Raw genomic sequence first — 52,489 nt, 5'->3', positions numbered from 1 at the left:
CCAGATATGAATAGGAATAGAGACAGAGAAATTGCCTTATCCTGAGACAGAAGTTTTCTCAAATATATATACGAACCTTTTTTCCTTTTGAATTGGCAGTGCTCTCTCCATCTTTTCCTTTAGTCATAAGTTTATTTTGTTTTGTAAATAATCAATTACAACTTTATGCGTTGAATCAACATCATACGATACACTGGTGCTTAAACCATTTTGTGTGAATATAGTCCATGTACCTATTCGCTTTGCTCTTTTCGTTTTGTCATTATATAGGGAATATCCTTTTGCAGCAATATGCCCGTTTTTATATCTCTTTATCACATACACAACCTTCCCAGACTTTATATTATTATACGTCAAAACGCTGTCTTTTTCTTTGTCCCCAACTTTATGGAATAATACTATCCCATTATCACGAGACTCGAGTAAATATTGTGAATACAATTTATGTCTAAATTCATTTATGGAGTCTATACCATCGCCTGCGTACCATTTATCAGTATTGGAGTAATATGTCCAAGTTCCATCTCTCTTATCAAAAGAGAGCGAAAACTCACAATCACTCATGAAATAATAAATATAAGAATAACCATGAAACATAACTTCTGAAGTCTCTTGGTTTTCAGATAAACCAATAGAATCTAATTTTGTAGGATACATTCCATGAGAATGACGGTACTGCTCTAATCTACTTATAATATCTTTACCATACTTTTTACCTAAATAAATTTCGTAATAATTACCAGAAATAATTATTAAGGATATAACAACAATTGAAAAAACAATTGACATGGCAGTTTTACCTATTATCATTTTTGTCTTCATACTTCAATTCCATTAATTATAATATATCCACAAAATATTATCATTTTAATTATAAGTTCATTGTTTTATCACTTTTTTTATATCTCAATGATCCGAGATTATTATTGTCAATACTAATATTCATTATTTTCCTTTTTTCATCAAAATATAATCTTATGTTACCTTTATTTGTTTTATTAAAATTTGATATAAGCTTAAGTACATCTTGTTTGGTATAATTAGCATCTTTAGGAGGATTGTAATAGGCATTCATAGCTAATTGTGAGAAATAAATTGCCTGACCAGCCTTATAATCTTGAGTCGTCATAGCAAAAGTCCAATGACTACTTGCCCGAGATACAACCGATGCATGAAGAAAATGACTCTCACCCATCCCTCTATGATTATCTTGAAAGTGCATGTCTTCATGAAACAACGTGTTCATTAAATTATATTTATTTTTAAGAAGAATATCCGGTGTGCCATTTTCTCCCGCTGGAATCCAGATACCATTATCTTTAGGCTCATAATAAGCAGTTTCATCCTTTCTTATCTCACCTATAGTGCCTACGGTCGCTTTTATACCTATAGCTTTGGCATAATACGCTGCAACGTTCGCAATTATTTGTCTATTCTTCCCATTTCCCCAACCAAGGAAAATGGACTTTGTTTCATAATCTGAAAAATATTTTTAGAACCATCTGGGCTAACAATTGTTATATTTGCAGAATTATTATTTACGACTTTAATTATATTTCCATTACCATTTACATGAAACTCATCGTTGCCATCAACATCAATAATTTTAATGGGATTAGCACTACAATATACATAAGAACCTAAAAACTGATACTTCTCAGCTAACGGATCCACCCCATACCACAGACTTGTCATAGGATTCAAGTACCTTGCACCATAATAGTACAAGCCAGTTTCCTCATCGAACTGTTTGCCATTGAACTTGTAGGGGAGATCTTCACTGCTACTATGCTCATCAACAAGGAGTTCACCGTATGGAAGATATGCATCATATTGTGTGATGTTGGCTTTATCATCTGTGATGTAAGACGTGCTACCGAGGTGGTCACTGTGATAGAAGAAGGTTTCCTCTTTTGTAGTGTCGTTGGCAATGTAGCCATAACCAGCCTGTGGGTCATCAGGATTGCTTGGGTCATTCCAGCTTACAGGTGGACCAGGGTTAGTGCTAGGTGTGGTGTTAGGACGTGGAGTCTGAATCCAACCCTGTGGCACATCATGGTTGCCAAGTTCTGTGAGGACAGAATTATAACCTACACCTGTGTTCTCCGGATCACCATACGCACCCTTCTCTGTCGGTACACCAGGGGCTACACCCACCTTCTTATAGTATGCTTCCTTCTGTGTCTGAATCTGATTCATACGCTCAGCATAGTCCTGCTGACCAGCTGTTACGTATGAACCGTTGCGTCCATAGACATTATTGAACAGACCCGTTCCTATCCTTGAAGCGATTCGTTTGTCACCAATGAAGTAATGCTTCGTGAATCTATTCTTGTTAACAGAGAGAATACTTGCAGGATAAAGCGTGAAGTTATCTGTCTCGTGGAACTTCAGTGCAAACCAAGCACAAAAGAGCTTGCTCATTTTGTCTTGGTGCAGCCTGAAGTCGACATCTGTCAATGTGATGCCTTGTGGTGCACCATTGATATACACACCCTCCATCGTACCGTAACTCTTCATGATGCGTTCGCCGGCAGCGTTGTAAGTGTAACGGCTTGTCTTGCCGTTATCGCTTAAGACCATCAGACGGTTGTCTTCATCCCAGTACATCTCTCGAGTAGTGTTCGTAGAGTCATTTGTTACCAGTGTAGGATTACCGTTGGCATCATACGTGTAATGGTCGTGACCAATCTGTGTTGGAGCCGTCGGATGATTGCTATCCTCATATTTATAAGCGAAGTTATAAGACTTAGCAGTTGTCGTTGAATCTACCTTCTGTACCTTGGTCAGCGGTTCACTCATCCGTCCGAACGACATCACCATATCATACGATGCACGCTTAGCCTTACCGCTTGCGTGGATAAGGCGGTTTAGTTCGTCATACTCATACGTATGCGAACTCCTTCCTCCTAACTTCGCCCTATTGAGTTTTGTAAGCGACGTTGGGTCGGTAGCATTCGTAATACCGAGGATATTATCCACAGCATCATAACGATACCTGTTCTCCATCACAGTCTGACCGTCCGCTGTAAGGTTCATCACCTGCAGACGTTCACGCTGCTTATCATATGTATAGGTTGTCTCCGTGCCATTACCGAGCTTCGTATAGACCGTATGACCCTCCTTGTCGTAACCTATCCTGTCAACAATAACGCTCTGACGTCCCTGTTTATTGCTCGTCATGCTCTCCACCTGTCCTGCAGCATTGTAGTGATAAGTCACCACTTCACCGTCAGGATAAGTCATTGTCTGCACACGATTCCAACTGTCATACGTAGCACCATAGACATAAGTCCTGATGTCCGCCACGCTCGCCATGACCGTTCGGACAGTCTTAACAACTTCGCCCTGTCTGCCGTAGATGCGTAGTTGAGGTTGTTCCGTGTACTCGTATTGTTCATTGTTATATTATCGAAGAATTTTAATTTACTTAGTTTGCACGATTACTGCATACGTCTTGCAGTTCTTCTGCAAAGGCCTTGCAGTGTTACTGCATGCGTGCTGCAGTGTTTCTGCAAGGCTTCTGCAGTGAGACTGCAACGCGGGTGCAGAATCTCTGCAGTACTATTGCGAAATGATTTAGTGCGTTGTATCGATTCATTCGTTCGGTGTTGTCCGCCTTGAACATGTTGTAAATGTGCGCGTTATATCGATTCATTGTTCCCAGTCGGGGCGCTGTTCGTAGCTGTCGAATTGCGGGGCGGGGAGTTCGTATTCATTGAATATTGTTGTTATTTCTGCCTGCTGCTCGGGCGAAATGAGCTGGTCTCCCTTTTGGGCGTAATAGAAAGCGCGCTCGCTGCTGAACACGTTCATTACATCGTAGCGCACGCTGTGGTACTGCGCTTTGGGGATATGGTCGAACAGTCGGCGCATGCCTCGGGCGTATCGCATGGGGGCGTCACTGCGAAACTCGCGGCACGCTTCGCCTTTCGCTACTTGTGCTACGTAGGCGGGCGTTACGCAATAGTTCGTTGTCGGCGGTTCGGGTTGCAACTGATATAGTCGGGCAACTTGGCGGCGAAGGCAGTGTACTGCTTTCGCGCATTCTTTGTCTGTGGCGTAGCATGAGGCGTAGCCGAAGGGGATTTCTTCAATCTGCATAAATATGATTAATCAAATATAGCTGTTAATTTATTCTTTTTTACAACTACAAAGATAATAATTTACTTGATAATCTCTAAATCTTTTACGTATCGACCATTCTTTTCTGCCGAGAAAGAATAATACTCAGCCCCGTTACCCACAATACCGATATTCCTCCCTTTCATGGGGAAAGAATCCAACACATTAAAAGCCCCATCTCTTCGTATCGTTTTATAAGAGAAGGAATGTGGGTGTATCCTGTAAATGTTCTTATATAAGTTATCTACATAAATTGTATCTGTTCCGGTAATAAAATAGAGCAGGATCTCTCCATAATAACCATTGGTTTTGCGAATAATGATAGAATCTGTATCCCCAATGATGAGACTATCATACTTATCACCCTCGGAAACGGATATATAAATATTATTCATATCACAATAATATCGCTTTTTTATCTTTTTGTTTGTACAGGAAATAACAAGAAGTAAAACGAATGCATATATAATTATGTACTTCATTTTTATTTAGAAAAGAATCTTTTAATACTATTCCAAAGATTTGATGCTTTAGATTTAGTATTTGAGTATTTGTAAATCTGCGACCATCCGTAATATTCTGCATTTCGCGTAGACTTTCCCTCTACATTTATATTGTCAAGAGAATACCCGTGCTTATCCATATTATTTTTTGTTTGGTAAGCATCAAACGCAGCTCTAGCGATACTCCATGGAATACCATTTTTTGCAGCAACAATACCAGCAGCCATATTGCCAATATCACGTCCGGATGAATATAAGATATACCCGAAACCATCTTTTCCTATTGGCACTCCTCTATATATGTAGGTTTGAGTGTTACTTATAACTTTATCCCCTCCATTAGTCACCTTAAAGTCATATGGATGATTTGTTCGCGCATTATTCATGTAATCGCCTAATGTTACATTAGAACTTACAATCTTATTAAGGAAATTTATACCGCTTTTATCATTGGGATTAATTTGAGCACCTATAGCCCACCCCCCTTTACCTTTATTGGCATCGGTATTATAAAAAGTTGTGGTAGAAGTAGAAATCCCTATCATTTCTCCTTTAATCGTATATTTTCCAGATTTATCTTTTGAGGCAATATAGATTCCTCTATTATTGTTGAGAATACCGCCAACAACAGTATAAGTACCTGTTTTGTTTTTAATCACATATGTTTCCTTACCATTAGGATCTATAAACTTTATAGGATTATCCATCGTATAACAATACCCTGTAACATTCGGGTATTTCTCCATTAGCGGATCTACCCCTAACCACATGGAAATTTTGGGATCCATGTATCTTGCACCATAATAGTACAAGCCAGTTTCTTCATCGAACTGTTTGCCGTTGAACTTGTACGGTAGGTCTTCACTGCTGCTGTGCTCATCAACTAACAGTTCACCGTATGGAAGATATGCATCATACTGGGTGATATTGGCGTGGTCGTCCGTGATGTAAGACGTTGAGCCGAGGTGGTCACTGTGATAGAAGAAGGTTTCCTCTTTCGTAGTGTCGTTTGGAATGTAACCATAACCAGCCTGTGGGTCATCAGGGTTGCTCGGGTCATTCCAGCTTACAGGTGGACCGGGGTTGGTATTCGGTGTGGTGTTGGGGCGTGGAGTCTGAATCCAACCCTGTGGCACATCGTGGTTGCCGAGTGTGTCAATGATAGAGTTATATCCTCGTTTTGTATTCTCCGGGTCACCATACGCACCCTTCTCTGTCGGTACACCAGGGGCTACACCCACCTTCTTATAGTATGCCTCCTTCTGTGTCTGAATCTGATTCATACGCTCTGCATAGTCCTGCTGACCAGCCGTTACGTATGAGCCGTTACGTCCGTAAACGTTGTTGAACAATCCTGTACCGATACGGCTGGCGATTCGTTTGTCACCAATGAAGTAATGCTTTGTGAAGCGATTCTTGTTAACAGAGAGGATACTTGCCGGATAAAGCGTAAAGTTGTCCGTCTCGTGGAATGTGATACCCTGTGGTGCACCATTGATATACACACCCTCCATCGTACCGTAACTCTTCATGATGCGCTCACCGGCAGCATTATACGTATATCGACTCGTCTTGCCGTTATCGCTTAAGACCATCAGTCGGTTGTCCTCGTCCCAGTACATCTCACGGGTAGTATTCGCCGAATCGTTCGTTACCAGTGTTGGATTACCGTTAGCATCATAGGTATAATGATCGTGACCAATCTGCGTTGGAGCCGTCGGATGGTTACTGTCCTCATACTTATAAGCGAAGTTATAAGACTTGGCAGTTGTCGTTGAGTCCACCTTCTGCACCTTTGTCAGCGGTTCACTCATCCGTCCGAACGACATCACCATATCATACGATGCACGCTTTGCTTTACCATTTGCATGAATAAGGCGGTTCAACTCATCATACTCATACGTATGCGAACTCCTTCCTCCCAGCTTCGCCTTGTTGAGTTTCGTAAGCGACGTTGGGTTGGCAGCATTCGTAATACCGAGGATATTATCCACAGCATCATAACGATACCTGTTTTCCATCACAGTCTGACCATCCGCTGTAAGGTTCATCACCTGCAGACGTTCACGCTGCTTGTCGTAGGTATAGGTTTCCATTAACTAATATCCCTTGATTTTTTAGGCAATGAAACGGTACGTTTCATTTACAGAGTGTCTATGAGGGATGTTAAATAGTCTCTATCCTTAAAATACGACTTTTAGATAAATTTAAAAGAATCATTAGATTGTCATATTTACTTCTATTCTGTTCATGTTTTAAAGAGATTATGTGTAGACCTTTCGCAGGAGAGAATACGCCCTTGTTAGGGTTTGTTGAATAGTATATATAATAGTACTTATAAAGATTAACTAATACATAAATACGCCCCCGATACGTATATGCAAGGTATTGTTTGAAATAATTATTTAGATCCAATTGTATTGTATTGACTGGTATTATCTTTGGTAATTGCTTGTTTAAAATACTTCTAATTTTTGTCAACTCTCCTTCTGATAGTTCATAATATATCTTATCTGCCCCATAAAAATGTGTCCCGTTGCTATATGTAGCAGTTGCCATCATCGGAATATCAAGCTCCTCTTTTGAAACCTCTGTAGCATATATTTTCTGTTGTAACACATTATATTCTTTTGTTTTTGATTGTTTATCATTACAAGTACAACCTACAAATATAAAACAAAATACTATAAATAAGAGATTACTTAATTTATTCATAATTTATTTCTTTTTTTTATTGAGTCTATAATCAAATCCTTTTATACCTGGTTGCGCATTTGGGCCATATGTAATTTTTTTCCCAGCTGCGTCTTTAAGAGGGGATCCATTCATATATACATGCCATAGTCCAGGACGTTTCTTCTCATAATGTTTCCCGTAAACTAAAGAGTTAAGCCATTCTCCTTTGTCTTTTGTTGAATTCACTGTTACATCTGGTGCAATAATGATAACTCCTTTAAATTCTTTAGATGCAGAAATTTCTTGTGCAAAGGTAGATGAAGCACAACAATGTAAGACCAATATGGGATGACCATTGTTCCTTTTCCGCCATCCCTTATCGGCAATATCTATACGCCTTGCAAATAAAGAAACATCCTTAGATAAGAATGAAGCAACATCCATCCATGGCTCTCCTGAACTAAGTTTAGATATTCCTATCCCCCATGCTTGTTGACGATATTCTTTTCTCGAACGGTCCTTTAGTCCATGAGCCCATATATTTACAACATTATCATCATAATTGTTTCTAAAATATGCAGAATTATTTCTAATATCATTCTGTGGAGAAACACCTTTTGTCAATATAATCCAATTAAGTTTCTTATCACCTTTTTTATCTATAAAATTAATGGGATGGTTGTCACAATAAGAGTAAGAACTACTAAATGGCATTTCTCCTATACGTGAATCCACTCCATACCATAGACTTGCCATAGGATTCATATACCTTGCACCATAATAGTACAAGCCAGTCTCCTCATCGAACTGTTTACCATTGAACTTATATGGTAGCTCTTCACTGCTGCTGTGCTCGTCAACGAGGAGTTCACCATATGGCAGGTAAGCATCATACTGGGTGATGTTGGCTTTATCGTCTGTGATGTAAGACGTTGAGCCCAAATGGTCACTGTGATAGAAGAAGGTTTCCTCTTTTGTAGTGTCGTTGGCAATGTAGCCATAACCAGCCTGTGGGTCATCAGGATTGCTTGGGTCATTCCAGCTTACAGGTGGACCGGGGTTGGTATTTGGTGTGGTGTTAGGGCGTGGAGTCTGAATCCAACCCTGTGGCACATCATGGTTACCGAGTTCTGTGAGAACAGCATTATAACCAACACCAGTGTTCTCCGGATCACCATACGCACCCTTCTCTGTCGGTACACCTGGAGCTACACCCACCTTCTTATAGTATGCTTCCTTCTGTGTCTGGATCTGATTCATACGTTCAGCATAGTCCTGCTGACCAGCCGTTACGTATGAGCCGTTGCGTCCGTAAACGTTGTTAAACAATCCTGTACCGATACGGCTGGCGATTCGCTTGTCACCGATAAAGTAATGCTTCGTGAATCTATTCTTGTTAACAGAGAGGATACTTGCAGGATAAAGCGTGAAGTTGTCCGTCTCGTGGAAGGTAATACCCTGTGGTGCACCATTGATATACACACCTTCCATCGTACCGTAACTCTTCATGATGCGTTCGCCAGCAGCGTTGTAAGTGTAACGACTCGTCTTGCCGTTATCGCTTAAGACCATCAGGCGGTTGTCCTCATCCCAATACATCTCACGGGTAGTATTCGTTGAATCGTTCGTTACCAGTGTTGGATTACCGTTAGCATCATACGTGTAATGATCATGACCAATCTGCGTTGGAGCCGTCGGATGGTTACTGTCCTCATACTTATAAGCGAAGTTATAAGACTTGGCAGTTGTCGTTGAGTCCACCTTCTGCACCTTCGTCAGCGGTTCACTCATCCTTCCAAACGACATCACCATATCATACGAAGCACGCTTTGCCTTACCACTTGCATGAATAAGACGGTTCAGCTCATCATACTCATACGTATGCGAACTCCTTCCTCCCAGCTTCGCCTTGTTGAGTTTCGTCAGCGACGTTGGGTTGGCGGCATTCGTAATACCGAGGATATTATCCACAGCATCATACTGGTACCTGTTCTCCATCACAGTCTGACCGTCCGCTGTAAGGTTCATCACCTGCAGATGTTCACGCTGCTTGTCGTAGGTATAGGTAGTCTCCGTGCCGTTACCGAGTTTCGTATAGACCGTATGACCCTCTTTGTCGTAACCTATCCTGTCAACAATAACGCTCTGACGTCCCTGTTTATTGCTCGTAAGACGCTCAACCTGTCCGGCAGCATTGTAATGGTAGGTAACCACCTCGCCATCAGGATAAGTCATCGTCTGCACACGGTTCCAGCTATCATACGTAGCACCATAGACATAAGTCCTGATATCCGCCACACTCGCCATGACTGTACGGACGGTTTTCGTCACCTCACCTTGACGACCATAGTAATAGGCTTCACCGCCACTCGCATCCTCAACAAGGGCAAGACGACCGGCACGGTTATACTTATCGCCAGCCTTACCATAGGTATAAGTAACACGATTAAAGAGGTTTTCTGGATAAAGCACCTCATGGAGTCGCTCGAAGTCGTAAGTGTAAGAGATGTAACCCTTGTCAGATATCGACTTCCTAAGCTCTGCCGTGAGCTTTGTCAGGAGGTTACCCGCCGCATCATAGGTCATATCCGTTTCACCAGCATCAGGATGGTTCACCATCAGTTTGCGACCAAGTAGGTCATAGGCATACTTCGTCTCCTTACCGTTAGGGTGCTGAACCGTCATCACCTGTCCGACAGGGTCATAGCTGTACTTCACCGTGATATCCTCACCACGGGCATGCTGCACCGTTTCACGGTTGCGCCCCTTGGCATCCGTATAACTCTCCGCATGTTGTCCCAGTGCATCCGTGACCGTTGTCTGGAGCATTGGTTCACCGTCATGGCTACCGATAGTATAAGCCGTACGTGTCACACTACCGTCAGCAAGCGTAACACTCATGGTACGGTCGTGTGTATCATACTCCGTCTTTGCCTGCAGATCACCTGTAGCATGGTTGTAAGTACCAATATTACCATGGCTCTCCGTCATTGGATAATAAGCCGCAATATTACGTCCAAAGGCATCGATAACAGCCCTTCCACTGACGATGGAGACCTTTTGATTGCTGCCACCGGACCACACCACACCCGTCTGTTTTGTCTGGACAGCACGCATCAGTGAGTCGGCAAAGGTATAAGTGTCAATGTTTCCATCCTTAGAATAATGGATGGTATGTGCCTTACGCTCTGCAGGGAAGTACTCAAAGCGGATAGTAAACGGCTGACCGCTCTCTATCTCATACGGAGCACGGATAGTCATCTGTCTGCCCAGTGCATCGTAGGTGTATTCCATCTTCTGCCCATTAAGGTCAGTCGTTACAGACGGAGCATTCCAAAGACCATCATAAGCCGTGCTGGAGCTATAGCCGTATGCATCCTTGACACTTGTCACAAGACTGTGATAGCGGTCGTCATACGTATAAGCATAGAACATACGCTGATGATTGTAGTTCTCCGGCTTCGTCATGCGTGTGATGTTACCATAGCCATCGTATGTCATGTTATAGACAGAAGGCTTGTCACCGTTATGAAGCATGATCTCCGTTATCTCACCGTTTCCGTCCACCTTCGTACTACGTTCACGGTAAGTCTTACCACCACTGCTGACAGTGATATGGCTCGGAACACCAACGATATACTTATCGGCAATCTTATGATAGTTGATGTTTGCCTCTAAGCTATAGCCCGTTGTCGTCTCCTTATATCCCTGTAGGTTACCATAGTCATCGTAAGTATTATTGACAGCAACCGCCAGACTATCCCCACTATTTACATCAAAGTTACTCTGAACAAGCGTCTTTAGAGCAGGGAAGACAACAGCATCAGCCGTATTATGGCCAACGGCGAGTGTCTTCAGGTCGTAGTCATATAGAGACCCCTGCAGTTTCTTTCCCTCAGCCGTATAGAGATATTCACTCGTTACAAGTCCATGCGCATAGTAATCCCTGTTCTTACCATAAGTCTGTACGGAATAACGATAGAGTCTGTCACCGTTCTCGGTATCTATCTGATTGGTACGTACCTGCTTGAAACCATAGAAGTCACGCTCACGACGGTCACGATAGCCACCGCTATATTCGAAGGTATTCCTACTTCGTATTGCTCCGTTCTCCTTGTATCCACCTGTCGTCTCAACCGATGACATCACCCAGCGACGTCCCGGCAAGTCGTAACTTGGAGTTGTCTGCTCATAGTTGATATTGATATGTCCGCCGAAAGGAAGCGTCACAGAGCGCAGCATGTTCGTTCTTCCCGTAAGGTTACGGTAGGCAATAAGCTGCTTTGCTCCATCAGCGACAATAATATCTGGATGTCCGTCACCGTCGATATCCCTCAAGGCAGTCTCAGTATAGCTGACACCATCAGACAAAGAACCTACTCCCTTGAATGTAAGTTTGAATTTCAATACCCAGACATGAATAGGAATAGTGACAGAGAAATTACCGTACTTGGAAATAGAAGTTGCTAAAGACTGATTAATTTGCCCGTTTACCTCATGTGCATTCGGCATGAAACCAGCCCCAGTATTAAAGATTATATTGATTTTTTCTCCATCACGGGTAACCATGTCTGGTAAGCCATCACCATTGACATCAACAAAAGAGTTGTTGTTCTTTGTGGTAGTACGAGTTCCATTAAACCCAAAAGATATATCTGCACTTCCAAGAACTGGAATCTTGGTTCCTAAACCAGCACCCCAAGTACTATTTTCAGAAGATTCTACCGTTGACACTCCACTGACTTGTTCGTCGGTGAAATTATAACCAAGTCCATATTTAACCTTACCATTATAGAGCATATCAGGGAGCCCGTCACCGTTGAGGTCTGTCCAATCCCTTGCCGTATGGGCTTTTCCTGAAGTAAAATCACCACTGGCACTCACTGACGCTTTTGAGACGTCATTTCCATTTGCGGCATTATTTCCAGAAGCATCAGCATTATTTCCATTCTCTGTTTGGCCTTGTGCCGGTTGAGGGCTTACAGGAGTAGCTGGCGCATCATTAGAATTATTGCCTTTTTTCTTTGCTTCTTTAACAGCTTTCTCTGCGGTAAGACTTGCCCCAATTGTCCATGCTTCAGATTTAAATTCTGGTTGTCCTACATCTATCTTCATCCGTTCATTACCAAGAGCTCCTGTAGATTTCGTATATTGTGCAATAATAGCACCATCATTGTCATCCAGCCAGTCTGGGTAACCATTGCCGTTGATATCCATTAAAGCAACCTTGCTGTAAGAGGTCTGTGTAGTCTTACTTCCGCTTAGCCCTGCAAATAAGAAACTGCCGCTGACACTGTAGCCATTGCTCTTTGAACTGCTGACAAGCACAGGGGAAGACAGTTCTCCTGCATTTTCTGCATAATTGACACTATCTATCTGGATTACATCCTCACCTATACGGGAACTACTTATTGTGTCTACAGTAATGAAAACATGTTCAGAACCTCCGACAAACATTCTTCTGTTCGTATTATAACCCATCACCAGAAAACGCTGCTCATTGATTGGGGGCAGACTCTCTACAAGTTTATTCCCGTCATGTGTAGAATGATAATGTTCAGCAATATTCTTGTATTTTTCCCTGTCAATCCTCAAGGCAGACACTTCGATAGGGCGAGAGGAGTACGCCTTGTTACCATTATAAGCAAACTGTCCCCAACCACGATAAAGGCTGCCATAGTCAACCGAGTTGTATCCAGAGAACACACAAGCCTCTAACGTATCCACAAGAACACGATGTTCAGCAATAACAACTGTAGAAGTAGCACCCTGGTAAGAGAGACTATCACGTAGGAACCGTACCTTAGCTTGAATTGATGCTGACAGTTCATTTGATATAGCAAAAGTTGCCGTTATCTTTCCTGTAGATAGCCGTTTGATAAGTGTAGTATCATTAACGGTGATAGTATCAGCCTTAAGTGTATTAGAGGTTCCTAACCAACAGGTATGATGTAGTACTGGCTGTCCATCTTTGTCATGTAAAGTAAGATAGACGGCTGCAGTATCCTTGTCATTATCCTTATTCTCACGCAGGACGGAAAGAACTGGAACAATGGATAGTACTGGACGGAATTTTTTACCCAAAGATGTTACATCAGGCTTTAGGTTTCTACTTGCAGCAATACTGACAGGCTTGTTGAACATCCTACGGGAAGCTACAAGGCGGACAGCATCTGTTTCATCATCATAATGGTAACTGCACTCCCATCGGACTTTGGTCCAGTCTATTGGCGAAGTTGTCGTAATAACAAAATTAAGAGATGTTGAATCCTCCTCGCTCACATCAGCCATATAATCATATGCTCCTTTGATAATTGTATCAGCTGGAAGAATGATACGTTTAATGATGGTTTCTCCATGAATATCCTGCCGTGTGACAGTAAGCATGACATCATCAGAGGTTTTCTCCTTTGTATAAGGGGCATGAAGCTTTACCTTACCTGTACGGTTGAAGACAGCAACATCGCTTTCACCCTCAATGTAATCAGCTTTGCTGTCGTATACTTTCAAATCAGATGAAAGATACTTGTCCTTACCAACTGGTAAGGAGGTATAGGTAATGATTGGATTCCAAAGCACTTTGTCATCATCTCCATCATATCTGGACTGAAGACGGAAGAAAAGTCTGTCACCAGCCTGTACACTACAATGAAGATTATGTGTTTTACTTCCAGCCTGCAGCAAGGAGTCTCGAATCATGAATCCCTCATTCTCATGCTGTATACTATATATGATACCATCACCTTGGCTACTTATCTTCTCAATCACACTCTTAATATTGACCGTTCCCTCAAATGGTGCACGCCACATACGGACAGCATCATTCAGCGGATATTCCTTTTCCAAAGAATCACGAATGAGCCTGTAGTTTGGTACAAAATGGCTATCTATGGCAGAACCTTTCTCAATAACAGGATTAGCTGTAACACCACTTTTTGGAGTAAAGACAGGCTTTCCATCTATTATATGGTTAAAATAGACACGTCCATTTACAGCTATATCCGTAAGGCCGTCACTGTTAAAATCATAGAGAAAGGTACTTGTCTTGTCCTTCCCTGTTGTACGGGTATAACTGATACCCGCAGTCCCCTTGGTTTTACCGACCTTCCCTATCTCGGCTGCAACTTCAGCACTGATGGAAAAACTTTTGCTCTTTCCTTCTGAGAAGGAATTGACCCCTTGTATTGCGATAGGGTTACTAAAGGATGTCTTTACAGCATCAGAATTCAAGTTCTTACGATAGAATAATTTGCCGTACTGTTGAAAAAGTTTATCAGGTAGCCCATCACCATCTATGTCGACAAAAGCAACTTTACCTATATTTCGACTCGAACTGTGCGTACCAGTCGTTCCGACATTCAGTGTTCCGATAGTAAGACCGAAGCCGAAAAACATTCCCATACCTACAGATTTACTTGAGGAGTAACCAGCACCCAGCATACTGAGATTATCATTACATCCACGAACAGAGTGTTTCAGTAATGATTCATAGTCGTCAGATTGAGTTTTCCATAATTCTGCCTTAGAAGAGAAAAGTCCATTTTTGAGGTCATTGTAATAGTCAAAAGATTGTGTAGCAACCTTACCATCCCTACTATCGTTCTGATCAATGCTCTTTAGCAGTATCTTGCCAAACGGTCCTTCTTCATAGTTTAAGGTATAGCTGCGGAGCTGCTGACCATTATTCTTCACTGTGACCTTACGGAGTAGCCCTTTGTCCTTTTGCATAATGCCAAGTCTTCCGCTACTCGTCACATCTTTTCGGTCTGTGGCTGTAGAGTCAATATTAAACTCAATGCTATACAGTCCTTCCGTCTCCCCGAATCCTGTCCATGTATAGCGTTCCGGATAAAGGTTATTGCCAGACTTCATGTAATGGAAAGCGGCAAAGTTCCCGTGGACATCGGTAACACGATCAAGTGCCCATTTGATACGGTTACCATTGGTATCGGTAAGAGAGGTTGCATCACTGACATGACCACCATGACCACCATAACTGTAGACTGTACCATCCTTTCCTGTCACTTCCCAGTAATAGTTCTTCGGGCTGTTACCCTTTCGGATAATCCTACTGAAACCACCTTCAGTCATTGGATAGAACTGCTTATCAGCTTGTCTTGCCAGAGAATCAGTCCTACGATAGAGTCGGTCACTAAGCTGCTGTCCCATGAGGAGATAGCTCTCACTTTCGTACTGATCTTCGAAACGTGGTACACCCCAGCGTGTCTCTATATCAATGCTCTGTACAGGAAGGCTCCATCCATAGCCAACAAAGCTACTGCCTCCCTCACTGCTGTACTGTAAGCCGGCACTTACGCCAATATCATTACGCCCTGCAGGAACTTCGAAAGGATAGGACAGTGTTGCCGTACCATTCTGATTAGCTGATGGGGCTTCAATCTGCTGAATACCTGCTGCTGGGTCAGCAGCCTTCAGCTCACTGATACCTGTAGGGACATAGTTCTGTGTTTCGGGACTCTCAGGAACTTTGATGATACCATTGATGACATCCGTAAAATGAGAAGTCTCTGCCATTGCAACCTCACGTTTTGTATCAATACCTTTTGACTGGAGCATTGTCCAACGTTGGTGCAGTTCATCATAATAATAGGTGTGAATATCATCTACAGTATAGCCATTCGGTATCAACGTGCTGTCGTAAGGTACTGCAATACTTGCCAGATGATGGACGAAATGATTACCATGAGGTAAGAAACGATAACCTGACACCGTATCTGTTCTTGCCATCAATGTATCACAGCCACCTGTAACATTCACCATACCAGTAGGCAAAGTTGGTAGTTCACCTTTTCTAAGTGGTGTAATACTAAGAACTTTACCCTTTGCCATAGCCTCACGTGGTACGGCAAGCTGGGCTCGTCCAACATTGAGCGTATCGCTGTCGGAATTAGTAAAGAACTTGCTGACGGTACGTTTGCCTAAGTCTGCAAAAAGTCTTGCAGATTTCTTGTTCGGCTTGTGAGTATCTACACGATTCCCCTTTTGATTTCTTACAACTTCTTTGGAGAATCTCTTCACAGAAGAGTTCTGTACACTGTCCTTAACTTGTGTATGTAAGGAAGTAGCCTTTCGGGAAATGCTATCTTTTTGTACAGAAGAGACTGTATCAGTACATGTAGAATCACTGATTACAGTTTCTTTAGCAGAACGACTACTTCCACCATTACAGGAGTTTAGTATGATTCCTGCAAGCAACAGGAACGAAAGGAGGAGTGAATGTGTAGAATACTTCATTATTCTTGCTATTTTGTTTCAGACCTAAAGGTCCTCAATATATATACTTGCGTTGGAAAATTTATAAAGGTAAAAATGAGATTTACTTCCTCACCAGTTTAAATGTCTTTTCTTTGCTACCACTTTGCAGTGTCAATAAGTAAACACCTGTCTGTGGAAGATAGACTTTGGTTGAGAAATATGTATCAGGCATATTAGTCTGACGACTGACAAGAGCTCCACCCGTCGTATAGAGTACCATATCCAATGGAGCTGCTTCACTTAGTTCCACCTGCACACTGACATATCCATTCACCGTTGGATTAGGACTTACACTTACATTTGCAAAGAAGTCACTACTTCCGTCAGAAGGGTTCATGGAAGGAATCTCTGTGATACCTGTCTTCGAAATCTGAAACTCATTCTCAGCCTTGTTGCCCACATGATCTGTCGTCGTAAGAAGGTATTTCCCTTCTATGAGTCCGTCAGCAGATTGTATGCTGTCGCTTGTAGTACGATTGAAAACAGACATGTGTTCTCTCTGTAGGGTCATCTTGTAAGGGGCGATACCACCTGTTACTCTGACAGAAAGTGTTCCTGTGCTGCCGCTCTTCTCCGTTGGCTGCTTTACTTCTATCGTTGTAAACATATCTTTGGCAGCTCGCAGCGTGAAGACATCACGTTTTCCTAATGGTATATTCTTAAAGACAATACTGTCACCAACTGTCATGTTTGCCTTATGATAGCTTAGAGTTTTGACAGAAAAGCTACCCGTTCCTGTAGGATCAACGGCAAGATAGTAGCTCTCCCCTTCTGCAAGAGGCTGTATCTGGCGTAGCTGCTTACCATCAGCTACAACATCAACATTAGGCTTGTCAATCCGTGTTGCAGTATCCATCCATCGTCTCCCGAGCCACTTGCCGTAAGCCTTACTCTGACGGAAAGAAAGTTTACCATTGTTGTCACCCCAAAGAATACTCTCACCATCTTCAAGAGGCTTGCTCATACTGATTGCAAGAAAACCATCATCCTCACAGCTCTTAGCTCTTGTCTTATGTAAGGCAGAAGCCTTGTCTGAGATAAGACCAGTTATATGGTGACTATAGGCTTTGTTGGTATAACCATTCCAAATGACCTCGCTTCTTGAATTAAGGTAACTGCTGCGAAGAGTCACGTCATATTTCAAAGCAAGATAGCTTTCCACACGGCAACGTTCTGTATCGGAAAGGCGGCGATCGAAGACGGCATACTCAACAGTTCTACCATCAAGGTTCTTTACAGGTAGCTTGGTATTCCCATTCCGACCGATATGCAGCGTCTGACCATTACCCATATTGGAAGAGGTCGTATAGCTGTAAAGTCGCATTTCAGGCAGCGAGTCCTTGGCATAATTCATGAAAGTACCATTACCAAGGTTTGCAGCACGCTCAGTTGTCTGCATACGAGTGATCGCTTTTCCGCTTCCAAGAGACCATATTGCCTGTTCTTTTTCGCCATATACCTTACTTACGCCTATATAGGTAAGTCCAGCACCAGCAGAGACACGGACAGAGGTAGAATCGTGTGACCATACCATTGGCTTATCTACACCACCTGGGGTCTGAGCTGTAGCAGAAAGAGTGGATATAAAGAAGAAAACTACTGTGAGGTATTTATGTTTCATATTGAGACTGTTTTAATATGATTCGAGGATGCTGCTTATTTAGCTTTGCCAAGTGGAAGACTATAGCCAATGGTAAGGCTGACAGTCTGCAGATTATTCATACGCTCCTGATACCCATAATCATTGGCACTGGTGCGGAGCATATCATTAAATCCGAAACCGTATTCCAGTCCTGCCTCAAGACCATTCTTTACATCAACATAGCCAATCTTAATGGTAGGAATGAATGCTACTCGTGCCTTGACTGATTCTCTCAGATGATCTTGAGTACGTTCTGCCTGTTGTCGATATACCTCTCCTACGCGGTCATTGGTAAAATCGATATTACGACTACCAAACGGAATAGCAGCACTAATACCTGCTCCCATATAAAACTTTGGAAAAACATAGAAACGAAGCAGGACTTGCGGAGTAATGAAATTATAATGAAATCTTGTAGTCTCGGTTACATTTTCAGGTTTCTTGTGTTCTGTCAATTTACTGAGAATACGGGTGTAATCAATGCCTAGCTCAGCACCTAATCTGCGATATTGCCATGTGCCAAAGACACCAATACGAGGACTGATACCACCACGTTCACTCATAGTGAAAGTAGGACGTATATCATAGTTTTCAATAATACTGCTTAATCCTGAAATGCTGGAATAACCTACTCCTGCTCTGAGTCCAATCCGAAAAAGATGATGGTGTGAAAAAGAGTAAGTCCTCATAGATGGAATTTCATTATGATTGTCCTGTACGGTGGAGGGCTGACTAGTCATAGAGTTGTCAAGAACATGCTCCCCTGTTTTTAGATTAGTAGGTTCATTGTCTGGTTCTTTCGTCTCGTGTTTTCTAATGGCTGTTTTATCATTTACAGGTAAAGCGTCAGTTGATAATGATTGGGAAAGAATAGTCTGCTCTGACGAAGAATGTTTTCCATTAGTGGTTTCCCTTTTCATGCTTGACATTTTAATTCTCCTTGTATTGAAGCTTGTAAGGTGACGAGGCACGTTCCCCAGCTTATTATATACACAATCTGAACGTCCTGATTCCTTCTGCACTTTTGTCTTGTCTAAAGAAGAAGAGACATGCGGTGTAGTAGATGGTGATGATGCCTTGCCTGCTTTCTTTTGTTCTATTATCTGCTCAGGCTCTGGTTCGTCATTAACACAGCGTTCTATACCCAAAAGAGCAACTATGCCAAGAAATATTCCTGCCAAAATATAACGTTTTTTTCTGTTACGCTTGTCCTTCATAGATAAACTTATAAGGATTAAAGTTTAAAGAGATAGCTGATACTAAGCTCTATGTTCTGTCCATGGGTTGAATGTTCTGCCCAGTTATAATCATTACGTTCTGTCTTAATGGTAGAGTTCAATCCATGAAAGTAACGTAAATCTAAAGCCCACTGATTGCCAATTTCATAGCCAAAGCCACCGCCAACGGCAATATCTGGTTGCCCTGTTAACTTTTCCTTCATCAGACGTTCCGTCTCTGCGATAGTGGCAAAATGATAATTTGCGAACTTACTGTCTTCTTGATTACTCTCGTAAGATATGCCCTTGCCATTAAGATTGGCTCCCGCACGTCCTCCAATGGAAATATTGAAGCCTTTGCGCCAAGGATAAATCTTCAACAGAGCAGATACGCCAATGTAGTTATAACGAGGTGTAACCTTATAGTTTAACTCCTTATTATCATTATAGACAAGCTGTGATGCCTTCTGCCAATAGCTAAATCCACCTTCAAGACCTATGATGGAACCATCGACATGATACTGAGCAAATACACTAACTGTTGGCGTAAGCTGCCACTTGTCTTTGAAGCTATAATTGGAATAATAGTCTTCCGGAACAAGAATTTTATCCATTCCAGTGTTGACTGACATTCCACCACCTAAACGGATGCCCAGCTTAAATGGTGTTTCTTGTGCAAAAAGATTAGCGTTTACTAATAATAAGGTGGCTAGAATACCAATTTTAGGAGTTACATTCATTGTAGTAGTTGGTTTTTAATTTATAAAGACAAAATTATAAAAAATAATAAGATTTACATAACCATTTCCAAGTTTTAACATTACATAGGGAATTTCAGTTAATTCACTCCTGAACCTGCCAAGAGCATTCAAAAACTGGATTCTTTTTCTTGGAAAAGCTCCTAGAAAAAGAATTTGCCGTGTTTTCTGCTCAAAAATCTCAAATGTTGAGCCGTATGGGTACACCTGCCCCTTCCATACCTGCCTATGGATGGATATAAATCACCTTATCTTTTTATCAAGCCACCTTCTTCTGTCCCTGGCCATCTGCCTTGCGGCAAGAATGGCGGCATTAGCCGTATGGATTCCAAAGAAGAGCAGTAATGTTTCGCTGAACATGTTACGTGCCTTGATGCGCCCAACGGCATAGTGCTGTTTCTGATTCTCGAAGCTGCCCTCCATTACCGTGGCCCTGAGGTTTCCGATAATCTTTCTCGCCGTCCTGAGACATTCAGATTCTTCTTTGGGTTTGGGACCTTTTCTGACGAAACAGGTCGTTATGCCTTTTTCCGTACACATTGTTCGGTTGGCATTGTTGGTATATATGGAATCGGCACCGACACGCTTAACTTTGCCCCCGTCAGAGATTCCTGATACTCAATACATTGCTTAAGACGGACACCCTCATTGAAAGCCTCAAAGCTGTGGTGCTCTATGAATGATATGCCATCAACCTGTATGTTGTTGACCTTTGCCCCAAACTCCACACGCTTGTTTTTCTTGCCCCTGACAATGGGACGGAGGTAGGGACGGTCGATGCTGACAATGCGATGCCTGACTTCCTTGCCAGAAAACAAGATAGTCTATGTCAAGAAGATGGGCAAGACGGTTGCGTATGGCGCTTACAATCTTTCCATCCCTAATGGGACAGGAAGGGTCTATCAGAGCGTCACAGAACATCTGCATGTGGATGCTTCCGTTAAGCATCTCTGTCAAGCCTTCGTCAGACAGACCTGTGTATGACTTGAGGAACATTAGGGCTATTTCTCCCTCACACGAAAAAAGAGGCTTTTTGCCCCGCTTGCTCTTATGGCTACGACTCGTACATGCTGCTGCCAACTCCTTAAGTGGGAGCTGGGAATGGATACGTCCAAGTTCGCTTTTTGCAAAGCTGTCACGATAGCTCTGTAAAAAATCAAACTCTGTAAAGGGCAAAGTTGGTGTTATATCAGAAATTTTTTGTATCTTCACGACGTTTTTTTTAAATTTTTCCCCCGATTCTGCCCGTGAAGGGTCGTTCGGGGGATTTTATGTAAAGGTACAAATAATATATTACACTGACAAACAATTAGTTAGAAAAATTCTGAATATCCCTAATTAATCTTAGGGAGACAGAGGTCTCCCTTTTTTGTTTTTATGCATTGCTTGTTGAATTATCTCCTACATGGGGGCTGCTCGCCCCCAAACCCCTCGGTGTTTTCAGGTATAGATTATTAGGCTACACCTGCACCAAAAATTGCAGTTCTATGTTGAACTTGCATTTACTAACTAGTTCCCAACATCCTGTTATTGCTTGAGGATCAATTTCTGTCTTCAATTTACAAGAAAAACAGGAACAAGGATAATGTTAAAAAGATGAAGATATAAAATTTAATCCGAAACATGCCCAAGATAAACTTTTCCATCTTTGAAATTTTATTTATTGATATTCAATTGATCAATATCTTTCTGTGTTACCTTTCGTTTTGCAGGATTTAACGTACCTCCTTCTGAACCGGACTTGACCTTATTGGTTTCATTAGCCGGGTTGGGGGTAGTAGCATTCGTAATATCAATACATATCAATCTGTATTGTTTGTTTAATAATAACATTTACTTTTTTATGATGGTATTCTCCAGGTGTCCAATCTTGAACTTTTTCTAAGGCTTCAAGTACGGCTTTATCAAAACAACTTAAATCCTTATCCTCTTTATTAAAAATTCTAGCACCAACCAATCTTCCTTTTTTGTTAATAACATATTGTACTACAATATTTGTTTGAATGTTATTGTCAATTTGATTGCTATATTGAAAATTAGCCGAGAAATCATGTAAGAAAGCAGTGTATCCACCCCTATAACTTGGCATCTTATCTGTAAAAGAACAAACTTCAAGATTTGTTCTTTTGTCGTATTTAACGGTTGGGCCAGAGGATAATAATATAGAGGAATTACACGAAAGTAACATAAATACTAGAGAAAAATATTTAAAAAAGTTATTTCTGTTGTACTGGATACCCAGGCCACAGCTCTTGATCCCAATAATTAGTAAAATATTTCGAGAATAATTCTTCATTTTGGCTAATTGTTAATTTGTTGTTGTATTTATAAATTCCATATCCCTGTTTCTGAAGTTCTATCTCTTTTAACATCAAGTTCAGTTGCCCTTTTGTCAAAGAATTCTGTGACGTTGATGTCTTACCGTCAATAGTTGTCATAGGATAGATCATAACATTATTTCCAATATTTGATGCTGTTGAAGGAGTGGAAATATAAGAATTAGGTCCAACTTTTAATAATTTCGTATCATCAGTTTGTGTTCGTTCAAACGGATGAGCCACTCTCAATGTATGTAAAAGCTCATGAGAAACGTCTTCAGCAACAATTGCATAATCTTTTAATACACCATTCTTATCATTGACATTTACCTGTGAACCCATATATATCGTAAAACCTGCCATAAGAGAAGACTCTTCGCTCGTTAACACTAAAGACTGAACAATATCTTTATTATTAGTGTAAAACTTAATAACTCCCGACATTCGTCCATCAGAAGCATCTGAAATCATTCTGTTGAATTCGCTCGAGATGGTATTCTTGTAATTTTCCATCTGAGCGGCACTAAAATCTCCGTTAAATGATAAATTTAAAGAAACAGTTATAACAGTATTTCCATTCTTGTCTGTCGTTTGTGTCCATTCTCTACCATCTACATCTATAAATTTCACGGGATTATTCAATGTATAGACATATCCACCAGTAGTTGTATACTTCTCTGCCAACGGATCCACACACATCCATCTTCCCAGCACAGCATCATAATGGCGTGCACCATAATCATACCAATCCAATCCGTGCATACGGTCAAGTTCCTTACCGTTGTACTTGTAAGATTGTGCGCCTCCGCCTGTACTCTCACCCATCAGTCCACCAAAGGCATAGTAATGATTCACTTGCTCCACTTGTCCATGCTCATCTATCACTACACGGTTGTTTCCAAGGTGATCCTGCAGATAGTAATGGTATGTTGGAGTGGAATTTGCAAGTGTGATGTATCCCACGTCAGTAAGAATCTTGCTTAATTGTCCATTCTCATAAATCATATTTCCACAGTAATCGGTTTTCAACGTTAAAGCTACATTAGTAGATAGAGGCGGAACGATGCTGCCCATAGGTACAAAGAGGTTAGTCTTCGAGGTTTTATAGGTGACAGAGAGTTTACGTCCTATCCGTCTAAAGAGTAATTGTTCTATTTATTTGTATTTTAAATTATTAGTTTCTGCAAATATAAAAAACTAATTTTACAAATCAAAGTTTAAGACCTACTTTTATATTGCAATTTATTATTGACATTGGATTTACACTACTAATGTCTAAAATTGAAGGAGTTTATCAACTTTATCATTACACATAGTATTATAACACGCAGATAATAAAACAACAAGAGGAATACCCTTGCGGTATTCCTCTTGTTTCAGTGATTCGCATGGGGACTGTAAGATTTCTTATATACATCTGTAAATAAAGCGTTTATAAAAACATTTTATTTGTATGGTATCACAATGGGTACACATTTTTTGCAAAAACTATCAAACAACTATCATCTTTTCTATTAATTATGATAAGGTTCAGTCCCCATTGTTAAAATAAACACGATACCTCCAAGTAAAACTCCTATAAACCAAATCCGTCATTAGGACTTTTAAGTAGGAAATTTCTGTTATTTCTCTATATTTTAGCAAAGTTATAAGACTTACCATTATCAGAGAGTACCCTCAGGCGGCTGTCCTCGTCCCAGTACATCTCACGAATAGTATTACGTTGAATCGTTCGTTACCAGCATTGGTCATTTCATATTAATAGACATAGTAGTGGAATTTTCATTATGAAGTGTCCATTTATTTTTATTTTCGTCAAATGTATATTGGACTTCTGAAATAATTTTCTTTCTTATACCAGATTTGTATGAACAATGCAACCTGACGATTATATTTCCTTTTTTTATAAATAAAATAGGCCAACCGATAATGTAATAATTCTTTTTGATGTATTTTTTATATTCAGAACCTTCAATGACATTCTCTTGTTGGTTTTTGAAAAACCAACTTGGAAAATATTCCTTATTTATATATATTAAATGCCGAGGGACTCCCGATCTTCCCAAATAGCCAATCGCTCTATTAACGGCCTTATCATAAATACTGTCAAAGTCTATAAGTTTTCCTTGCTTCTTAGCATTTTCAGGCTTGTAGTATAAGTCTTTCTGAGAAATTTTTATTGCCTTAAAAGTTTTATTATCCACATTAAAGAGTGATGTATATCCGTCTGTAAAAGCCCACATTTTATCTTGTCTGCAAAAGATCTGCCCTATCTCTATTAGCAGTGTATCCCTGTCTATCATTTGTAAAAGCGGATATCCGACAAGATTCTTTCCTATTATAAGTTTACCGTTCTTAAGGTGTAAATTATTCCAGCCCTTTATTCTTTGAACATTAAAACCATATGGATTATAATTATTGACGAGATAGAAATCTTTTCTGTCAAATTTATCTTTCCACCTGTCAGGTACTGTTCTTAAGAAATTATAGTATGAGATTTCCAATGCTTTGTTTAAAGAAGCATTCTGTCCTTTTATATTTACGCTATATATTATCAACACAATACAGAGTTGAACAAAAACAAATTTCTCTTTCATTTCTTGAATGATTTTTATTGATCTGTAACAGAAACCTCTCTAAAACCTCTTCTTGTCACTTGACCAAAATTCTGATAAACATCTATTTGCATCTTAGATAGGATTCCTGTATGATTATAAATATATACAATCTTATCTCGCATGGAAATAACATAACGTGTAGAGGACGCAACATCTATATCCGCTGCAGATGGTCCTTGAATCCAATAAGAATTTCCATTTGTTCCGCTAGGGTGTGTATGGATATATACCAGATCAGGATAATCTCCCGAACTAACACTGACAGTACTTTTTGTAGCAGGATCACCAACATCTCCCATCTCACAATAGACTGAAGTCTCTGGATCATTTCGAGTGAAAGTTAATTTATATTCTCTATTATTGTTATCAGATGTTCCTCCCAGCCCATTATCACCAATCTTTGATACAACTTCATTTCGAACTCTACGACTTCCATCTATTTCTACGAAATTCTCTTTATTACTAATATCTTTTTCTTTTATTATACGATCCCTAATCTTTTTGTCAAGCCCATTAACTTTAGCTTTTCCATATGATTCAATATTTTCTTTGTTGGACATCTTTAACACATATAGTTTTTGATCATCTTTACCATCAGAGCCTAAATAGGTACCGTCCCCAGTAATATAATCTCCAGCAGCCTTTCCTGTCCGATCTATAAAGCGAATAGGATTATTTAAACAAATGTTATATGAGCATATTTGCAAGAACTTCTCTGCCAACGGATCCACACACATCCATCTTCCCAGCACAGCATCATAGTGGCGTGCACCATAATCATACCAATCCAATCCATGCATACGGTCAAGTTCCTTACCATTGTACTTGTAAGATTGTGCGCCTCCGCCTGTACTCTCACCCATCAGTCCACCAAAGGCATAGTAATGATTCACTTGCTCCACTTGTCCATGCTCATCTATCACTACACGGTTGTTTCCAAGGTGGTCCTGCAAGTAGTAATGGTATGTTGGAGTGGAATTTGCAAGTGTGATGTATCCCACGTCAGTAAGAATCTTGCTTAATTGTCCATTCTCATAAATCATATTTCCACAGTAATCGGTTTTCAACGTTAAAGCTACATTAGTAGATAGAGGCGGAACGATGCTGCCCATAGGTACAAAGAGGTTAGTCTTCGAGGTTTTATAGGTGACAGAGAGTTTACGTCCTGCACCATCATATGAGTATTCTGCCATGTGCCCAAAACTAAACTGAAGTTTCGATGGTAAATTTAATAAATTATATTCTATCTTAGAAATCTTTTTATTAAAATCTTCTGTCATGTTACCATTTGCATCATAGACATACTCATTTTCTACATCTGCACCATCAACGAATTGAAACGCACCATAGGATGTCACTGATGTGGTAGCAGCATCCGTAACCTTAATAAGCTGATTACCATTATATTTGTATGCCAACTTATCTATAAGTCCAAAACCGCTATCATGTTTACCATGCCGTCGTAAGGTTAATATGTTTCCCATCAAATCGTATGTAAGAATCTCATTGTATTTATCATTGATAGTTATATTGTTACCTTCTCCATACAGGGCATGAGTCAGACGATTGATATGATCATAACGGAATTGGTAACCTCGTATTACTTTCTCCATACCAGCCTTCCACTGCATAGCACTGATATTACCACTATAAGAAGCAACTTGCGGTGAAATCCCCCCAACAGCAGTATTATATGCTAACGTTTCAGAAAAGAAATTCCCCGAGATTCCTGTCAACCAGTCACGTACATTATAGGTATATACAGATGTCTCTGTTGCTTTCGATTGTTTCTGAAGTCGTCCAATTTCATCATAGGAATTGCTCAGGAGTATTTTCTCTGGTAAGTCATTTAATTTATGGGATGTGGTGAGAAGACGATTGACGTAATCATAAGTGTAACTATATACTTCTTTCTGCACAGGCTTATTTGGTACAGTGTGTATATGCAGTTTCTGCCTTATCGTTCCAGGAAAATTATAGGCTGTATACTCATCTTCGAATCCTCCCAGATGATTGCTGGCATGCACCTGTACCATACGTCCATAATCATCATAATAGTAGGAAGTAATGGTATACTTGTCAGAAGCATCAAGGCTATAAATACGTTTACCTGTCAGTAAACCCTTAGCTCCACCTATATATTGTTGATCATAACCAACAATCATAGCATTATATTGTATTTTTACTTTTTCCAATGTTGACAAGGAATTGATAAATCGGTAATCATCATAATAGTCTACAGAAGTTAAATAAATAGGTGTAAAATTTAAATTCACAGTATAACCAGCTATTGTACCAGAACCTGTAAAGGTGGCTAGTACTACCATATTACTTACATCGGGAACTGTCTGTAATTTACATACAGCAGAAATAACGTGTCGTCCAAAGGCATCATATAGAAAGAGTGACCATTCTTTTTTTTCATACTGGTTCCCATCTTGACTAAAAATAAGTCTATCAGCCATGTCGTATTTCATTAAAATTGCTTTGCAACCAGGTAGTTTCTTTATGACGCAATTACCTCTTCTATCATATTGGTAATAATATGCTGTTTGTTGTAATAGCTCATGGTTAATATTCCAGCTGGAATTAGCTGTAGAAAGGCGTTGAGATGCATCGGGGGGTAGTACATAACGTAAACGACCAAAATCATCGTAAACGAAATAAGTATCTAACATCTTACTACCATCCATTACTCTCTTTAACACCACTCTACCTTGCTTGTCCTTAAACTCATAATTAACATGATCGTCCTCATCAGTAGTTTGGATGACTACAAGTTCAGATTTTGGATAAAAACCCTTGTTAAGTATAGACTGCTGATCATCTTGTATGACATACAACACACATGCTAAACTACCTTTCTCTGTATTAGTGAAATAGTTATTTTTGACTTTTCGTCCCGCATTATACCAAGCTTGTCCAGGTCCTGTTGTATAAGAAACTCTGTCCAATGACGACTGCTCATAAATTATTTCTTGGTAAGCCATAGGATCCAAATAAAACGATTGAGAAGCAGTCTGTACAGTTGACTGACTGCTACAACCATCATGAGCAGCCATAGGTACTGGAGACCATACTTTATATTGTCTGCCAGCACCATCATACTCCTGATAGGTTACAATATCACTTCTAGATGGCGAAGCTGCTTTTAATGCAGTTTCAAAAGGACGTCCAAGACCATCATAATACACAATTTTATCTATATATTTCGTTCCATTTGCATTCAGCATAGTACGTTCAAGAGTATAATTTTCATCAATTCTTGAGGAGAAAGGTCGTATATTTGATAGTGATGTAAGATGCTTATCTGTGTTTATTTTTACACTATCTAAGCAAGACTTTTTTTCAATAATATCCAATACGCTCTTAATAGGTAGTACAGCCTTAGCAGCTGACAAATGAACTGAACTGAAAAATATTATTAACAGCACGATGATGATATGCTGTGTACTACAATTACCGATTTTTATGTTACACTTCATAACACTCATTTTAAGTTACTAAACTTTCCAACCCCTTGAAACACTGTCTTTTCTCACCCACTTTTGCTTGTCGTCCCTTATATCCATTGAGTTTTAACACATGTATAATAGAAGTTAAGCAGTCTGTTCACATACTTCATTCCATTTTTCCAATAAATCAACGATATCTGCTTTTACAGTACCAGCCAAATCATAGTTGTGTTGTTCAAACATACAGAATAGTTTTTTCTGTTTTTACCTTTCGAAGTGCCTTTTCTTTTTTCCATTCTTATGATGGTAATCATAATTATGACGTACTGATGAGAACTCCGTTCAAATAATTGTGAGTTCTTAATTCTGAATTATCAAGAGTTGTCTATGCGTTAAATTGTAAACTATTTTCGCACTCCCGAAAACTGATACATGGTATTGGGGATTGTAAAAGATACCCAATGGACTTGTAAAAGGTGCCCTTTAAGGACCTTGTTAACGCCCTTCAAGACCCTTGTTAACGCCCTTTGAGAACCTCCTTTGTAAACTACTGATAAACAAGCGCTTACAAAGGCACAAAAAGTGGATGTTTTTGGAGTTTTAAAGCGTTATTAAGCTGATATTTTGTAAAGTTAATTCAATAACGTTAAGACTAATATGCAGTAACAGATCCCTCAGGGTCAAAGAATATACAGAACTGGTTGACGAGTTTATAGTTGACGAGTTAACAAGTTATATGTAGCAATAAACACTGCAAACAGGGATAGAGGGTTTGTCAAAGCAAAAATCATTAATTTGATAACTTTCAATTTATAAGTAGGACTCTTCTAAAGGGAAGAAAGGGTTCTATAACGAATCATGTGGGTTGTGTGTTGATATTCCATCGGTTTGGTGCGGGTGCTCAGCACATGTCGTGCGGAGGGTATGCACATGTCGTGCGGAGGGTATGCACCACATGTGCGAAAGGTTAACACCATTGCTGTATATGAAAGGGGATGGATTTAATGTGCGTTAAGCGCATTAAAACGAAGGGCAATTTGGAGTTTTGTTTAGTTGGAGGCTATACTTTCAACAATATTTTAGGCTCTATGACGAATTACCCACACGTTTCGTTATAGAGCCAAAAAAGCCCATTTCATTACTCAAAACCGAGTATAGAAATGGGCTTTCTTTATTGGATTGTTTCAAACTGCAAGATTACCAAAATGGTATTTGCATTTTGACACATCTTCATTCTGAATCATGAAAATCTATTTGCGCGTAAGCTTAGGCTGCACATAGACCTCACCGATACCGCGGTAGGCACCCATGACTGGTTTAGAGTCAGAGAAGCGGTTCCAGCCATAAGATGAGAAGGTTTGCTCAGAGGCGAGCTTCTGTGCTTCCTTGAAGACAAGGTTGCCCGTATCATCAATAGAAAGGAGGATACTCTCCTGCGTACCATTGATGGCTGTCTCGTGCTCCTTGCTGAAGTCATCGGCAACAATGACAGAGATAAAGTATTCGTAAACACCTGTCTGCACCTCATTCTTAGCGACCACCTTACCATTGGTCATCTTAAAGCCCTTACCGGGGATAAAGTCAACTGACCATGTGTATTTGTTATCAACGATGAAGTTCGCTTTGTTCGTTCCAGCAGCTTCGATACGTACATCAGTGGTTCTCTCAGACAATGTACGATCAGCATTACGCATCTTTGCAGTCTGCTTGTATTCGCCAACGAAGTCAGCCAATGAAGCCTGAACCACCTTCAGCGAGTCAACTAAGCCCACAGCCTTAGCGATAACCCAGCCAACACGTGCTTTGCCCGTTGTATTCTCAGTCACCTTCACGCCAACCTCGTTGCCTTTCTGCTCAACGCTGATCCAGTCGCCCGTCGTCACATAGGTAACAGGAACGTTAGCCGTAGCAATCAGCGTCTTCTGTACAGCCTTGTCGTCGGTGAAGATATCCTCACCAGCAGGCAGACCGAAGGTGATACCTTCTTGCTGAACGTTAAGGGTGATAGAGTCGCCCTGTTGGCTTTTGATAACGAGGAGCGTGTTACGCGACTGTGGGCTGGTATTTGTTGCAGCGGTCAACATAAGTGTCTCAGCCTTCTTCGTAACCGTCAGCCACGCATCCTGCGCATAAGCCTGAGCAGGTTCAGAAGCCATCTTCACCTCGTTCGTTCCACCAATCACGTTAAATGCTGTCTGCGCCTTTACGACGTTCAGTCCCACAGCGTATTCAGGCAGTTCGTTATCGTTGCTGCTGCATGCCGTTCCAAGAACGGCAGCTGCAACGAGCATGAATATAGAAATATACTTCTTCATAATTAATTAATTTTCTTCATGTACTGGATATTCGGCAATGTGAAGGCAAATACATAGTTGCCATCAGCATCGGTAACAGGCTGCAAGTCTTCGCCGTATGCTACACCGAAGAAGGAGTCAACGGCATGACCTGTAATCTGTCCACTGTCTTCAGCCGTAGCTTGTTCCATGTCATCATCCCATGTGAAGAACAAGCTACCCTGACCTTCACCGAAGAGTTTACCCTCCTTCTGAGATGCTGGAATCAACAAGATACCTGCTGGATACTTATAGGTTGGGTCGGTCACTGGCTGTCCTGGGAGTTCCAGACGTCCCGTTGCTGGGTCGTAAGTCAGGAGCAACTCATAGTTGACATTATTAATATTCAACTTACCCTTCAGTGTGTTGGCAACAGAACCCATCTCCAAGGTAAGCTTGATACGCTTACGCAGGTTCGTCTTCAACTGCCATTCGCCAACCCAGAAGTCGATACTCTTATGAGTCTTTGGCAAGAACTGAATGATTTTAAGGTCGCCTTCTGTCAACGAGTGATCAGCATCATTCCATGTGAAATGTTGATACTTCTTATTGCCGATGACGATAGGTTCGCGAAGGACGATACCCGTATTCGTAGTGCAATAAGGCATCTCCCACTTCTTATCGCCCAAGGTAACACTAAGTCGTCTCACCTCTTGTGTGAGGGTGCCTTGCCCTAAGGTGTCGTTGCCCAAGACGAAATCATAGGTTTCGACGTTCATCCCTTCCATCACAGAGATCAACCCTACCATATACTCTTCCCAGCTCGTGCCCTTTGGCAGGCGAGTGAGCACCATCTCATTCTGCCACTTACGTCCTTTCAAGAAGATACTATCGTTAGTAGCACGGAGAATAGAGAACTCATAGTCGCCCTGCGCACCGTCAGGACTACCCAACCAAGTCTCAGCCAAGGGGTGAATGACTTCGTTATAACCATTGAACGACAAGGTAGGTCCCAAGTCTTTGATGACGTCATAGCCTGATGTAGCTTGCGCCTCAGGGTTCCTCACGTCACCCATCGCCGTCACATGACCATTCTTGAACTTCAGCAACAGCGTATAACCACCATAGCTATAGTTCTTACCTGTATAATACTGCATTACCCAACCATCCTCTGACGACTCCAGCAGTGCCTTATAGTCAGCCACCTTCTTCTCGATTCGTTCAGCCGCAGGGAGGTCGAAAATGGTCTTATCGTCATGCAGACACGATTGCAGAGAAAGTGTCAGGACGATAGACATGAATAGCAAATATACCTTTTTCATTTGCGTACTTATTTACTTTTATCAGGTTCTGAACTTCGTTCGTAATATTGATTCCGCCAAGTCAGAAACCTTTGTTTGATTATTTATTGATAAGATGCACACGCACCACCCTGTTATTCGAGTGTGTTCAGATTGAGCGTACCAATCTTTCCGCCTCTTCTAAGGATGGCAGTACGTAACAATTCGATGTTAACATTCCAAGCGTTACGCATGTACTCACGGATAATCTTGAGCTTTCTGTTGATAATACTACCGCCCTTGTTACCCGCATTCCTCATGATGGTGTCCCAATCCTCTGGCGTACTGGTCACATAGATAGAGTAAAGCTCGGCGATATCCTCAGCAGGGTTCTCCATAGAGTAAGCCGAAACGAAACCCATACTCTGTGCCTTCTTGTCAGGGATGGAAGTCCAGTTACCACTCACGTAGTCAGAGCGTGAGATGTTATCATACGACTCATCGTAAGGCTGCTTCTGGTTGAGGATGTGCATAAACTCATGGTGCATCGTGTGGAAATAGTAGTTATTCATACTACCATAATCCTTCAACTGGTCATCGGTAAGGGCATTTACCTTACCTAATCTCACCTTATAACCACCCTCAGCACTACCGATCACCTCTGTGCGATAACGTGTGTAACCCGGTGTACCTGTCACGAGGATGATACGTGGGGCATTCTCCTTAATGAAGTCAAGTCCAACGGTCTCAGCATAAGCGTCAAACCACATATACTTTGTGAGGATAGCAAGTTTTACGGTCTTGGCAGAGTCGGCTGGCACGAAGTTATAAGCCTGCTCTGTCTCTTCCGTTTTCAGACGATATTGGAACTCTATATTATAAGGCATGGTGTAATTCTTATACAACCACTCATCGAAGGCGTTGCGCTGAACAGCCTTTGTTGAGAATATAGAGTCACCGCTTATCTTGTCATCACTGCATGACGACAAGATTGTGCCACAGCTGGCAATAGCGATTGCTGCTAGATATAAATACTTTTTCATAAGGCGTCAATTTAATTATTACGTGGATTAGCCGTCTCACCAGCCAATATAACATCCTGTGGCAACTGAATTGCCAGACGTGGGTCGCCAACCTTCATTGAGTCGGTTACGGCAGTTACGTTAGACTGTACATCAACCTTTCTACGATACATTGTAATACCATAGCGCTTAACATCCTGCAGACGGAAACCCTCATGAATGGTTACCAGTCGTTTCAACTGTAGGAGGCACTGCAAAAGAGGTTCCTGTGTTGTTGACTCAATGGTAAACAATGGGTGCAACTGCTTCTTTGGTGTAGGCTTTGTTGGCGTGTAATAAGCCATTGACTTATAGAAGTCCTGTATCTCTGCCAGTGTGAGTTGCTTTCTATTCTTTGAGAAGACACTCAGTTCGGTGTTGATGTCCTGCAATGCCTTGTCATACTCGCCTGAGAGGGCATAAGCCTCAGCACGTTCAAGGAGGGTGACATCGGTATTGAAGACAGCATACTCACCATAAGGGATACCAATCTCCGCTGTTGCGTCAATAACCTTTGGTACGTAAGGAATCTTACGCAGACAATACTTTGACACACCATTGTTATAAAGGACGGTATAGTTCAGCGTTGAACCGCTATCGCCCCATGGAGCAGGTGCCTGCAGGGTTTCGTTCTTGCTAATCAATTCGCCATGCGCATACTTGCTACCTGCCTGAATAGGAATACTGATAACACCCCACTGTGAAGGCACAGGTAGTAACATGATGTTCGCATTGTTGCTTGCATTCACAAAGGCGTTTGGCTGTACGTTACCACTCGGACCTAAGCGGTTCCATTCTGCCCAGTTGCGGAGGATATCAGCTGGCTGTTCGCCTAATACCTTATTGGCATACATCACCGCCTTATCATACTTCTGTGCATAGAGATAGAAGCGAGTTGCGAAAGCATAAGCCGCCTGCTTGGTGAAGTGGAACTTAGGCTTTGCATACTTCGTACCAACGAGCGACATACCCTTCAGCAGGTCAGCCTCAATCTTCTGATAAAGTTCAGCCAGCGTACCACGCCCGATTAATCGACCGACCACCTTCTCGGGCTTTGTAGGATAAGCCAAACCCAACTCATTGGCAGCTGTCGTCTTATCGTAAGCCTGACAGAAGATGGTTGACAACTGGAACATTGAGAACGCTCTGCAGAGCAAAGCCTCACCCAATTGTGCTTGATAGTCTTCCTCTGACTGCGCATCTTTAACGGTACGCTCGATGTATTCAATCGCCTCGTTACAAGTTTCAACAGCAGCATAATGCGCTGACCACAACTGATAAGGCGACTCCGTATTGCCCACGTCATCAATGTCCTTCCACTGATAAGCCTGCTCTTGGAAACGGTCGAACGCACTCCAAGTGCTGTGCAACTGTTCGTCAGTATTGTCTGAATACATCTCCGTGAGATAAGCTGGGTGTGCTTGTGGATAAGCACTCGCCAACAACTGGCTTACCTCCGAAGGATTTTTGAGGTCCATACGGCTGTCTGGATACTTGTTAAGGAAATCGTTACACGATGCAAGTGCTAACGAAAGGGCAGCCACAGACAAGTATATAATATATTTTTTGACTTTCATCTTCGTAAGTTTTAAAGTCCAAGTTTCACTGTTAACGTAAATTGTTTTGGCATTGGTGATGCTACACCACCCACATTATAGAACTCTGGATCCTGCCCATTGAGTCGCTTGTCAGCATAGAGTAGGAAGAGGTTGGTAGCCTGAAGCTTCAACGATGCATTCTTAATCACACTGTTCTGGAAGAGTTGTGCAGGGAAGTCGTAAGCTAAAGAAATCTCTTTCAGGCGAATGAAGTCACCCTTGGCAATACGTACGTCGCTGTAGTTATAAGCATTATAGCCCAAACGAACATTAGTGTTTGCCATGTACTGACTCTTTGAAATGATACCTGGGATATTGGTTTCCTTCTCCTCACCAGCTGCCATCCATCGGTTCTTAAACGCATTGGTCATTGAGACAAGGTCGTTGTAACGTGCACGGAACTTTGGGTCAAGGCGTACCACATTGCCGAAGGCGTAAGTGAAGAAGACGTTCAGGTGGAAACCACGATAACTGAACATATTGCCAACAGAACCCGTATGGGTTGGGTCAGTAGGACCTTCATACTTCAAGAAGTCGGTCTTCGTACGCTCCTGGAAGTTGATGTCATCGGTTGTCACCTGTCCCTTCTCATTGAGCACCATTGGCATACCATCGCTGTTCAAGCCCATGAATGGGATGGAGAACAAGGCACGAGCAGGATAACCCTTCTTCGCAAAACCATTACCACTCACTAAGCTCATCACGTTACCTTGGTTGAAGAGCTTTGTAATCTCGGTTGTTGCGTAGGAATAAATGAAACTGGTGGTCCAAGAGAAGTTCTTCTTCTTGATGTTTACAGATGAGATACTCAGTTCAAGACCATTAGAATTCATCTCGGCAACGTTGGCTGCACGAATAATCTCACCACCCAAACCAGCAGTTACCATCGGACCAATCTCATCGAAGTTTCTACGTGTATAATAGTCGAAGGTAACACCTAAGCGATTGTTCAACAAAGACGCATCGAAGCCAAGGTTCAACTCGTTCTTCTTCTCGTAAGTAAGCGTTGAGTTTGCCAACTCACTAATCTCCAGCTGTGGTTCCTGGTCTTCAGCAAAGAGACGGAAAGGAGTTGAAGCGGTGATGATAGCAGTGGAGTTGCTATAGGAAGCATCTGGCGGTGTACCTGTAAGACTATAAGAGGCACGCAGCGTGAGCTTATTCAATGGAGAGAGCTTGTTAAACCAGTTCTCCTCATGTACGTTCCATGCACCTGACACGTTCCATGTTGGCATCCAGCGTGCACTGGTGTTACGACCCATCTGGTTAGAGCCTTCATAACGAAGGGTTCCGTTGAATACGTAACGACCTTGATAGCTATAGGTTGCGTTACCATAGAAGGCTAAGCTGCGTGAGTTCGTTGGAGTGATGGTATAATAAGTGTTACCCGACTCTATGGCACGTTTGAAATACTGATAGATATAGAATGGAACCATACCAGCATCATAACGCAGACCAGCACCCTCGAAGGCGTTGCGCTGACGCTCGATGCTCGTCAACTCCATACCTCCAAAGAGGTTCATGATATGCTTGTCAGCAAAGGTATGACTATAGTTTGCCGTTGCACGAACGTCATAATCGCTCATGCGGTTGTCGCCCTTATGATACAAACCGCCGTAAGGCAATACGGTCATTGGCAACACGTAAGGGTTATTGGGGTCTTTATAAAGGTATTTGTTGGCATCACGGATAATTCCGTTTGACATCGCACGATAAGCCAGGGCCTGATTGGAATTGTCCTTTACGTAATGCTCCTGTGTAGAAGTCATATACTTGAATGCACCCAAGAGTGACAGTTCAAGCCCTTGGATAGGCTTATACTTAAACTCTAATTGGAAACGAGCATCAAGCGTGTTGAGGTCGATGTAGTTATTGTTCAACTCGTTGAAGATATTGAAAGGCGCATAATTCGCAACGTAGGTTGCTGTTGGGTCCAACACACGTGAAGTGTTGCTGGCGTAAGAGTATGGGTTGATATCGAAGTCACGCTTCACCTCACCCCCTACAACATCAACGTCCTGACCAAGGGTTCCTGGTGCACGCTGCTTACGATAAGCCGCACCACCAATGAGGTTCAACGACAGCTTGTCTGTCAAATGATGCGTGAGGTTTACGTTGAGGGTATAACGGTTTACGCTACTCTGCTTGTACCATCCTGGGTCTAACAAGGCACTGAATGAAGCGTAATAGTTTGACTTCTGCGTACCACCACTCAAACTGATAGAGTGGCTCTGCATAATATTAGATGAGAACAACTCTCTGAACCAGTTGGTATTGCGGAACTCTGCACGCTGGAGATAACGGTTGCGTGCCTCTGTGGTGTTCTCCAAAGCAAACTGACCAGTGTTGGCATTGTACTTGTTTATCAACTCGTACATCTTTCCATACACACCATATTCGCTACCATTGAGTACATCAGAGAAGTTCAACCAACCCTTGTCTGCTAACTCTCTGTAGATACCCATCTGCTCCTTTGAGTCGAGAATATCGAAGTTGCTGTAAGAGGGAACAAGACGAGAGGTGAACTCACCCGTATAGCTGATGTGTGCCTGTCCCTGCTTACCTTTCTTGGTAGTAACGACAATCACACCTGCCATCGCACGCGCACCATAGATAGAAGTTGCCGAACCGTCCTTCAGAATCTGGAAACTCTCGATGTCATCGGCATTAAGACCTGCTATCGCTGAAGAGATAAGCGTCTCTGGATTACCTGATGCTAAGTCGTCTGCACCGACATTGGCTGCATCTTCCATGATGACACCATCGACAACCCAAAGTGGTTTACTACTACCATAGATAGAGGTGGCACCACGGATGCGAATCTTTGGTGACGTACCGAAGGTTCCGCTGACATTCTGAACAGACACACCCGCTGCCTGACCTTCAAGCGAACGGCTGATATCTGCCACACCACTCAGGCGTGCCTTCTCAGCGTCAACCTTGTCTGTAGCACCCGTGAAGAGACGGCGGTCGGTGCGGGTGAGACCCGTCACAACAACCTCATTCAGTGTCTGAGTGCTTGACTTGAGTACCACCTTCATGTCCGTAGTACCCTTCAGGGTCTGCGATGCCATACCGATGTAGCCCACCGTAACCTGAGGATTAGCAACGTCAGTGGTAAGCGAGAACTTACCATCGACATCGGTCACTGCACCCGACTTGGTGCCCACGACCATAATGGTAGCACCGATAACGGGTTCGTTATCGTCGGCAGCCACTACGGTACCCGAGATTTTAGTTTGTGCCAATGCTGCGCTTACGCACATTAAAAGCATGGCAAAACACATTAGTAACTTTTTACTCATAAACTTTTTGTTATATTTAGTCTGATATTATTTAATGCGGTTATTAAAACTCTTTTCTGTCCGATTAAAGGACAAATAAAAAACGCTCTCTTGCGCCTTTCACTCTTAGCCAGTATATAAAGTCATAGTATGAAACATCTATTAATTTAACAAACTTACAATACATATATATTATATTAAGTTGCAAATTTAGCAAAAAATATTCAAAAAACAAGTTTTAATTGCATTTACAAGATAGTTTATACTCAATTAACGGGTGAACGAGCTGACGAGTGAACGAGCTGATTAGTAGACAAAGTTTTCAAGTGGACGGGGGTTAAGTGGACGAGTGAACGGGTGGACAGGTGAACAAGTTGCTTGCGAAAAAAGACAAAGTAACATGAGAACGAGTTTTCCTTTATAACAAGTAACTTGTAAACTTGTCAACTACCCTCTAACCCTCTAAGCGAGTTTTTAAACAACATTCTTCTATTAAATAAATCCTCTATTCCTTGGAAAAGAAATTGACATTGCCAATCGAACTCAGGCTTATTAGCTGATAAACTTGCATCAGACTTAAATCCAAGACGCACTCTATAATATTGAACCAACTGCCCATCAGCTTCTTTGTCAGCTGCAAACAAATATACATATTGACAGCCTACGTATTTATGCATCATTTCAAGTGTACCCACAACCTTTAGCCAAAATAGTGTTTCTCCCATCTTTCTCTCCTTTGGAAGACCTAATGACTTCCAGTACTCCTTTCCTGCTTCGTTAGTTCCAAACAATTTCAATTCTACAGCAGGGAAAGAATTTCGTACCTTAGTAACAGCTTTCGTATGCTCAAGTTCTTCATCTTTTTTCCAACGATTCTTCTTATAATAGAAGTACTCCATTTCATCATATGCCATACCTTTTTTCTTGGCTCTATCCACAGTCTCCATAAGCAGGATTCTTTCTTCCTCAGAACTATATTCTTTTCTTTGAAGCCTATAGATGGCTTTTATAGCCTCATAGCCAACTTCCATTTTCTCAGGCTGGGTAACTTGGAACAATTCACCACATCTTAAGGAGAAAAAGATTAAAGGAATATTGGTTGGAGACATCACAACAAAAGAAGAAAGATGCCCTTTCTTATCATCTTCTAAATAGTCCTTAGAGGTAAAGCAGTCCTTGATCTGTTTCTGCTCTTGCCCATCAATAATGGGGCCAGTCATAGAGCGCAAAACACTCTCATCTATTTCTCGTGCTCTTCTTATCTCAAGGTCATCAATTAAGGCTAATGCTTTTTCTATTAGTATAGACATTTAGTTGTTTTTCTTGATTTGAGGTAATATCTCATCAAAATAGAATCTTCGCATTTTTATACGTTCTGCATCATTTCTAATATCATCAAGATTCATTGGAACAGTGCAACGATCGTCTGGTCCATAACCTTCACGAGCATTCTGCCAAGAACTTTCTCCATGTGCAAGAATACTCAAAGACCATGAATCCTTAGACGCATAATTCTGAAAAACAAAATTAAGCGACTCTTGGTAAGGTGCCAACTCTGCTTCTGTTGGCATTTCGTTGAGTGCCTTAGATTTGTATTTGTCACGAACCTTTACAATAACAGGTCCATACTTCCATGCCTCAAACTGTTCTTTGAACATCTGCTGACCTGTACGAATAATAGATTCGCGCTGAGAAAAATACAGAAGTTTATGAAGTTTCATTTGATCTATCTCCGTATTCTTCTCATCTTTATATCTTTTGTAGATATAAGAAGCTACTTTTATTACGTCAATCATAAGAATCTGTTATTGGATATACCTCTTTCTTATATTTTTCTAATCTGCGTATTAAGATTTTAAGTGATTCCCACCACAAAAGTACTAAAAAAAACTATAAAAGCAAGATTTTAACTCAAAATCTTCTCCTTTTTGAATGTTTTTCTACTTTTTGTAATATAAAGATGTCAAAACGTTGTGTTTTATACTTTAATAAAGTACAAGATGCGAATTAACAGAAAAGTGACATTCGACCGATTTGGTGCGGGTGCTTAGCACATGTGGTGCGGAGGGTATGCACATGTGGTGCGGAGGGTATGCACCACATGTGCGAAGAGTTAACACCATTGCTGTATATGGATGGGGATGGATTTCATGTGCGTTAAGTGTATTAAAACAAAGGGCAATCTGGAGTTTTGTTTAGTTGGAGGCCATACTTTTGACAATATTTTTAGGCGCTATAACGAATCACCCACATGCGCCATTATAGCACCATTATAGCGCTCTAAAACCACAAAAATATATTGAAAAGTATGGTTTTTACACCCAACACCCCAAATTATTGTGAATAAATGAGTTATCGTTTTCTTTCTTGCTTAACTTACGTTGTGTTTTGCTCGAATATTTTAGTTTATTTATTTAGATTTGAAAGAGAAATTAACTAGAAATTTTACCTATATTAAGAGTGTCAGATTTCTAAATATTTATTAGTTATTTTTTTCAATGGAAACTAAATGACAAGAACCTTTTTTATATAACTTTGTCTCATCAAAAAATAGCTCACATTAAAAAAACAACATGTTACCCAATTTGAATTTAGCATTTGCCACCAACATATATATTAATTCACCTTATTATATAGAGAGGTTTTACCGCAGATGAAATCAAATACAAATGTCGGTATGTGTAAGTAAAACATAACTTAAGAAAAATTGCGTATTTAGAATTCATTATTCATAAAAATTATAACGAAAATAACCAAAAAATAAGAACAAAAATGAAGATTTATTTGAAACCGTACACTGCGTGTACAAAAGTTGAGGTTGAAGGTTACTTGTTGGCAGGAACTGGTAATGGTAACAATGGTGGATTTCGACCAGGAGGAGGAAGTCAGCAACCAGCTCCTTACTATCCATTCCCAGAACAGACAACAGGTGGTTGGGGGCAAGTAAAGGCGGGCACTCCTTCACCAGCACCAGAAGACATTCTCCCCCTCGAAGATGAAGACTAAAGTATTGAAAATTAATATTAACTAAAGACTTAAGAACATGACCATTAAAAGTTTTTACACATTATTACTAAGTACGACCACTTTAATCCTGGCATCTTGTTCAACTGAAGTGACTGATGAGCAATCAGCAGCTACAAACTCGCCTGTTCGTTCATTTATCATCACAGAGGTACAGGAGCCTATGACACGTACAAATGTTTCACTAACAAAGCCTATCACCTGGAATAAAGGCGATCGTTTCTTTGTTTACAACATCACTTCGCCACAAAAGGATTATGACTATCTGTCCATGGCAAATGACGGATTTGATTCAAAATTCGTGGGTGATGTTCATTGGAAGGAAGGTGACGAGATTGCGCTGTTCTATCCTTACAGATACGTTCAGAATGATCCACGCATGGGCGTTCTCAACTTAGGGTTAACAGAGAATACGCTCTATGATAAGGGCGAAGTTGTAAAAGGCCATCAGAATGGTACTGTTGAAAACTTCAGATTCTTTGATTACTCATGGAATAAGGTAAAGAACATCTCGTCTCAAGGTGTTAATGCATTGGCTAATGTAACCTTCCACAAACAGTATTCGATATTAGGATTTACCATGCATTTCAAAGGTCAACCTTTGAAGAAGATTAAGCGCGTAATCCTCCATAACGTTTATACCCATGCAGCGTTCGACCTTGCTACAGGTAATATGAGCCACTCTTCTAAGGGCGATTTAACGATTACTGCAGATGAACCTCTCGATACATTTTATGTATTGCTTTTCCCTGATGCACAATTCGCACCAAAATATACTATCGAGACGACTGATGGTGAGATATACTACTCTGAAATCAAGAAGCCTTTTAATCTCGAAAAGGCCAGATATTATTTTGAGAACTTGGAGGTTACAAATACACCATGGATTGACATTGACGGAAAGAAATGGGGTAAGTATAACTTGCAGTACAATCCTTGCACTCGCTTAGATGGTTGGGTTCCAGGTTACAGATTGGCAAAGCAGGCATGGGATTACTTCTATACCAATTCTGACCCATTCAATCTCTATCCAGAGTTCCTCCCACGTGCTTTCAACACATCCTCTTTCGACCACTTCCGTTGGGGCAACATCGCTTGTGCAAACAATTACAGCCACGATTACTCTCGTTATTACTCATATCACACGGGTAATATTCAGGCACTGATTCAGAACCAATGCTATGGTGACCTTGCTTACCACACCTCTAAGGGTAAGTGGATGCTCCCTACAAAGGCTGATTTTAACCACCTGATGGCTAAGACTGGCGAGTATGTTGGTTACTATCAAGAGGGCAGCAACATCATCGTTGGTGTACTCTTCGACCCAACAGTAGAGGCTTGCAAGAAGGGTAAGGTGCTCGACAAAGATGGTCGTGTTATCGGTGTCACAAACCGCCCTAATGGCATCTACGTAGGTAAGTACAATGATTGTCGCACAAGCATGAAGAAGTTCACCAAGGAGGATATCGACAAGGGTGTGTTCCTCCCATTCGCCGGTGCTTACACCGAATACAATGATGGTGCACCACGCCTACAGCGTCCTGGCGGTCAGGCTTACTATTGGACCTCTGATGGCAACCGCTGCAACTACTCCCAGGCTACAGCGTTCTCAGCTTACTACATGAACAACGGTTGGCTCTATCCTGGTACTGTTGACGGCGCTAGAAGTGGTAACAACCCTAAGTGGAACATGTATAACATCCGACCTGTCTATGCACAGTAAGTACTGGGGATTCAGAATTATGATTATCCTTGTTTGCTGCGTTTATTGCTACAATATAACTTGTCAACTATAAACTCGGCAAACACCAAAAACGCCCCTCTCCGAAGTGGAGAGGGGCGTTCTGTGTATTCTTTGACCTTGACTTCTCTGTGGGTTTCACAAAGCAAAAGTGATTCATAATTATGGATACTGTCGGTTATGAAATTATCTAACAAGAGAAGATGTGTCAGTACATCTTATTGAACCTTTGTGAGTTCATAAACCAGATAACGTCCTGTGAGTGGAATTCTTCCGTATTCCAAGGGTACCTGATATAGCATTGTGTAGGCATTGTAAGGAAGAAGATAAATTTTAAACTTACTTGTTTTTACGTTATAATATCCGAATCCTTTAAAATAAGTTTCTAAATGCCTTAGATAGTCTCTTGCAGTGTCAGTATCTCCAAAAGTAACCACTCCTTGTGTTACTTCAAAACGATATATACAACTGTCTTGTTGGTTGCGACTGCTAAAGCGAATGCCCTCAAGTTCTATATTAGCCTTTTCGTCTCGTTGAGTAAATATCTCTGATAGTGTATCGTTTATCCCAGTTTTATCAATATTGTGTAACTGCACATACGTGTCGCGTGACAAGGTTAAATAGCCATATTTATATTTTTCTTTATCGTAGATGATTAGAGAGTCGAAGTCAAGCCTTGAATTGGAATAATAATTCTTCTTAGTTGAAGGGTCGTAAACATGCACATTACCTTTATACTTACCGGGTATAGATTTCTGTACTTTAAGTGCTTCTTCACTACTGATAGGTGCAAAAGTAGAGGTGTTGTCTGTTGTGTTTTCATCATCTTTCGTACATGAAACAGCAAAGCTGCCAACCAACAGCAGGAAAAGAGCGAAGAGTAGGTTGTATTGATTCTTGTTATTCATAATTTATTCTTTATTCATAGTTTATTCTTTTTGTAAAAGGGAAATCAGTTTATCCTATGCTGTCTTCTTTAATTTGCATATAAAATAAACGTCATTGAATTCGGCTTTTATTTTATTGTTTTGAATCATGCTGTCATAAAACAAGGCATTCTCTGGCTTTATGTACACCGTTAATTCTTTCGTTGTATTGTTGATAGTTCCACAGATACTAAAATACATTTCTGTCAAGGCATAACGTTCACTAATATATTCCCGCATGTATGAGTAGGGGTAATGTGGATCATTCAATAGGAATGCCACTTCTGAAGGATTCTTCTTGCTTCTTCCTATGAGTTTTGTGTCAAATGTATTCATTTGTTCTTTTTTCCACGAGTTTCGTTCCTTGATTATTTTATACAATAAATCATAAGCATATTGATCCTTCTTTAAAGCATATAATGTAAAAGAAAGGGGTATAGGATTTATAATAAACTCATTAAAGCGCCTCCTAAATTTGATGGTAAGATGATTATCAAAATTAGAAAGAATTACCTGTTTGGTTTTAGGGTCATAAACGGTTAGCATACCCTCGTAGGTGCCCACAGCCTTAGAAAAGAAATCGTCAGCATCGTCTCCTTGGATAGGAATTGAATAATTAATATTAGGTTGCAGGATATCAGCTGTGAAATCATGATATTCGATAGGAACAAAGGGCATGTGGTCGTTTTCGTTTTCTTCATCTTTTGAACATGAAGCAAACAAAAGTGGAAGGACTAAACACGCGAGCGCAATAAATAACTTTGATTTGGGATGTTTCATCTTATTGTGTTTCTAAATTAATAAATAATAGGGAGAGGGAGGTATTTCACGTAAAGTTTTATTTGTTTTCGCTCATAAGAGTTCTGATGCTTTATCAGATAATGTTGTATTATCCCAGTGGTCTTAACCCTTAGAAGCAGATAATCTTCAAAATATCTGGTCATCAGAACGCCTGTTTTATGTTGAAAAAAGTTCGTTGGTTTATGTGTACAAAGATACATATTCCTTTTTTTCTGTACTAAGAATTGCAGATTCATTAACCTGCTTTTCTCTTTATTAAATTTATCTAATCACTTCATATTTCAGGAGAAACTTATTTCACTTTTTGTTATTAGAGATAATTTCTGTACTTTTGTAACTACAATAAAAAAGGAAGAGATATGGAACCATTGGCAGAACGATTGCGCCCCCGCACGCTCGACGATTATATCGGACAGGAACACCTCGTTGGTGAGGGGGCTGTACTCCGACGTATGATTGACTCGGGGCGCATTGCGTCGTTTATCCTTTGGGGACCACCGGGCGTGGGCAAGACGACGTTAGCACAGATTATCGCTAATCGCTTAGAGACACCGTTCTATACGCTTTCTGCCGTGACGAGTGGTGTGAAGGATGTGCGAGATGTCATTGAAAGGGCACAGAGTGGACGGTTCTTCAATTCCGTCTCACCGATTCTCTTTATCGATGAGATCCATCGTTTCTCGAAGTCGCAGCAAGACTCACTCTTGGGTGCGGTAGAGAAGGGAACGGTGACGCTTATTGGTGCGACAACAGAGAACCCATCGTTCGAAGTGATTCGTCCGTTGCTCTCACGCTGCCAACTCTATACGCTGAAGCCGTTGGAGAAAGAAGATTTGCTGAAGTTGTTGCATCGAGCAGTGACGGAGGATGTGGAACTGAAGAAGCGGAATATCGAACTGCGTGAGACGAGTGCTCTGCTGCGATACAGTGGGGGTGATGCCCGTAAGCTGTTGAACATTCTCGACTTGATTATCTCAGCTGAGGCGGGCAACGATGTCGTGATTACCGATAAGATGGTGGAGGAACGACTGCAAGAGAATCCGTTGGCGTATGACAAGGATGGTGAGATGCACTATGATATCATCTCAGCCTTCATCAAGTCGATTCGTGGCTCCGACCCTGATGCAGCACTGTACTGGATGGCACGCATGATTGAGGGAGGAGAAGACCCGAAGTTTATTGCGCGCCGTGTCGTCATCAGTGCCGCAGAGGATATCGGACTTGCGAACCCTAACGCCCTATTGCTGGCGAATGCAGCCTTTGACGCTGTGACAAAGATAGGATGGCCCGAAGGTAGAATCCCATTGGCTGAGGCGGTAGTCTATCTGGCTCGTTCGAAGAAGGATAACTCTGCGTATAAAGCCATCAACGAAGCGATAGAGTTAGTACGACGGACAGGTAACCTCCCTGTCCCACTCCATCTGCGTAATGCTCCAACAAAGCTGATGAAGGACCTCGGTTATAGCGATGGTTATAAGTATCCACACGATTATCCGGGGCATTATGTCGAGCAGCAGTATATGCCGGATGAGTTGGTAGCCCCACCCCAGCCCTCCCCGAAGGGGGAGGGAGACAAATAGGATAAAGTTAGAATGATATAAGAATAAAGTTGAGACAATGGATGGAAATGATTCTGATAATTTTCATAGGTCGATGATTACTTAACAATACAATTCATCGACACTCAACACCCAACACCCAACAAACATGAAAATAGCAATTCTCGACTGCCACGCAGTCAATCCTGGCGACCTCTCATGGGAGCCTATAAAAGAAATCGCAGAGTGCACCATCTATGAGCGCACAAGTCAAGAACAAGTCGTTGAACGAGCAAAAGATGCGGATGGTATCCTTATCAATAAGGTTAACATCACCCGTGAGGTGCTCGAACAGCTTCCACGATTGAAGTATATCGGTGAACTAGCAACAGGTTATAACAATATCGATGTTGCTGCAGCACGTGAACGTGGTATCGTGGTATGCAATATCCCTGCCTATAGTACGGATAGCGTGGCACAGCACGTCTTTGCCCTTCTCCTGAACGCTACCACCCATGTTGACCATTATGCTGAGGCTGTGCGTCGTGGCGAATGGAGCAAGCAGCAGGACTTCTGCTATTGGGACACACCACTCGTGGAACTCGCTGGTAAGACACTCGGTATCGTTGGCTTAGGCAACATCGGTCAGAAAGTGGCAATGATTGCACATGCCCTGGGTATGGATATCTCGGCTTGCACGAGTAAGAACAGTAGCGACCTACCAGAGTGTATCCGTAAGACAACCCTTGAAGGCTTGCTCAGTACGTCTGACGTTATCACCTTGCATTGTCCTTTGACGGCGGAGAACACGCGTATGATTAACGCTGAGACGCTGAAGGGTGTACGCCGTGGTGCTATCCTCATCAATACCGGACGTGGTGGTCTCATCGACGAGCAGGCTGTTGCTGATGCCCTGGAGAGCGGACAACTCGCAGCTTATTGTGCCGACGTGCTGACCGAGGAACCTCCTCGCGCTGACAATCCACTCTTCCATCAACCCAATGCGTTTATCACGCCACACATCGCTTGGGCAACACGTGACGCACGTGAGCGACTAATGGCAATATGTGTTGAGAATATTAAGAAGTTTATTGCAGGAGAGCCACAGAACGTGGTGTGAAGCCCCACCCCGACCCTCCCCGAAGGGGGAGGGAGAAAGCCTCCCCCAGCCCCTCCGAAAGGAGGGGAGTGCAGATAACAAAGGGTAGTACTCTAAGTTTATGCAAGCAATGAGCATAGTTTACATGGAGGGATTATGTAATTATAATATGTAAATCAATTTTCTTTATTGTATAACAATGAGAAGATAGTCTTATTACTCCAGCAAGGACATACAGCGAACCTTATCCTATTTGCCTCCCTCCCCCTTCGGGGAGGGTCGGGGTGGGGCTTTTATTTATTCAAATATGATCTACACTGATCCTCATCTAGTCCGTACGCTTCAGGTGATACTGGAGTTTCTCGGAACATTTGCGTTTGCCATATCGGGCATCCGCCATGCCGCACAGAAACACTTCGATTGGTTCGGAGGGTACGTTTGTGGCTTTGCCGTCGCCATTGGTGGCGGTACGATTCGCGACACCATGTTGGGCGTAAGACCCTTCTGGACGTCAAACATTATGTATGTGCTTTGTACGGGTCTGGCACTCTTCCTCATCATCTTGTCGCATAGGTGGATTCGTCGTCTAAGCAATGCATGGTTCGTCTTCGATACCCTCGGTCTGGCACTCTTCACAATCGCTGGTATTCAGAAGACCATCGCCCTGGGACATCCCTTCTGGGTGGCTATCATCATGGGGTGTATCACCGGTGTGGCAGGCGGCGTTATCCGTGACATACTGCTGAACAACATCCCTGTTATCTTCCATAAAGAGATTTATGCAATGGCGAGTGTGGCAGGTGGCCTCATCTATTGGGGACTCTTCTCGCTGGGATTGTCACTCCCAATAACCGTTATCGTGACATTCCTCGCCATCTGTTTAATTCGTTTCGTTGCAGTGGGTTACCATATCTCTCTCCCCACGCTACAAGATGAGGAAGAAAAAAAATAATAAAAAAGATTGCAAAACATTTGGTAGAACGAATAAAAAGCAATACCTTTGCACTCGCAATTCAGAAATGAATGATTTATTCATCATCTGCTTGCAACCATAACAATGGTTCCGTAGCTCAACTGAATAGAGCACTTGACTACGGATCAAGAGGTTACAGGTTTGAATCCTGTCGGAATCACAAAAGGAATACTCAACAGAGTGTTCCTTTTTTTGTATATGCCGCATCCTTAGACAGAATGACATAAGGACATATTCTTTCTATCCTTTGAACTTTGAGCTTTGAGCTTTGAACTTTATGATTTCTACCGATTACGTATGAAACGAAGAACTTTGCAATAGGTATTTGCGTAATTAGAGAAATTCGTAGTCAGTTAAAGTTTGCGTGGATAAGGGTCTAAAAAAAGTCATCTAAAAATAAACATACAATGATTTATCCCTTGGTCTTATCGTTTCGTCTTTCCAAATAAATCAGCGTGTGTTCCCGTATTCATCATGAGCAAGGTTAATTCTGTGTTGTTCTGCTCCCATATAAGCAACCAATCAGGTTGTATATGGCATTCCCATTCCTATTACCATGTAACAAGTGAGGTCTAAATTGGGCAGGAACTCTACCGTTAGTTACCAATTCGTTGATAACCTCTTTGAGTTTATCCATTGGCAACCCACGCTTCTTGCATCGTTTGAGGTCTTTCTCAAACTGGTGTGTTGTCAAGAGTTTATATGCCATCAGATGCCTAATTTGGAAAATAGTTCATCTGCACTGACATACTCATTGACACGCCCTTGCTCCTTGTCATTAAGTGCCTGTTCAATACCAAAGTCGGGGACTAGCAACATTCTAATTGGTGCGGAGCCTCAACACTAACTGTGCGGAGCCTCCGCACTAACTGTGCAAGGCTCCCGCACCACATGTGCGGAGCCTCCGCACATAGCTTATAGTTGACAAATGAATAAACTACTTGCAGACAGGGTAAATAAAGACAGGGTAAACTCTTAGTAGTTAACGAGTTAACGAGTAAAAAAGCAGAAAAGTTATTTGTTGCGATAAGCCACAGTTAACAGCAGTAATCATAATTATGAATTTTGAATTATGGATTTGCAAGGGGGGTATAAAAAAAAGAAAACGGCAGAGCAACTACTCTTCCGTTATCTCCGAATAACCACCGTCTCACGACGATAATGTTTCTACAATCTTTACCTAAAATATAACTAAAAACCTAAATCTATTACTAACCTAAACAAATCTTCATTTTCAAAAATAATCCTGAGCAATCTCAAATACCTGTAAAGTCTAATACCTTGTAACCAGATATGTAACTCTTGAATTACGATGCAAAGATACTGCAATTATTCCAAACTGTCAAGTAGAAATACGAAAAATATCCATATATCGATTAATTATTGATTTATGTCAACGGTATTAAACGACGAATCAGTCTTGTTCTTATCTATTCAGACTCAAGCAGATACACTGGAATAATGGCGGAAGCCTTCTGTTTAGCCAATTGATAAGCGACTGACACGCATGGCATATATGATTGCCCACTGCAGGAGGTGATTTTCTGACGAAAGTGATTGTTTTTATAATAAAAGTTGTACTTTTGCATCGATAATAGTTGGTTCCTTTTGTCCTTTCCATCTTCCTGAACGGCATTAGGATAATGTTACGTCCGCTTGAAGTGCGCTTACAAGCAACACGATTCTCCATCTCGCGCGAGCGTTCCTCAGACGACTCCTTTATGGAGCAGACGACAAGATGTAAGAAATAAAAACAATGTAAAGCACAGGAAGAAGGAAACAGGTTGGTAAATTGAAGGATAACATCTCGGTGTTGAAACATCAACAACGCACGTCTTTCATGGTGTATCAGGCGGTGAATGGGTAAAAAGACATCTCCCACAGTATCTATAGAAATCAAGACAACAGCACATTTCCTATTGAAGGAATATACTTTGGGATAAACCTACCGAGCAGCAAACACGGCGATACACACTATCAAAAGATTTTAATTATTGCTTTCATCTAATAGAAAAGAAACTATGAGCAAGCAAGTTTTTCAGACAGACTCCCGTCAGCGCTGGAGTTATTTCAAATGGACCTTACGCGTAATCATCACGATTCTCTCTCTTTTTGGAATCGTCTTCCTCGCCATGTTCGCCTTGGAGGGTAGTCCGCAGATGCCTTTCCGGCACGACTATCGAAACGCCATCTCAGCCTCATCGGCTTATACGAAAGATAATAAGACGGCAAAGCTGTATAAATCTTTCCGCGACTTCTTTAAAGAGAAGAAGATGCACAATAACTATGCGAAGGCTACCATCAAGAAGCAACGATTCGTAGGGAAGGCTGACAGCCTAACGCAGAAATACTTCAACGAGTGGGACGACCCACGGATTGGCGTTCGCTCAGCATGGTATGTCAACTGGGATAAGCATGCGTACCTCTCTCTGAAGAATAACATTAAACATCTGAACATGGTGTTGCCAGAGTGGTTCTTCATCAATCCTAAGACAGACAAGGTGGAATACCGGATTGACAAACAGGCACTTCGGCTGATGCGACGGGCTGGAACCCCAATTCTGCCAATGCTCACAAACAACTATGACTCCGACTTCCGTCCTGAAGCCATTGGGCGTATCATGCGCAACGATAAGAAACGTATGGCACTCATCAATGAGATGGTTCAAAAGTGTAAGCAATATGGTTTTGCGGGTATCAACCTCGACTTAGAGGAACTTAACATCGCAGATAACGAACTGCTCAACCAGCTCGTCCGAGACTTCTCACGCATCTTCCATGCACACGGACTCTATGTCACGCAAGCCGTAGCCCCTTTCAACGAAGACTATAACATGCAGGAACTAGCGAAATATAACGACTACCTCTTCCTCATGGCTTACGACGAACATAACATTGAAAGTCAGCCGGGTGCGGTTAGCTCACAACGATGGGTAGAAAAAGCCACCGACTGGGCTGCTAAGAATGTCCCTAATGACAAGATTGTCCTTGGTATGGCTACCTATGGTTACGACTGGGCGAATGGTGAGCGTGGGACAACCGTGTCCTTCGACCAGACAATGGCTATCGCACAGGATGCTGACACTAAGGTGAGGTTTGATGACGATACCTACAACCTTAACTTCTCCTATCAGAACACTGACGACAAGAAGGTTCACCAGGTGTTCTTCACCGATGCTGCCACCACCTTCAACATCATGCGCTTCGGTGCAGAATACCATCTGGCAGGCTTCGCCCTCTGGCGCTTGGGTACTGAAGACAAACGTATATGGCGTTACTATGGGAAAGATATGTCATGGGAGAACGTAGCAAGGATGTCTATTGCGAAGCTCATGCAACTCAATGGTACCGATGATGTCAACTTCGTTGGTGCAGGTGAGGTACTCAGCGTGACGTCAGAACCTCATCCCGGACGTATCTCCGTAATGATTGATAAGGATAACCGACTCATCTCGGAAGAGTATTATCGTGCCCTTCCTTCTACCTATACAATACAACGATTAGGAGCATGTAAGGACAAACAGCTTGTCATCACCTTCGATGACGGACCAGACAGCCGTTGGACACCAACCGTGCTCAGTACGCTGAAGAAGTATAATGTCCCTGCTGCCTTCTTCATGGTGGGACTGCAGATGGAGAAGAATCTGCCCCTGGTAAGGCAGGTTTATGACGCTGGGCACACCATCGGTAACCATACCTTCACCCATCATAACATGATTGAGAATTCTGACGACCGCTCTTATGCAGAGTTAAAGTTGACGAGAATGCTCATTGAGAGTGTTACCGGACATAGCACCATCCTCTTCCGTGCACCTTATAATGCCGATGCTGACCCAACGGAACACGAAGAGATATGGCCAATGATTGTGGCTGCACGTCGGAATTATCTCTTCGTTGGAGAATCTATCGACCCGAACGACTGGGAACCGAACGTCACTGCTGACCAGATTTACCAACGTGTCATCGACGGCGTACACCATGAGGACGGACATATCATCTTGCTTCACGATGCGGGTGGTAGCACTCGAAAGCCTACCCTTGATGCCCTACCACGTATCATAGAGACGCTGCAGCGGGAGGGTTATCAGTTCATCTCCATCGAACAATACTTGGGTATGGACAAGCAAACACTCATGCCTGCGATTAATAAAGGTAAGGCTTACTATGCGATGCAGACCAACCTCTGGTTAGCAGAGATGATTTATCATGTCTCAGACTTCCTGACAGCGCTCTTCCTGGTATTCCTCGTCTTGGGCATGATGCGCCTAATCTTTATGTATGTCTTGATGATTCGAGAGAAACG

At 41.7% G+C, this 52,489-nt stretch carries 30 protein-coding genes, 1 tRNA gene and 2 pseudogenes (1 of these 33 running past the window's edge); 7 read left to right on the top strand and 26 right to left on the bottom strand.

Annotated features, from left to right (window positions below; translation table 11 throughout):
* Nucleotides 1-123 precede the first annotated feature (123 nt).
* The 23 genes and pseudogenes from J4856_RS05460 to J4856_RS05350 all read right to left on the bottom strand — a co-directional run bounded on the left by J4856_RS05460 (nucleotide 124) and on the right by J4856_RS05350 (nucleotide 39,880).
* Nucleotides 124-822, bottom strand: coding sequence for a hypothetical protein (locus tag J4856_RS05460; RefSeq protein WP_044081228.1), 699 nt, complete (start codon nucleotides 820-822; stop codon nucleotides 124-126).
* A 49-nt stretch (nucleotides 823-871) separates the two neighbouring features.
* The gene (locus J4856_RS05455; protein WP_211817819.1) at nucleotides 872-1,462 is read right to left on the bottom strand and encodes a hypothetical protein; all 591 of its coding nucleotides are present in this window, start codon (nucleotides 1,460-1,462) and stop codon (nucleotides 872-874) included.
* Entirely contained in the window at nucleotides 1,423-3,183 is a 1,761-nt protein-coding gene (locus tag J4856_RS05450) for an RHS repeat-associated core domain-containing protein (protein WP_428842429.1), read from the bottom strand. The genes J4856_RS05455 and J4856_RS05450 overlap by 40 nt, the downstream gene beginning before the upstream one ends.
* A gap of 471 nt (nucleotides 3,184-3,654) precedes the next feature.
* Entirely contained in the window at nucleotides 3,655-4,104 is a 450-nt protein-coding gene (locus J4856_RS05445) for a DUF6078 family protein (protein WP_025839565.1), read from the bottom strand.
* A gap of 62 nt (nucleotides 4,105-4,166) precedes the next feature.
* Entirely contained in the window at nucleotides 4,167-4,520 is a 354-nt protein-coding gene (locus J4856_RS05440; RefSeq protein WP_036895401.1) for a hypothetical protein, read from the bottom strand.
* Nucleotides 4,521-4,609: 89 nt separating this feature from the next.
* Nucleotides 4,610-6,649, bottom strand: a complete 2,040-nt coding sequence (locus tag J4856_RS05435) for an RHS repeat-associated core domain-containing protein (protein WP_234967208.1) — start codon at nucleotides 6,647-6,649, stop codon at nucleotides 4,610-4,612.
* 145 nt (nucleotides 6,650-6,794) lie between these two features.
* Nucleotides 6,795-7,343 (bottom strand): hypothetical protein, encoded by a 549-nt coding sequence (locus tag J4856_RS05430; protein WP_072904657.1) that lies wholly within the window; start codon nucleotides 7,341-7,343, stop codon nucleotides 6,795-6,797.
* A gap of 3 nt (nucleotides 7,344-7,346) precedes the next feature.
* Nucleotides 7,347-16,559, bottom strand: coding sequence for a SpvB/TcaC N-terminal domain-containing protein (locus J4856_RS05425; RefSeq protein WP_172823693.1), 9,213 nt, complete (start codon nucleotides 16,557-16,559; stop codon nucleotides 7,347-7,349).
* Between the two features lie 82 nt (nucleotides 16,560-16,641).
* Nucleotides 16,642-18,201, bottom strand: coding sequence for a T9SS type A sorting domain-containing protein (locus tag J4856_RS05420; RefSeq protein WP_025839569.1), 1,560 nt, complete (start codon nucleotides 18,199-18,201; stop codon nucleotides 16,642-16,644).
* A 35-nt stretch (nucleotides 18,202-18,236) separates the two neighbouring features.
* Nucleotides 18,237-19,439, bottom strand: a complete 1,203-nt coding sequence (locus J4856_RS05415; RefSeq protein WP_025839570.1) for a porin family protein — start codon at nucleotides 19,437-19,439, stop codon at nucleotides 18,237-18,239.
* A gap of 17 nt (nucleotides 19,440-19,456) precedes the next feature.
* Complete coding sequence (locus J4856_RS05410) at nucleotides 19,457-20,179, bottom strand: porin family protein (RefSeq protein ID WP_025839572.1); 723 nt, start codon at nucleotides 20,177-20,179, stop codon at nucleotides 19,457-19,459.
* 261 nt (nucleotides 20,180-20,440) lie between these two features.
* Nucleotides 20,441-21,409, bottom strand: a pseudogene (locus J4856_RS05405) (transposase family protein).
* Nucleotides 21,410-21,989: 580 nt separating this feature from the next.
* Nucleotides 21,990-22,385, bottom strand: coding sequence for an energy transducer TonB (locus J4856_RS05400; protein WP_159430559.1), 396 nt, complete (start codon nucleotides 22,383-22,385; stop codon nucleotides 21,990-21,992).
* Nucleotides 22,386-22,413: 28 nt separating this feature from the next.
* Complete coding sequence (locus tag J4856_RS13400; RefSeq protein ID WP_394365382.1) at nucleotides 22,414-23,544, bottom strand: RHS repeat domain-containing protein; 1,131 nt, start codon at nucleotides 23,542-23,544, stop codon at nucleotides 22,414-22,416.
* A gap of 719 nt (nucleotides 23,545-24,263) precedes the next feature.
* Entirely contained in the window at nucleotides 24,264-25,112 is an 849-nt protein-coding gene (locus J4856_RS05390; protein WP_025839151.1) for a hypothetical protein, read from the bottom strand.
* Nucleotides 25,113-25,126: 14 nt separating this feature from the next.
* Nucleotides 25,127-28,618: a DUF6443 domain-containing protein gene (locus tag J4856_RS13190; protein ID WP_234967200.1), complete on the bottom strand. Its 3,492-nt coding sequence runs from the start codon at nucleotides 28,616-28,618 to the stop codon at nucleotides 25,127-25,129.
* 1,220 nt (nucleotides 28,619-29,838) lie between these two features.
* On the bottom strand, nucleotides 29,839-30,903 hold the full coding sequence (locus J4856_RS05380; RefSeq protein WP_065367963.1) for a BACON domain-containing protein: 1,065 nt from the start codon (nucleotides 30,901-30,903) through the stop codon (nucleotides 29,839-29,841).
* Nucleotides 30,904-30,905: 2 nt separating this feature from the next.
* On the bottom strand, nucleotides 30,906-32,183 hold the full coding sequence (locus tag J4856_RS05375) for a DUF4302 domain-containing protein (RefSeq protein WP_065367962.1): 1,278 nt from the start codon (nucleotides 32,181-32,183) through the stop codon (nucleotides 30,906-30,908).
* Between the two features lie 113 nt (nucleotides 32,184-32,296).
* Nucleotides 32,297-33,184, bottom strand: coding sequence for a zinc-binding metallopeptidase (locus J4856_RS05370; RefSeq protein WP_025839147.1), 888 nt, complete (start codon nucleotides 33,182-33,184; stop codon nucleotides 32,297-32,299).
* 11 nt (nucleotides 33,185-33,195) lie between these two features.
* Entirely contained in the window at nucleotides 33,196-34,779 is a 1,584-nt protein-coding gene (locus J4856_RS05365; RefSeq protein ID WP_065367961.1) for a RagB/SusD family nutrient uptake outer membrane protein, read from the bottom strand.
* Between the two features lie 11 nt (nucleotides 34,780-34,790).
* Nucleotides 34,791-38,105: a SusC/RagA family TonB-linked outer membrane protein gene (locus J4856_RS05360; RefSeq protein WP_025839146.1), complete on the bottom strand. Its 3,315-nt coding sequence runs from the start codon at nucleotides 38,103-38,105 to the stop codon at nucleotides 34,791-34,793.
* Nucleotides 38,106-38,527: 422 nt separating this feature from the next.
* Nucleotides 38,528-39,394, bottom strand: a complete 867-nt coding sequence (locus tag J4856_RS05355) for a hypothetical protein (protein WP_025839144.1) — start codon at nucleotides 39,392-39,394, stop codon at nucleotides 38,528-38,530.
* Nucleotides 39,395-39,880, bottom strand: coding sequence for a Panacea domain-containing protein (locus J4856_RS05350; protein WP_025839143.1), 486 nt, complete (start codon nucleotides 39,878-39,880; stop codon nucleotides 39,395-39,397).
* 976 nt (nucleotides 39,881-40,856) lie between these two features.
* Between J4856_RS05350 and J4856_RS05345 the strand changes: the two genes are divergently transcribed.
* On the top strand, nucleotides 40,857-41,090 hold the full coding sequence (locus J4856_RS05345; protein ID WP_025839140.1) for a hypothetical protein: 234 nt from the start codon (nucleotides 40,857-40,859) through the stop codon (nucleotides 41,088-41,090).
* 37 nt (nucleotides 41,091-41,127) lie between these two features.
* Nucleotides 41,128-42,831 (top strand): fimbrillin family protein, encoded by a 1,704-nt coding sequence (locus tag J4856_RS05340; RefSeq protein WP_025839138.1) that lies wholly within the window; start codon nucleotides 41,128-41,130, stop codon nucleotides 42,829-42,831.
* Between the two features lie 236 nt (nucleotides 42,832-43,067).
* Here J4856_RS05340 and J4856_RS05335 read toward each other — a convergent pair whose 3' ends face one another.
* Complete coding sequence (locus J4856_RS05335; RefSeq protein ID WP_025839137.1) at nucleotides 43,068-43,757, bottom strand: hypothetical protein; 690 nt, start codon at nucleotides 43,755-43,757, stop codon at nucleotides 43,068-43,070.
* Nucleotides 43,758-43,811: 54 nt separating this feature from the next.
* Nucleotides 43,812-44,555 carry a hypothetical protein gene (locus J4856_RS05330; protein ID WP_025839135.1) on the bottom strand — a complete coding sequence of 248 codons (744 nt, stop codon included), beginning with the start codon at nucleotides 44,553-44,555 and terminating at the stop codon, nucleotides 43,812-43,814.
* A gap of 380 nt (nucleotides 44,556-44,935) precedes the next feature.
* On the opposite strand from J4856_RS05330, the gene J4856_RS05325 reads away from it, so the two are divergent.
* The 4 genes from J4856_RS05325 (at nucleotide 44,936) to J4856_RS05310 (ending at nucleotide 48,346) form a co-directional block, all read left to right on the top strand.
* Complete coding sequence (locus J4856_RS05325) at nucleotides 44,936-46,156, top strand: replication-associated recombination protein A (RefSeq protein ID WP_065367960.1); 1,221 nt, start codon at nucleotides 44,936-44,938, stop codon at nucleotides 46,154-46,156.
* 127 nt (nucleotides 46,157-46,283) lie between these two features.
* Nucleotides 46,284-47,234, top strand: coding sequence for a D-2-hydroxyacid dehydrogenase (locus tag J4856_RS05320; RefSeq protein ID WP_065367959.1), 951 nt, complete (start codon nucleotides 46,284-46,286; stop codon nucleotides 47,232-47,234).
* Nucleotides 47,235-47,520: 286 nt separating this feature from the next.
* Nucleotides 47,521-48,165 carry a trimeric intracellular cation channel family protein gene (locus J4856_RS05315; protein ID WP_025839129.1) on the top strand — a complete coding sequence of 215 codons (645 nt, stop codon included), beginning with the start codon at nucleotides 47,521-47,523 and terminating at the stop codon, nucleotides 48,163-48,165.
* A gap of 107 nt (nucleotides 48,166-48,272) precedes the next feature.
* Nucleotides 48,273-48,346, top strand: a tRNA-Arg gene (locus J4856_RS05310).
* 265 nt (nucleotides 48,347-48,611) lie between these two features.
* Here J4856_RS05310 and J4856_RS05305 read toward each other — a convergent pair.
* Nucleotides 48,612-48,895: pseudogene (locus tag J4856_RS05305) on the bottom strand (type II toxin-antitoxin system YafQ family toxin).
* A gap of 1,312 nt (nucleotides 48,896-50,207) precedes the next feature.
* Here J4856_RS05305 and J4856_RS05300 point away from each other — a divergent pair.
* Nucleotides 50,208-52,489 carry the 5' portion of a trifunctional glycoside hydrolase family 18/polysaccharide deacetylase/glycosyltransferase family 2 protein gene (locus J4856_RS05300; RefSeq protein WP_065367958.1) on the top strand. Its footprint extends 1,120 nt past the window's final position, so only the first 2,282 of its 3,402 coding nucleotides appear in the window; it begins with the start codon at nucleotides 50,208-50,210; the stop codon falls past the right edge of the window.

Origin of the sequence: Prevotella scopos JCM 17725, from assembly GCF_018127785.1 — a bacterium.
Taxonomy (GTDB): Bacteria; Bacteroidota; Bacteroidia; order Bacteroidales; family Bacteroidaceae; genus Prevotella; species Prevotella scopos.
The sequence above is the reverse complement of the archived record's forward strand: the minus strand, read 5'-3'. Positions and strand labels throughout refer to the sequence as shown.

Coding starts and splice junctions, on each gene's coding strand:
- J4856_RS05430 (WP_072904657.1), bottom strand. CDS start 7,343: ATGAATAAATTAAGTAATCTCTTATTTATAGTATTTTGTTTTATATTT.
- J4856_RS05400 (WP_159430559.1), bottom strand. CDS start 22,385: ATGTTACTTTCGTGTAATTCCTCTATATTATTATCCTCTGGCCCAACC.
- J4856_RS05315 (WP_025839129.1), top strand. CDS start 47,521: ATGATCTACACTGATCCTCATCTAGTCCGTACGCTTCAGGTGATACTG.
- J4856_RS05445 (WP_025839565.1), bottom strand. CDS start 4,104: ATGCAGATTGAAGAAATCCCCTTCGGCTACGCCTCATGCTACGCCACA.
- J4856_RS13190 (WP_234967200.1), bottom strand. CDS start 28,618: ATGAAGTGTAACATAAAAATCGGTAATTGTAGTACACAGCATATCATC.
- J4856_RS05365 (WP_065367961.1), bottom strand. CDS start 34,779: ATGAAAGTCAAAAAATATATTATATACTTGTCTGTGGCTGCCCTTTCG.
- J4856_RS05340 (WP_025839138.1), top strand. CDS start 41,128: ATGACCATTAAAAGTTTTTACACATTATTACTAAGTACGACCACTTTA.
- J4856_RS05460 (WP_044081228.1), bottom strand. CDS start 822: ATGAAGACAAAAATGATAATAGGTAAAACTGCCATGTCAATTGTTTTT.
- J4856_RS05380 (WP_065367963.1), bottom strand. CDS start 30,903: ATGAAGAAGTATATTTCTATATTCATGCTCGTTGCAGCTGCCGTTCTT.
- J4856_RS05325 (WP_065367960.1), top strand. CDS start 44,936: ATGGAACCATTGGCAGAACGATTGCGCCCCCGCACGCTCGACGATTAT.
- J4856_RS05425 (WP_172823693.1), bottom strand. CDS start 16,559: ATGAAGTATTCTACACATTCACTCCTCCTTTCGTTCCTGTTGCTTGCA.
- J4856_RS05335 (WP_025839137.1), bottom strand. CDS start 43,757: ATGAATAACAAGAATCAATACAACCTACTCTTCGCTCTTTTCCTGCTG.
- J4856_RS05450 (WP_428842429.1), bottom strand. CDS start 3,183: ATGACGAGCAATAAACAGGGACGTCAGAGCGTTATTGTTGACAGGATA.
- J4856_RS05355 (WP_025839144.1), bottom strand. CDS start 39,394: ATGTCTATACTAATAGAAAAAGCATTAGCCTTAATTGATGACCTTGAG.
- J4856_RS05320 (WP_065367959.1), top strand. CDS start 46,284: ATGAAAATAGCAATTCTCGACTGCCACGCAGTCAATCCTGGCGACCTC.
- J4856_RS05410 (WP_025839572.1), bottom strand. CDS start 20,179: ATGAATGTAACTCCTAAAATTGGTATTCTAGCCACCTTATTATTAGTA.
- J4856_RS05330 (WP_025839135.1), bottom strand. CDS start 44,555: ATGAAACATCCCAAATCAAAGTTATTTATTGCGCTCGCGTGTTTAGTC.
- J4856_RS05415 (WP_025839570.1), bottom strand. CDS start 19,439: ATGAAGGACAAGCGTAACAGAAAAAAACGTTATATTTTGGCAGGAATA.
- J4856_RS05440 (WP_036895401.1), bottom strand. CDS start 4,520: ATGAATAATATTTATATATCCGTTTCCGAGGGTGATAAGTATGATAGT.
- J4856_RS05435 (WP_234967208.1), bottom strand. CDS start 6,649: ATGGAAAACAGGTATCGTTATGATGCTGTGGATAATATCCTCGGTATT.
- J4856_RS05375 (WP_065367962.1), bottom strand. CDS start 32,183: ATGAAAAAGGTATATTTGCTATTCATGTCTATCGTCCTGACACTTTCT.
- J4856_RS05360 (WP_025839146.1), bottom strand. CDS start 38,105: ATGAGTAAAAAGTTACTAATGTGTTTTGCCATGCTTTTAATGTGCGTA.
- J4856_RS05370 (WP_025839147.1), bottom strand. CDS start 33,184: ATGAAAAAGTATTTATATCTAGCAGCAATCGCTATTGCCAGCTGTGGC.
- J4856_RS05420 (WP_025839569.1), bottom strand. CDS start 18,201: ATGAAACATAAATACCTCACAGTAGTTTTCTTCTTTATATCCACTCTT.
- J4856_RS05350 (WP_025839143.1), bottom strand. CDS start 39,880: ATGATTGACGTAATAAAAGTAGCTTCTTATATCTACAAAAGATATAAA.
- J4856_RS05390 (WP_025839151.1), bottom strand. CDS start 25,112: ATGAAAGAGAAATTTGTTTTTGTTCAACTCTGTATTGTGTTGATAATA.
- J4856_RS05345 (WP_025839140.1), top strand. CDS start 40,857: ATGAAGATTTATTTGAAACCGTACACTGCGTGTACAAAAGTTGAGGTT.